Origin of the sequence: Demequina gelatinilytica (assembly GCF_000971115.1) — a bacterium.
GTDB lineage: Bacteria > Actinomycetota > Actinomycetes > Actinomycetales > Demequinaceae > Demequina > Demequina gelatinilytica.
The window spans coordinates 228,213-284,224 of sequence record NZ_BBLV01000001.1 but is presented as its reverse complement, the minus strand read 5'-3'; the positions used below and the strand labels follow the sequence as shown (position 1 = coordinate 284,224).

56 protein-coding genes and 1 pseudogene (2 of these 57 cut by a window edge) are annotated in these 56,012 nt (G+C 71.2%); 29 read left to right on the top strand and 28 right to left on the bottom strand.

Annotated features, from left to right (window positions below; genetic code table 11):
• Together AOM00_RS01295 and AOM00_RS01290 are read left to right on the top strand one after the other, a co-directional pair.
• A protein-coding gene (locus AOM00_RS01295; protein WP_062516059.1) for a glycosyltransferase crosses the window boundary here: on the top strand, positions 1-2,905 show its 3' portion. Its footprint begins 224 nt before the window's first position; the window shows 2,905 of its 3,129 coding nt (coding positions 225-3,129); its start codon lies beyond the left edge, outside the window; it ends in the stop codon at positions 2,903-2,905.
• Positions 2,902-4,221: a DUF5719 family protein gene (locus AOM00_RS01290; protein ID WP_062516058.1), complete on the top strand. Its 1,320-nt coding sequence runs from the start codon at positions 2,902-2,904 to the stop codon at positions 4,219-4,221. The genes AOM00_RS01295 and AOM00_RS01290 overlap by 4 nt, the downstream gene beginning before the upstream one ends.
• A 24-nt stretch (positions 4,222-4,245) precedes the next feature.
• On the opposite strand, the gene AOM00_RS01285 is transcribed toward AOM00_RS01290, so the two are convergent.
• The gene (locus AOM00_RS01285; RefSeq protein ID WP_062516057.1) at positions 4,246-4,644 is read right to left on the bottom strand and encodes a metallopeptidase family protein; all 399 of its coding nucleotides are present in this window, start codon (positions 4,642-4,644) and stop codon (positions 4,246-4,248) included.
• A gap of 111 nt (positions 4,645-4,755) precedes the next feature.
• On the opposite strand from AOM00_RS01285, the gene AOM00_RS01280 reads away from it, so the two are divergent.
• From AOM00_RS01280 to AOM00_RS01270, 3 genes and pseudogenes are all read left to right on the top strand, one after another.
• A complete protein-coding gene (locus tag AOM00_RS01280; RefSeq protein WP_062516056.1) occupies positions 4,756-5,115 on the top strand; it encodes a DUF3499 domain-containing protein in 360 nt (119 codons plus the stop codon).
• Between the two features lie 58 nt (positions 5,116-5,173).
• Entirely contained in the window at positions 5,174-6,607 is a 1,434-nt protein-coding gene (locus AOM00_RS01275) for a phosphomannomutase/phosphoglucomutase (RefSeq protein WP_062516055.1), read from the top strand.
• Positions 6,608-7,099, top strand: a pseudogene (locus AOM00_RS01270) (cation diffusion facilitator family transporter); the annotation flags it as partial.
• Between the two features lie 188 nt (positions 7,100-7,287).
• Here the strand turns inward: AOM00_RS01270 and AOM00_RS01265 are convergent.
• The 6 genes from AOM00_RS01265 to AOM00_RS01240 form a co-directional block, all read right to left on the bottom strand.
• Positions 7,288-7,719 (bottom strand): DUF5615 family PIN-like protein, encoded by a 432-nt coding sequence (locus AOM00_RS01265; protein ID WP_062516054.1) that lies wholly within the window; start codon positions 7,717-7,719, stop codon positions 7,288-7,290.
• On the bottom strand, positions 7,716-8,354 hold the full coding sequence (locus AOM00_RS01260) for a DUF433 domain-containing protein (protein ID WP_062516053.1): 639 nt from the start codon (positions 8,352-8,354) through the stop codon (positions 7,716-7,718). Before AOM00_RS01260 ends, AOM00_RS01265 begins: the two co-directional genes overlap by 4 nt.
• 372 nt (positions 8,355-8,726) lie before the next feature.
• Complete coding sequence (locus tag AOM00_RS01255; RefSeq protein WP_062516052.1) at positions 8,727-9,650, bottom strand: cation diffusion facilitator family transporter; 924 nt, start codon at positions 9,648-9,650, stop codon at positions 8,727-8,729.
• Positions 9,651-9,870: 220 nt separating this feature from the next.
• Positions 9,871-11,445 (bottom strand): bifunctional phosphatase PAP2/diacylglycerol kinase family protein, encoded by a 1,575-nt coding sequence (locus tag AOM00_RS01250; protein ID WP_062516051.1) that lies wholly within the window; start codon positions 11,443-11,445, stop codon positions 9,871-9,873.
• A gap of 112 nt (positions 11,446-11,557) precedes the next feature.
• Positions 11,558-13,141 (bottom strand): ABC transporter permease, encoded by a 1,584-nt coding sequence (locus AOM00_RS01245; protein WP_228373365.1) that lies wholly within the window; start codon positions 13,139-13,141, stop codon positions 11,558-11,560.
• Between the two features lie 8 nt (positions 13,142-13,149).
• A complete protein-coding gene (locus AOM00_RS01240; RefSeq protein ID WP_062516049.1) occupies positions 13,150-14,061 on the bottom strand; it encodes an ABC transporter ATP-binding protein in 912 nt (303 codons plus the stop codon).
• Between the two features lie 115 nt (positions 14,062-14,176).
• Here AOM00_RS01240 and AOM00_RS01235 point away from each other — a divergent pair, with 115 nt between their 5' ends.
• Complete coding sequence (locus AOM00_RS01235) at positions 14,177-14,788, top strand: TetR/AcrR family transcriptional regulator (RefSeq protein WP_169746789.1); 612 nt, start codon at positions 14,177-14,179, stop codon at positions 14,786-14,788.
• A gap of 31 nt (positions 14,789-14,819) precedes the next feature.
• On the opposite strand, the gene AOM00_RS01230 is transcribed toward AOM00_RS01235, so the two are convergent.
• On the bottom strand, positions 14,820-15,470 hold the full coding sequence (locus AOM00_RS01230) for a TetR/AcrR family transcriptional regulator (protein ID WP_062516047.1): 651 nt from the start codon (positions 15,468-15,470) through the stop codon (positions 14,820-14,822).
• 138 nt (positions 15,471-15,608) lie between these two features.
• Here AOM00_RS01230 and AOM00_RS01225 point away from each other — a divergent pair, with 138 nt between their 5' ends.
• The 5 genes from AOM00_RS01225 (at position 15,609) to AOM00_RS01205 (ending at position 19,387) form a co-directional block, all read left to right on the top strand.
• On the top strand, positions 15,609-16,547 hold the full coding sequence (locus tag AOM00_RS01225; RefSeq protein WP_062516046.1) for an ATP-binding cassette domain-containing protein: 939 nt from the start codon (positions 15,609-15,611) through the stop codon (positions 16,545-16,547).
• On the top strand, positions 16,547-17,395 hold the full coding sequence (locus AOM00_RS01220) for an ABC transporter permease (RefSeq protein WP_062516045.1): 849 nt from the start codon (positions 16,547-16,549) through the stop codon (positions 17,393-17,395). Before AOM00_RS01225 ends, AOM00_RS01220 begins: the two co-directional genes overlap by 1 nt.
• Positions 17,396-17,409: 14 nt before the next feature.
• Complete coding sequence (locus AOM00_RS01215; protein ID WP_156158965.1) at positions 17,410-18,438, top strand: NADP-dependent oxidoreductase; 1,029 nt, start codon at positions 17,410-17,412, stop codon at positions 18,436-18,438.
• A gap of 59 nt (positions 18,439-18,497) precedes the next feature.
• Positions 18,498-18,953: a peroxiredoxin family protein gene (locus tag AOM00_RS01210; RefSeq protein WP_062516043.1), complete on the top strand. Its 456-nt coding sequence runs from the start codon at positions 18,498-18,500 to the stop codon at positions 18,951-18,953.
• Between the two features lie 86 nt (positions 18,954-19,039).
• Positions 19,040-19,387, top strand: coding sequence for a hypothetical protein (locus AOM00_RS01205; protein WP_062516042.1), 348 nt, complete (start codon positions 19,040-19,042; stop codon positions 19,385-19,387).
• A 188-nt stretch (positions 19,388-19,575) separates the two neighbouring features.
• Here the strand turns inward: AOM00_RS01205 and AOM00_RS01200 are convergent, their stop codons facing one another.
• The 4 genes from AOM00_RS01200 to AOM00_RS01185 form a co-directional block, all read right to left on the bottom strand.
• Positions 19,576-20,013, bottom strand: coding sequence for a hypothetical protein (locus AOM00_RS01200; RefSeq protein ID WP_062516041.1), 438 nt, complete (start codon positions 20,011-20,013; stop codon positions 19,576-19,578).
• A 234-nt stretch (positions 20,014-20,247) separates the two neighbouring features.
• Positions 20,248-20,799, bottom strand: coding sequence for a hypothetical protein (locus AOM00_RS01195; protein ID WP_156158964.1), 552 nt, complete (start codon positions 20,797-20,799; stop codon positions 20,248-20,250).
• A complete protein-coding gene (locus AOM00_RS01190) occupies positions 20,799-23,423 on the bottom strand; it encodes a tyrosine-type recombinase/integrase (protein ID WP_169746788.1) in 2,625 nt (874 codons plus the stop codon). Before AOM00_RS01190 ends, AOM00_RS01195 begins: the two co-directional genes overlap by 1 nt.
• Positions 23,424-23,527: 104 nt before the next feature.
• Positions 23,528-24,589: a tyrosine-type recombinase/integrase gene (locus AOM00_RS01185; RefSeq protein ID WP_156158963.1), complete on the bottom strand. Its 1,062-nt coding sequence runs from the start codon at positions 24,587-24,589 to the stop codon at positions 23,528-23,530.
• A gap of 167 nt (positions 24,590-24,756) precedes the next feature.
• Between AOM00_RS01185 and AOM00_RS01180 the strand changes: the two genes are divergently transcribed.
• Both AOM00_RS01180 and AOM00_RS01175 read left to right on the top strand, forming a co-directional pair.
• On the top strand, positions 24,757-25,215 hold the full coding sequence (locus tag AOM00_RS01180; RefSeq protein WP_062516037.1) for a cation diffusion facilitator family transporter: 459 nt from the start codon (positions 24,757-24,759) through the stop codon (positions 25,213-25,215).
• Positions 25,216-25,230: 15 nt separating this feature from the next.
• Positions 25,231-25,671, top strand: a complete 441-nt coding sequence (locus AOM00_RS01175; protein ID WP_062516036.1) for a hypothetical protein — start codon at positions 25,231-25,233, stop codon at positions 25,669-25,671.
• Between the two features lie 56 nt (positions 25,672-25,727).
• On the opposite strand, the gene AOM00_RS01170 is transcribed toward AOM00_RS01175, so the two are convergent.
• Positions 25,728-26,549 carry an RDD family protein gene (locus AOM00_RS01170; RefSeq protein ID WP_062516035.1) on the bottom strand — a complete coding sequence of 274 codons (822 nt, stop codon included), beginning with the start codon at positions 26,547-26,549 and terminating at the stop codon, positions 25,728-25,730.
• A 41-nt stretch (positions 26,550-26,590) separates the two neighbouring features.
• Here AOM00_RS01170 and AOM00_RS01165 point away from each other — a divergent pair, with 41 nt between their 5' ends.
• Positions 26,591-27,586, top strand: a complete 996-nt coding sequence (locus AOM00_RS01165; RefSeq protein WP_062516034.1) for a stage II sporulation protein M — start codon at positions 26,591-26,593, stop codon at positions 27,584-27,586.
• Between the two features lie 224 nt (positions 27,587-27,810).
• Here AOM00_RS01165 and AOM00_RS01160 read toward each other — a convergent pair whose 3' ends face one another.
• The 5 genes from AOM00_RS01160 to AOM00_RS01140 are packed head-to-tail and all read right to left on the bottom strand — an operon-like array spanning position 27,811 to position 33,151.
• Complete coding sequence (locus AOM00_RS01160) at positions 27,811-29,100, bottom strand: DUF58 domain-containing protein (RefSeq protein WP_062516033.1); 1,290 nt, start codon at positions 29,098-29,100, stop codon at positions 27,811-27,813.
• 1 nt (position 29,101) lies between these two features.
• A complete protein-coding gene (locus AOM00_RS01155) occupies positions 29,102-30,145 on the bottom strand; it encodes an AAA family ATPase (protein WP_169746787.1) in 1,044 nt (347 codons plus the stop codon).
• Positions 30,142-31,347: a DUF4350 domain-containing protein gene (locus AOM00_RS01150; protein ID WP_062516032.1), complete on the bottom strand. Its 1,206-nt coding sequence runs from the start codon at positions 31,345-31,347 to the stop codon at positions 30,142-30,144. The genes AOM00_RS01155 and AOM00_RS01150 overlap by 4 nt, the downstream gene beginning before the upstream one ends.
• A complete protein-coding gene (locus AOM00_RS01145) occupies positions 31,344-31,985 on the bottom strand; it encodes a DUF4129 domain-containing protein (protein ID WP_062516031.1) in 642 nt (213 codons plus the stop codon). Before AOM00_RS01145 ends, AOM00_RS01150 begins: the two co-directional genes overlap by 4 nt.
• Positions 31,982-33,151 carry a hypothetical protein gene (locus AOM00_RS01140; RefSeq protein WP_156158962.1) on the bottom strand — a complete coding sequence of 390 codons (1,170 nt, stop codon included), beginning with the start codon at positions 33,149-33,151 and terminating at the stop codon, positions 31,982-31,984. Before AOM00_RS01140 ends, AOM00_RS01145 begins: the two co-directional genes overlap by 4 nt.
• Before the next feature lie 78 nt (positions 33,152-33,229).
• Here AOM00_RS01140 and mtrA point away from each other — a divergent pair, with 78 nt between their 5' ends.
• From mtrA to secA, 7 genes are all read left to right on the top strand, one after another.
• Positions 33,230-33,913: an MtrAB system response regulator MtrA gene (gene mtrA / locus AOM00_RS01135; protein WP_062302758.1), complete on the top strand. Its 684-nt coding sequence runs from the start codon at positions 33,230-33,232 to the stop codon at positions 33,911-33,913.
• Positions 33,910-35,547, top strand: coding sequence for an MtrAB system histidine kinase MtrB (gene mtrB / locus AOM00_RS01130; protein ID WP_062516029.1), 1,638 nt, complete (start codon positions 33,910-33,912; stop codon positions 35,545-35,547). The genes mtrA and mtrB overlap by 4 nt, the downstream gene beginning before the upstream one ends.
• A complete protein-coding gene (locus tag AOM00_RS01125) occupies positions 35,544-37,268 on the top strand; it encodes an LpqB family beta-propeller domain-containing protein (RefSeq protein WP_062516028.1) in 1,725 nt (574 codons plus the stop codon). Before mtrB ends, AOM00_RS01125 begins: the two co-directional genes overlap by 4 nt.
• Positions 37,269-37,376: 108 nt before the next feature.
• Positions 37,377-38,102, top strand: coding sequence for a ComF family protein (locus AOM00_RS01120; protein WP_062516027.1), 726 nt, complete (start codon positions 37,377-37,379; stop codon positions 38,100-38,102).
• Positions 38,103-38,251: 149 nt separating this feature from the next.
• Entirely contained in the window at positions 38,252-38,905 is a 654-nt protein-coding gene (gene hpf, locus AOM00_RS01115; protein WP_062516026.1) for a ribosome hibernation-promoting factor, HPF/YfiA family, read from the top strand.
• Between the two features lie 40 nt (positions 38,906-38,945).
• The gene (locus AOM00_RS01110; RefSeq protein ID WP_082096392.1) at positions 38,946-39,830 is read left to right on the top strand and encodes a DMT family transporter; all 885 of its coding nucleotides are present in this window, start codon (positions 38,946-38,948) and stop codon (positions 39,828-39,830) included.
• Positions 39,831-39,886: 56 nt separating this feature from the next.
• Positions 39,887-42,760: a preprotein translocase subunit SecA gene (gene secA, locus AOM00_RS01105; RefSeq protein WP_062516024.1), complete on the top strand. Its 2,874-nt coding sequence runs from the start codon at positions 39,887-39,889 to the stop codon at positions 42,758-42,760.
• A gap of 76 nt (positions 42,761-42,836) precedes the next feature.
• Here the strand turns inward: secA and AOM00_RS01100 are convergent, their stop codons facing one another.
• On the bottom strand, positions 42,837-43,229 hold the full coding sequence (locus AOM00_RS01100) for an Rv3235 family protein (RefSeq protein WP_062516023.1): 393 nt from the start codon (positions 43,227-43,229) through the stop codon (positions 42,837-42,839).
• The gene (locus tag AOM00_RS01095) at positions 43,226-43,918 is read right to left on the bottom strand and encodes a LysM peptidoglycan-binding domain-containing protein (protein WP_062516022.1); all 693 of its coding nucleotides are present in this window, start codon (positions 43,916-43,918) and stop codon (positions 43,226-43,228) included. Before AOM00_RS01095 ends, AOM00_RS01100 begins: the two co-directional genes overlap by 4 nt.
• A 115-nt stretch (positions 43,919-44,033) precedes the next feature.
• Between AOM00_RS01095 and AOM00_RS01090 the strand changes: the two genes are divergently transcribed.
• Entirely contained in the window at positions 44,034-44,540 is a 507-nt protein-coding gene (locus tag AOM00_RS01090; RefSeq protein ID WP_062516021.1) for a hypothetical protein, read from the top strand.
• Here the strand turns inward: AOM00_RS01090 and AOM00_RS01085 are convergent.
• Positions 44,537-44,758: a helix-turn-helix transcriptional regulator gene (locus AOM00_RS01085; RefSeq protein ID WP_062516020.1), complete on the bottom strand. Its 222-nt coding sequence runs from the start codon at positions 44,756-44,758 to the stop codon at positions 44,537-44,539. The two genes, AOM00_RS01090 and AOM00_RS01085, sit on opposite strands and share 4 nt — an antisense overlap.
• 111 nt (positions 44,759-44,869) lie before the next feature.
• On the opposite strand from AOM00_RS01085, the gene AOM00_RS15320 reads away from it, so the two are divergent.
• The 3 genes from AOM00_RS15320 to AOM00_RS01070 are packed head-to-tail and all read left to right on the top strand — an operon-like array spanning position 44,870 to position 47,098.
• On the top strand, positions 44,870-45,475 hold the full coding sequence (locus tag AOM00_RS15320; RefSeq protein WP_156158961.1) for a CpaB family protein: 606 nt from the start codon (positions 44,870-44,872) through the stop codon (positions 45,473-45,475).
• Positions 45,472-46,653, top strand: a complete 1,182-nt coding sequence (locus tag AOM00_RS01075) for a CpaE/TadZ family protein (RefSeq protein ID WP_062516018.1) — start codon at positions 45,472-45,474, stop codon at positions 46,651-46,653. The genes AOM00_RS15320 and AOM00_RS01075 overlap by 4 nt, the downstream gene beginning before the upstream one ends.
• A 4-nt stretch (positions 46,654-46,657) precedes the next feature.
• Entirely contained in the window at positions 46,658-47,098 is a 441-nt protein-coding gene (locus AOM00_RS01070; protein WP_062516017.1) for a DUF6912 family protein, read from the top strand.
• Between the two features lie 3 nt (positions 47,099-47,101).
• Here AOM00_RS01070 and hisN read toward each other — a convergent pair whose 3' ends face one another.
• From hisN to AOM00_RS01050, 4 genes are all read right to left on the bottom strand, one after another.
• On the bottom strand, positions 47,102-47,887 hold the full coding sequence (gene hisN, locus AOM00_RS01065; RefSeq protein WP_062516016.1) for a histidinol-phosphatase: 786 nt from the start codon (positions 47,885-47,887) through the stop codon (positions 47,102-47,104).
• Positions 47,888-48,053: 166 nt separating this feature from the next.
• The gene (rsgA, locus tag AOM00_RS01060) at positions 48,054-49,070 is read right to left on the bottom strand and encodes a ribosome small subunit-dependent GTPase A (protein ID WP_062516015.1); all 1,017 of its coding nucleotides are present in this window, start codon (positions 49,068-49,070) and stop codon (positions 48,054-48,056) included.
• Positions 49,071-50,390 carry a 3-phosphoshikimate 1-carboxyvinyltransferase gene (aroA, locus tag AOM00_RS01055; protein WP_062516014.1) on the bottom strand — a complete coding sequence of 440 codons (1,320 nt, stop codon included), beginning with the start codon at positions 50,388-50,390 and terminating at the stop codon, positions 49,071-49,073.
• Positions 50,387-50,908, bottom strand: a complete 522-nt coding sequence (locus tag AOM00_RS01050) for a DoxX family membrane protein (protein ID WP_062516013.1) — start codon at positions 50,906-50,908, stop codon at positions 50,387-50,389. Before AOM00_RS01050 ends, aroA begins: the two co-directional genes overlap by 4 nt.
• A 163-nt stretch (positions 50,909-51,071) precedes the next feature.
• On the opposite strand from AOM00_RS01050, the gene AOM00_RS01045 reads away from it, so the two are divergent.
• Positions 51,072-51,677 (top strand): sigma-70 family RNA polymerase sigma factor, encoded by a 606-nt coding sequence (locus AOM00_RS01045; RefSeq protein WP_062516012.1) that lies wholly within the window; start codon positions 51,072-51,074, stop codon positions 51,675-51,677.
• Positions 51,670-51,918 (top strand): mycothiol system anti-sigma-R factor, encoded by a 249-nt coding sequence (gene rsrA, locus AOM00_RS01040; RefSeq protein WP_062516011.1) that lies wholly within the window; start codon positions 51,670-51,672, stop codon positions 51,916-51,918. The genes AOM00_RS01045 and rsrA overlap by 8 nt, the downstream gene beginning before the upstream one ends.
• 88 nt (positions 51,919-52,006) lie before the next feature.
• Here rsrA and AOM00_RS15940 read toward each other — a convergent pair whose 3' ends face one another.
• Positions 52,007-52,081, bottom strand: a complete 75-nt coding sequence (locus AOM00_RS15940) for a 50S ribosomal protein bL37 (protein WP_371327667.1) — start codon at positions 52,079-52,081, stop codon at positions 52,007-52,009.
• Positions 52,082-52,223: 142 nt separating this feature from the next.
• On the opposite strand from AOM00_RS15940, the gene AOM00_RS01035 reads away from it, so the two are divergent.
• Together AOM00_RS01035 and AOM00_RS01030 are read left to right on the top strand one after the other, a co-directional pair.
• Positions 52,224-53,312: a type IV pilus twitching motility protein PilT gene (locus tag AOM00_RS01035; protein WP_062302696.1), complete on the top strand. Its 1,089-nt coding sequence runs from the start codon at positions 52,224-52,226 to the stop codon at positions 53,310-53,312.
• Positions 53,313-53,371: 59 nt separating this feature from the next.
• Entirely contained in the window at positions 53,372-54,079 is a 708-nt protein-coding gene (locus AOM00_RS01030) for a class I SAM-dependent DNA methyltransferase (RefSeq protein WP_062516010.1), read from the top strand.
• Between the two features lie 24 nt (positions 54,080-54,103).
• Here AOM00_RS01030 and AOM00_RS01025 read toward each other — a convergent pair whose 3' ends face one another.
• Together AOM00_RS01025 and AOM00_RS01020 are read right to left on the bottom strand one after the other, a co-directional pair.
• The gene (locus AOM00_RS01025; protein WP_062516009.1) at positions 54,104-54,700 is read right to left on the bottom strand and encodes a GDSL-type esterase/lipase family protein; all 597 of its coding nucleotides are present in this window, start codon (positions 54,698-54,700) and stop codon (positions 54,104-54,106) included.
• Positions 54,697-56,012: the end of a multifunctional oxoglutarate decarboxylase/oxoglutarate dehydrogenase thiamine pyrophosphate-binding subunit/dihydrolipoyllysine-residue succinyltransferase subunit gene (locus tag AOM00_RS01020; protein WP_228373364.1), read on the bottom strand. The gene runs 2,419 nt beyond the window's last position; 1,316 of the gene's 3,735 nt are visible here — the last part of the coding sequence; the start codon falls outside the window, past its right edge; its stop codon occupies positions 54,697-54,699. The genes AOM00_RS01025 and AOM00_RS01020 overlap by 4 nt, the downstream gene beginning before the upstream one ends.

Here is a 56,012-nt window from a genome sequence, read left to right as displayed (position 1 = left end):
CGCGCATCCCGCGCATCCGCATGAGTACCTCTGGCTCCTCCACGACGACACGGCCGCCCTTCCCGACGCGCTCGGCCAGCTGGTCGCCACGGCGAAGAAGCGCACCGCCGCGGCGGTGGTCGCCCCCGCCCATGTGCGGTGGGACGATGCCTCGCGCCTGGTGAACCTGGGCGTCACCACCACGCGGGTCGGAGCCAGACGGGTCGACCTGGTCGAGCAGGACGACATCAACCAGGGCCAGTACGACGAGCGCGACGACGTGCTCGCGGCGTCCCTCGCGGCCGCGCTCGTGCGCCGTGACGTGTGGGAGTCCTTCGGCGGCCTGGAGCAGGCGTACCGCGGCTACGGCGACAGCCTCCACTTCTGCCGCCGCGCGTGGCGCGCTGGCCACGACGTGGTGATCGTGCCGGGCGCCAAGGTGCGCCACGCCCAGGACGGGCTCATGGGAGTGCGTTCGGGCTCCGCGCGCGGCGAGGACTCGACGTACGGCCTGCGCCGCACGGGCGAGTGGGTGCACTCCCTCGCGTGGTCGCCCGCGCTCGCGGTGCCGCTCCTGGTGCTGTGGTCGTTCCTGTCCGCGGCGACCCGCGCCGTCCTGCGCATCGCGCAGAACGAGTCGCGCATGGTCGGCGCCGATCTCGCGGTGCCGTGGCGCCTGCTCGCACGCGTGCCCCAGGTGCCCGCGATGCGCCTGCGCATCAGGCGCGGCTCCACGCGTCCCGCCGGCGCCGTCGCCCCCTTCCTGGTGGGCACCAGGGCCGTGGTCTCCCACATCCGCTCCCGCGAGCTGCACGCGTACGACAGGTGGCGCGCACAGTCCGCTCCGTCGGACATGGTGCGCCAGGAGCTCGAGCGCGCGGCCGCGCGCAGGCGTACCGGGCTCGGGATCGTCACGGTGCTGGCCGTCGCTGCCGCGGTGGCGCTCCACGGCACGTGGATCACGGCGCTCAGCTCGGGACGCATGCTCGCGGGCGAGGCGCTCGGCGTCACGGACACGTCGGTGGCCGCCCTGTGGGAGCGGACGTGGTCGGGTTGGAGCGCGGACGGGTTCGGCGCGGCCGCGCTCGACGGCTCCTTCAGCGCGCTGCTGCTGCCGCTCGCGGCCCTCCCGGGTGGCCTGCGGGTGTGGCTCGGCCTCCTGCTCGCGCTCGGTGTCGCCCTCGCGGCCGTCTCCGCGTGGTTCGCGCTCGGCGCGGCGACGCGGTCGGTGTGGGCCCGCGGGCTCGGTGCGCTCGCCTACGGGTTGTGGCCCCTCCACCTCCAGGCCGTCGCGGACGGGCGCGTGGGCGCCGTCATCGCGCATGTGATGCTGCCGTGGTTCGCGATGGGTGTCGCACGTGCAGCGGGATGGCATCGCGGCGAGGCCGTGGGCGGGGGCGAGGAGTTCCCCGCGAAGCGCACGCCGTCGCCCAGCGCCGCGATGGGCGCGGCCTTCTCGCTGGCGGTCGTGGTGGTCGCCGCGCCCGTGCTGCTTGTGCCGCTCGTGCTCGCGGTGATCATCGCGGGCGCGTTGGCGGGCCGCGCGCGCTGGCGCGTCTGGTCCGCCGCCGTCCCCGCGCTCATCGTCTCCGGGCCGGCGCTCGTCGCCGCGTGGTCCGCGGGGCCGTTCACGCGCGAATCCTGGGCGATCCTGGCGCGCGAGAACGGGCCGGCGCTCGCGAGCGCGACCGTCGAGCCGTGGCGGCTGGTGCTGGGCCTCACGGCGCACTCGCACGGGGCCCCGGGTCTGCCTGGCATCCCGGGCACCGTCGTGGTCGGGGCGGTCGGGATCGGCGTGGTGCTCGCCGCCGCGATCGCCGTCGCGTCCGGACGTGCGCCGTGGGCGGTCGCGAGCGGGCTCGCCATCGCGGGCCTCGGCGTCGTGACCGCCGTCGCGGCGCAGGCCACCGTGGTGGTGCACGATGCGGGGGCCGGGGAGGCCCCCGCCAACGGCTTCGCCGGTCCTGGCTCGACGCTGATCGCCGCGGGACTCATCGGCGCCGCGGCCGCGGCATCGTCGCGGCTGTGGATCGCGGGGGAGGGGCGCGGTCGCGCCGCGGTGCGGACCGCAGCGTCCGTCGCCGTGGTCGCGATGGCCGGCGTCCTGGTCGCGAGCGTGGTCGTCGAGGCGTGGCCGGGACGCGCCGAGCGTGGCGACGTCCATGCGGTGTCGACCGCGGTGCTCCCGCTGGTGGCGGCGCTCGAGCAGGATCTCGGCACGCGTCAGCGCGTGCTGGTGCTCGACGACACGGAGACCGGGGTCGACTACTCGGTGCTCGAGTCGGACGGCACCACCACGGTGACCGGCCGTGCGCAGACGGACCCCGAGGGCGCGCCGCTGGTGCGTCCCGGGACCACGCCCGCGACGCCCGCGATGCTGGCGGACACCGTCGCGGCGCTCGCCGGGGCCGGCGCGGACGCGACACCCGTGCTCGCGGACTGGGGCATCGGCGTGATCGTGGCGGCGCCAGGATCGCCGATGATCGCCAGCTCGCTCAGCCAGATCCCGGAGCTCAGCCTCATCGGCGCGAGCGACGTCGGGACGTCCTACCGCGTCTCCCGGGTCGGCTCCGACGCCCCGGTCGCGCGTGCGTGGATCGAGTCCGCCGACGCGGTGGTCGTGGGCACCTCGGACTCATGGTCGGGCGTCATCGACGCGCGCCCGCTCGAGGGCGGGACCCTGGTGATCGCGGCCGCGATGGATGACGGCTGGGAAGCCTTCGCCGACGGCGTCGCGCTCGAGGCCGTCGAGGACGAGCGCGGCCGTGCGGCGTTCACGGTGCCGGACGGCGCCGGCGACGTCACCTTCCGCTACGAGGACACGGACTACCGCTGGTGGTGGTGGGCCTCGGTGGTCGCGACCGCGTGGGCGCTCGTGGGCATGGTCCCGCTGCATGATCGACGATTCCAGGCGGTGCGACGATGATCCGGCGTCTGGTGGTGCTGCTCGCGGCCGGTGCCGCGATCGTGGCGGTCGTGGCGACCGGCCGCATCGTCGTCGACGAGCCGGGTGAGCGCGCGACCACCGTCGCCGAGGTGGTCCCGGCGGTGCAGCCGCTCGCATGCCCCGGCCCGGTCGAGATCCCGGTGGGCGACATCGACTCCGGCGACCCCGACCTGGGCTCGGGCTCGGGCGAGCGCACCTACGACGTCGAGGGCGACGGCACCGACCCCGTCGGGGTCGGCTTCCTGGCGGACGGCGATGCCGCGGCCTCCCTCGAGCGCATCGGCACGGGCGACGTCGCGGGCATCGCCGCCGCCGCATGCGTCGCGCCGGTGCGCGACCAGTGGCTGGTGGGCGGATCGACCGCGCTCGGCGCGAGCGCGCGCCTGGTGCTCACCAACCCCTCCGACGCATCCACCGAGGCCACCGTGACGCTGTACGGCGGGCTCGGCGAGATCGAGGAGCACGCCGTCGTCTCGATCGCCCCGGGCGCGCAGCAGGACCTGCTCCTCGAGGGCATCGCGGCGGAGGTGCCCGCGCTCGCGGTCCACGTGGTCGCGACCGGCGCCGGGATCGTCGCGCATCTTCAGGACTCGCGGCTCGACGGCTTCCAGGCCGCGGGCACCGACTGGGTGACGCGCGGCGCGCAGCCCGGCACGTCGCTCGTGGTGCCGGGTGTGGGGGTGGCAGGCGAGGCGACGGCGACGCTGCGGCTGCTCGCACCCGAGGGCGCGGACGCGAGCCTCACGCTCGTGGGCGAGGACGGCGCCATCGAGTGGGGAGGGGTGTCGGCCCTCGAGCTCGAGCCCGGCGTGGTCACCGAGGTCGAGGTGCCCGCGGCCGCCTCGGGTGCGATCGAGATCGTGGCCGATGCGCCGGTCGTCGCGGGCGCGCTGCTCACCGTGCCGCGCGACGTGGTGGACGGCCCGGACGATGCGCTCGCGGCAGACCTCGCGTGGACCCCCGCACAGCCCGCGGATGACGGCGCGGCCCGCTCGGTCATGATCACCGAGCACATCACCGCGCTCGCGGTGCATGCCTCCGCGACCGGGGAGGTCGCCTTCACCGATGCGGCGGGGACCGTGGTGGCATCGGCCTCGATGACCGCGGGCACCAGCCGCGTCCTCGACGTCGACGTGCCTGCCGGGACGGTCGTGACGGGTCCTGCCGGTGCGGCATGGGTCGCGACCGCGACCGATGAGCCGGGGTTCATCGGCACCGTGGTGCCGCGCCGGACGGATGTCGAGTCGACCCCGGTGACGGTGAGCCAGCGGGGGTACGTGCGCGACGGCTCCTGAGCCTGCTCGACGCGTGCGAGCGGGCTACGCGCCGTAGTCGGGGTCGACGTCCTCGGGCGGACGCCCCACCACGTGCGCGACGTGCTCCGTGACCACGTCCCGCACGAGCGCAGGCAGATCGCCCGGGTCGGCGCGCTGCTCGAGCGGGCGCCGGTAGATCACCACGCGCGTGGGCTGGCCCAGGTCCGCGGGGAACAGGCGTCCGAGCGGCACGCCGTCCTCCCACGGTGTCGGGTCCGACGGCGGCACATCCTCGGTGCCGAACTCGATGCGTCCCCACTGGTCGCCCCAACGGGGCTCGAGCCGGTCCACGGCATCGGCCACGAGCTCGTCGAAGCGCTCGGCGCGCGTGCGATGCCCGGGTGCGCCGAAGGGGAGGAGCGGCCTGCGCAGGCCGCGGCCGTGACGATCGCGCCGGGACATACGGTGAGGCTACCGCGCGTCCCGCGCCCGGCATCGTCCCGCCTCGCCCGCGTGCCGGGGCCCCGGCGTGGCAGCGACGCACGCGAGCGGCGCGGGGGTACCGTCCAAGACGTGATCGCCACCCGTCAGTGCTCGCGTTCGTCGTGCGCCCGCCCCGCCGCGGCCACCCTGACCTACGTCTACGCGGACTCGACCGTGGTGGTCGGCCAGCTGTCCGCGGCCGCGGAGCCTCACAGCTACGACCTCTGCGCGCATCACGCGGACCGCTTCACCGCGCCCCGCGGCTGGGACGTGGTGCACATCCAGAGCGAGTTCGTGGAGCCGGAGCCGTCGACGGACGACCTCGAGGCGCTCGCTCGCGCCGTGCGCGAGGCGGGGCGGCCGCGACCGGCTCCCGCCTTCACGCCCCCCGCACCGGTGGCCTCCGAGCCGCGTCGCGGACACCTGCGCGTCATCACCAATGACGCATAAAGGGATAAACAAGCCTTCGCTAAGGACAGGGCTCGCGACGTCCCGCTAACCTGACCCCGTGACGACCGCACCTGACCTGTCCCAGCTCATCAAGTCGTACGACGTCCGAGGCATCGTGGGGGAGACCCTCACGCTCGAGATCGCCACCGCCATCGGCGCCGCGTTCGCGGACGCGATCGTGCTGCCCGACGGCGAGACCACCGTGGCGATCGGTCACGACATGCGCGACAGCGGGCCCGGGCTCGCGGACGCCGTCGCCGCGGGCCTGACCGCGCGGGGCGTCGACGTGGTGCGCATCGGCCTGTGCTCGACCGACGGGCTCTACCACGCGTCCGGCGCGCTCGACATCCCGGGCGTCATGATCACCGCGAGCCACAACCCGGCCGCCTACAACGGCATGAAGCTGTGCCGCAGCCGCGCCCGCGCCGTGGGCGAGAACTCGGGTCTCGCGGACGTGCGCGCCCTCGCGTCGCAGTACCTGGTCGAGCCGCCCGCGGCCGCGGAGACGCCCGGCACGGAGACGATGCGCGACATGGTGGGCGAGTACGGCGCCTTCGTGCGCTCCCTGGTGCCGCTCGACGGCATCCGCCCGCTCAAGGTCGTGGTCGACGCCGCGAACGCGATGGCCGGCTACACGGTGCCGGCGGTGCTCGGCACGGCCAAGGGGCTGCCCGAGCTCCCGCTCGAGATCATCCCGCTCTACTTCGAGCTCGACGGCACGTTCCCGAACCACGAGGCCAACCCGCTCGACTCGTCGACGCTCGTGGACCTCCAGGCGGCGGTCAAGGAGCACGGCGCGGACATCGGGCTCGCGTTCGACGGCGACGCGGACCGCTGCTTCGTCATCGACGAGCGCGGCGAGGTGGTCACCCCCTCCGCGATCACGTGCCTGGTGGGCCTGCGCGAGACCGCGCGCGAGCTCGCGGCCGACCCGGACGCGCAGCCGACCGTGATCCACAACCTCATCTCCTCCCGTGCCGTCCGCGAGCAGCTCGCCGCGGCGGGTGCGACCCCGGTGCGCTCGCGCGTGGGGCACAGCTTCATCAAGGCGGAGATGGCGCGCCTCAACGCGGTCTTCGGCGGCGAGCACTCGGGCCACTTCTACTTCCGCGACTTCTTCTACGCGGACTCCGGGATGATCGCGGCGATGCACGTGCTTGCAGCGCTCGGCTCGCAGGACGGCCCGCTGTCCGCGATGATCGCGCAGCACGAGCCGTACATCGCGTCGGGCGAGATCAACTCGACGGTCGACTCGGTGCCGGACGCGCTCGCGCGCGTCAAGGCGGCGTTCGTCACCGAGGACGTCTACTCGGACGAGTTCGACGGCCTCACGGTCGAGCACTGGCCCGCCCCGGGCGAGGGCGAGCGCTGGTGGTTCAACGTGCGCCCCTCCAACACGGAGCCGCTGCTGCGCCTCAACTCGGAGGCCGACGGCGCCGCGCTCATGGAGCGCAAGCGCGACGAGGTCCTCGCCGTCATCAGGGAGGCCTGAGTGTCCACCGAGGGCGGCAACAAGGCCGTCATCGCGGCGCTGAGCGCCAACCTGGGCATCGGCGTCACCAAGTTCGCCGCGTGGGGCCTCACGGGCGCATCGTCCATGCTCGCGGAGGCCATCCACTCGGTGGCGGACTCCGGCAACCAGCTGCTGCTGCTCCTGGGCGCGCGCAAGGCGCGCCAGGAGGCGACGCCCGACCACCCGTTCGGCTACGCGCGCTACCGGTACTTCTACGCCTTCATCGTCGCCGTGGTGCTGTTCACGCTCGGCGGGTGCTTCGCGCTGTACGAGGCGTGGCACAAGTGGCAGCATCCCGAGGCGATCGAGTCGTGGCAGTGGGTGCCCGTGGTGGTGCTGCTGGTCGCGATGGCGCTCGAGGGCATGTCCTTCCGCACCGCGATCATCGAGTCCAACAAGATCCGCGGCAACGTCGGCTGGGGGCGCTTCATCCGCCGCTCACGCTCGCCCGAGCTTCCCGTGGTCCTGCTCGCTCTACGTACCAACACAGCATGTGGTTGACAGTCTTTCCTGTAGTAATAACTCGCTGTGTGTAACCCGCAGGTGTTGGTTACACATTCACTTGCGCCCCCGTGACGCCAAGTCATCCGCCACCCGCATCGAGGGTCTGACCTCGCGCACAGCCTCACGCGTGGGCCACGCCGGGTCAGCCGAATGCGCTAGCTCCAGTAGTTGCTGGGCGGGTTGGTTGCGGGATCGACGACCCTGAACCGTTCTCCGGTGCCGATCCCAACGATCGTTGCGATCCGTTGTGACGGCGCGCTCTCAAGGCGCTCGATCAACCCGCGCACGCCTGCAGTGATGGCCCCCGCTGCGAGGGCGAGGCCGTCCAGGCCGTCCTTCGGCATCTTGTAGGTCACGTGATGGAGGCGACTCGCCTTGATGGCTTGGCATTCCTTGGGGTCCATGTACTGGCTTGAGTCGTTCGTTATGAAGGTCTCGTATCGGTGGCTCGCGTCATTCAGGAGAGCTACATCGGGCTTCCCCGACCATCCGATCTCTGCGACGTGATCGACTCTGTGCTCGGGCAGCAGCTTTTTCACCATCGCCACGAGTGGTCGCGGAACGTTCTCGTCGAGCAGGATGTTCATGCGACGGCCGCGTTGAGTTCGATCAGCTTCGCGAACTGGTTTGCACCCGCGATCCCTCGCGGCGTTGCGGACGGGTACATCTCGATGATGTCCTCGTCGCGCACGCCGTCCCTCGACAGTGACGAGATCGTGTTGAACGGCAGTCGCGTGCCCGCTAAGACCGGGAATCCAGCGCGCGTATCGATGTCAATCGATAGCCCTGGCGCAGGTTCGCTGAGGTCTGGAACTACGCGCCCACTGTCAGTCTCGAACTCTCCGAAGATGGCCTGCATCACGACCCGGATGCCCTGTTGCCCGGGACGTTCGACAACATCGACGTACTCGCCGTCGTCCGACATCCAAACGATTGTGCGACCACCCGGAGCGACCTTCAGCAGGTGACTGCTCAGATGCGTATCGGGGTGCGTCTCCTTGAGGTACTGCACTGCCTTCCGGATGCGCTGGAGGCTCGTCTGCTGGCGCAGGAGGACGTAGCCGCGGAGAGCAACCACGTCCTCGAAGGAGTAGAGGTGCCTACGACTGTCGCGATGGGCAGGTTCAAGCAACGGCCCCTGGGAGCCCAGGTCCGACCTCCACCGCGCGAGCTGACCAAGGGTCGCTCCCGTCAGCACACTGGCCATCTTCGTGTCGTACACGTGCGCTCACCGCCCCCAGCCGTCCAAGCAACTATTCGGCATCCTCGCCGCACCGCTCAAGCGAAGACTATCGATGACCTGTGCCCAAGCAAGGTCGCCGCGCAGCCGGCGTGCGCTCTTCTGGGGGCTGGCGCACGCTGGTCGAAGGCGACCCGGCGAACGCAGACGGAGGGTCTCGTTGTCGTTCGCCGTCGGCCTAGACGCGTTCGGTCACCTAGCCGGACATGATTGCCAGCGTTGACGGCACGGGCCGTGCGGCGTGCGGTCCGGTGACGGGTCACATTCACGTTGCCCTGGGGCATCGGCGGTCGCGGCCAGCTCCGCAGCCGGACGGCTCGAGGCCCTGACCTCGCGCACGGCTTCACGTGTCGGTCATGCCGGGTCCGGGGCTCGCCGCACATCCGGTTCGATGAAGATGAGTTTCACGGCAGGGACCGCTGCCCTGATTCGCGCCTCTGCGTCGTCGGTGCGCGCCACGATCGTCGCGAGAGATTCGTCGGGAGCTGCTGCGACCTTGGCCGTGACGAGGATGTCCTCAGGGCCGATGTGCACGGTGCGCAGGTGGATGACGTCGGTGTATCCCGCGTCGGCGAGGGCCACCTTGATCTTGTCGATGTCTTCGGGCACGGCCGACTCGCCGAGCAGCATCTCGCGGGTCTCACTCCCGAGGACAACTGCAATGGTGACGAGTAGTAGGCCGATCGCCGCGGACCCGACCGCGTCCCAGCGGCCGTCCTCCGTGATCAGGGTCATCGAGACGCCGAACAGCGCGAAGATGAGTCCGATCAATGCGCCTGCATCTTCCATGAGCACTACTGGAAGTTCAGGTGCGCGATGCCGGCGGACGAACTTGGTCCATGGCAAGTTGCCGCGCACCTTGTTCGACTCGTGGATGGCAGTGCGGAATGACAGCCCCTCGAGCACGATCGCGACCAGCAGCACCACGACAGGGACCCAGTGCCAGGATTCGATGGGCTCAGGGTGCTGCCACTTGTGCCATGCCTCGTACAGGGCGAACAGGCCACCGACCGTGAACAGGACCACAGCAACGAGGAAGGCGTAGTAGTACCGGTAGCGAGCGAAGCCAAACGGGTGCTCCTCGGTCGCCTCGCGCTTGGAAGCCTTGCCGCCGACAAGCAGGAGCACCTGGTTTCCGGAGTCCGCCACCGAGTGGATCGCTTCTGCGAGCATCGAGGAGGAGCCGGTCAGCGCCCATGCGCCGAACTTCGTCACGGCGATGCCGAGGTTCGCCGAGAGCGCCGCTACGACCGCCTTCGTTCCGCCTTCAGTGGACATGTCAGGGACTCCTTCGGTGCTTGCGGGTTCTGAGCGCGAGCGTACTGGTCCAGCAACCTCGCGGATACGCCCAGACGCCGGGAATTGCCGGAGGTCAGGTGCCCCGCTACGGACTCTCAGGAGTTCTGTCTTCAGGCTCGCGTGTGGGTCCGGATCGCCGCCGAGAGCTGTCACCACACAACGGTTCGCGCCTCGTGGCTAAGACGAGGTGCTGTCAGCTCTACTCGCGCGGGCCCATGACGAGAAGTGCAGCAGTTTTCGCCTCCGCGTGGAATGAGCTCGCGGTGCCGGCAGCGTCGCCGTCGAGCTGAAAGGCGACCTCGCGGTCGAGTTGTACGTCGATACGTCGTCCTGAGAAGCGTCGCATTGGCGACGCCGGACCGTCGCGCCGGATGGCCGCCACCAGACGCATCATGCCGCGAACGCCTTCGCCTCGGGCGATGAGGATGTGGATGCGGCCGTCATTCGGGGTGGCTTCGGGGAGGAGGTTGACCCCGCCCTGTAGCTGTCCAACGTTCCCCACCAGTGTCATCAGTGCTTTGCCGTCGTGAACGACTCGACCGTCGACGGTGACCTTTGCGTGGAACGGTTCGGCGGCGACCTGCCGGATGCCCGCCACGACGTACGCGCCACTTCTGACGACGCGCTTCAGCCGGGGATCGGTGTCGCGCATAATCTGCGCGTCCAGGCCAACGCCGGCCATGACCACGAACGACTCGCTCGCGCCGCCACCCTCCCAATGCGCCATGTCGACCGGCGTCGGCTCCCCGTGGAGTGCGGCGTCCAGAGCTTCGTCTTCATCTAGCGGCACGCCGAGGTTTCGCCCGAGGAGGTTGCCGGTGCCGGCGGGGATGATCGCGACCGGGATGCCCGTGTGTGCCATGGCCGCACAGACGGTCCTCACGGTGCCATCGCCGCCCGCGACGAGCACCACGTCGACTCCCTTGGCCAGCGCATCTTCCGCCATGCCGCGGCCCGGGTCGTCGCGTTGCGTTTCGAGCCACAGTGGGGTCTCCCACCCGGCCTGCGCCATGGCGTGCGCGACTCGTCGGTGGAAGAGATCGAGCTCGAGGACCTTGGTGGGGTTGTAGATGATCGCGGCACGCTTGCCCCGGGGTGCGTCCGGCGCGATCGGGCGCAGGGTCTGCGTGAGCACGTGAATGCCGCTGACCCACAGCGCACCGGCGGCGACAATCGCGCCGAACAACCAGCCCCCGACCATGTCGGACAGCCGCGCATTGTTCATCGCCCATTGGTCTGCGCACGTGGCAACGATCAAGGTGAGACCGAGCGCGCGGCGCAGGTTGCTTGCGGTGGGGGACCGGCGCTGCATGTTCGCGACGGTGACGAGGACCCAGAGGACGATCGTGACCGTGAGCACGTGGCCCGACGGGTATGACGCGCCGATCGCCGAGATCGAGTCGTCGAACTCAGATGGGGGACGTGGGCGGTCAATCAGGACCCGGTTGATCTGCCACGCAGGCAAACCGAGCAGTGCGATCAGAAACGCGACCGCGAGGTGGCGCTGCCGTCGCCGGAACGACCGAAGAGCGAGCACCGCCATGATCACCGCGATGAGGAAGGGGTTGGTCACTAGGGCGAACGCTTCAGCGATCTGTCCCATGTGCGATCGGGGGTCGAGATCCGACGGACCGAACCACGTGTCAACCGTGCGATCAGCCCAACCGGAAATCACTCCGTACGTCCACAAGACGTAAGACACGACCGCTATCGCGAATGCGATCGGCTCGAAGGACCGGCGGCGCTCTGTCGTCGCGAGACCTGGCTCCGCCACTGTTGAACCCCTTCGCTGGTATTCGGCCCTTGGCCGACGTGTGCCGACGCCTAAAGTGCGAGCGGCGTGGGTCCCAGGAACGTCATGCGTCCTGGGACCCACGCCGGGCGGATCAGGTTGTTGCGAGGTCGCGTCGGCGGAATCCTGCGAATCCGACGGTGACCAGGGCCGCGCCGACGAGGAATACGACGCCGAGGCCGGCCCACTCGACGGTCGAGGTGGCCACCGCGGGCACGTGGTAGAACGGGCTTATCGCGAGGACCCAGTCGTCAAGGCCGAAGGTCGGACCCAGGAGCGTCAGGCCGAAGGACAGCAGCACTCCTGCCCATGCGGCGATGGACACCTTGGGACGCGCGCCGACGACGGCGACCGCGACAGCGATCACGGTCCACACGGCCGGGATCGTCGCCAGCGCCTGCCCGAAGGCCTGGCCGTAGGTCACGCCGATGTCGGCGCTGGACGCGAACCCTGCGACGATGACGCCGGCGATGACGAGGAACGCGACGGCCGCGCCCATCGCGACGACGACGTTGCTCGCGTAGTACCGGGCGCGCGAGGTGGGCGTCGCGATGAGCGGCTCCACGCGGTCATCCATCTCCTCCTTGCGTACCCGAAGGATGATCTGCACGCAGGCGATCGATGCGAAGATGCCGATGAGGTTCACCACGGTCGCGACGAACGCGCCGAACACGTCGGCGGGGCTCTGGGCTCCGGAAGCGAGCACCTGGCCGATGCCAGAATCGCCGGCGAGGAGATCCGTGATCGCGGTCGTGAAGTAGCCGAACACGACACCGAGGACTGCGAAGCCGGTCGCCCAGACGATGAGCGTGCCTCGGTTGAGCTTGAGCGCGAGGGCAAGGGGTGTGCGTGCCCGGCCCCGTGCGGGCCCGGGGGCGGGTGCGATCGCTCCCTGGCCGAAGTCTCGGCGTGCCTGCAGGGCGAAGGCCACGACGAGGAGCACCAGCGTCAGCGCGACGGCCAACCAAAGGGGCCACCAGTTGTTCTCGACCGCGGGCTTGGTCTCGGTCATCCACGCGAGCGGATTGATCCACAGGGCCCAGTCGGCCGCCTCCACCGAGTAGGTGAAGCCGCGCAGGATGAAAAGCACACCCATCACCCCGACGGCCATGGAGCTGGACGCGCGCGCCTCGGCACCGAGCTGTGAAGTCACTGCGGCGAAGCCCGTTCCCATCCAGCCGGTTGCCGTGTACGTCGCGCACAACAGCAGCGTCGCCTCGGTGCCGCCACCGCACAGCAGGGTGACGACCGCGGCGACGATGCCGACGATGATGGACATGATCAGGCCCATGGCGACGGCCGTGAGAAGCCTCGACGAGCGTCCCAACACGCCCGAGGCGAGCAGTTCGGCCTGACCGGAGTCCTCCTGGCCGCGGGTGGCCTTCGTGACGACGAAGATCGCACCGAGCGCGGTGAGCAGGCCGCCGAGCGCCAGCGTGCGCCATGCGTTGAAGCCGTCGGCGGTGCTGACGTCGAACGCCGGACCGAAGATTAGGCCGAGCGCCGGGTTGGATCCGACGAGCGTTGCGAGTCCCTCGCGGTCCGCCTCCGTGGGGAACACCCACGGATAGACGAGGACGGATGACGCGGACAGGACGGTGGCGATCGCGATCCATGGCGCGAAGCTGCGTGCCTCGTGCTTGATCGAGGTGCGGAGCAGGAGAGGTGCGCCGACCACGGGTGCGCTCATCGGGTGCCCACCGCGTCGGCGTCGTTCTCGTACAGGCGCAGGAAGAGGCTTTCGAGCGACGGTGGTGCGACCGTGAGCGCCTCGAGCCCGTACGGAGTGAGCAGTGCCATCGCATCGCCGATGCCATTGGCGTCGACGGTGGCGGCGAGTTTGTTGCCATCGAGTTGTACGTCGTGGAGCCCTGCCAGGTCGGTGGCGACCGGGATGCGGGTCATGGTGGCGTGGACTGTGGTGCGGGCCTTGCCGCGCATCGAGGCGAGGGTGCCTGTCTCGACAATCTTGCCGGCGCGGATGATGCTGAGGCGGTCCGCGAGAGTCTCGACCTCGGACAGGATGTGGCTCGACAGCAGTACCGTCGTCCCGCGATCCTTCGCCTCGCCGAGGACCTCCTGGAAGACGTTCTCCATGAGCGGGTCGAGGCCCGACGTCGGCTCGTCGAGGATGAGGAGCTCGACGTTCGAGGCGAGAGCTGCGACGATCGCGACCTTCTGCCGGTTGCCCTTCGAGTACTGGCGGCCCCGCTTGGTGGGGTCGAGCTCGAAGCGCTCGACGAGCTCGGCTCGCCGCGCATCGTCCAGTCCGCCGCGCAGGCTGCCCAGCAGGTCGATCGCCTCGCCGCCGGACATCGACGGCCACAGCGCGACATCGCCGGGGACGTACGCGAGGCGCTTGTGCAGCTCAACCACGTCCGACCACGGATCCCCGCCCAGGAGCCGGGCCGTGCCGCCGTTGGCCTTGAGCAGGCCGAGCAGCACGCGGATGGTCGTGGACTTGCCCGCGCCATTGGGGCCGAGGAAGCCGTGGACCTCGCCCTTCGCGACGGACAGGTCCAGTCCGTCGAGCGCCTTGAACTTGCCGAACATCTTCACTAGGCCCTGGGTCTCGATGACCGGCTCGTCTGCAGACATGCACACCTCTCTTGGCTTCTACGCGTTGGCTCGCGATCCGCGGCTGCGGGTGACTCCATCTAACGACATCACAGGGTTATTCACCAACTGTGGAGTTGTTCACTACGCTGGACGTGTGACTAACCCGGTGGAAGCGACGGACAGCGAGGTCGGTCCGTCTCGTCCTGTCGGGCGACGCCCGGGTGAGACAGTGACTCGCGAGCTGATCCTCGACGCAGCCCGAACGCTCTTCGCGGAGAACGGGTACGACGGCGCGACGATCAGGGCCATCGCACAGCGCGCTGGCGTCGATCCCGCGATGATCCGGCACTTCTTCGGGGACAAGGCCTCGCTCTTCGCCGTTGCCGTCGCGAGTCGGAGCGAGGTTGCGGTGAGGCTTCGCGCCGCGCTGTCGGGGGAGCGTGAAGGTGTCGGCCGTAGAGTCGCGGACGCCTACCTGCACCTGTGGGAGGACGCTGAGGTCGGCGTGGCGCTGCGGGCGCTCTTGCGTTCCGGCATCGAGCCGGGTCGCCCGACTGAACCACTCCTCGCGGCCATCGGCGCGAGCAATGGGACGCCCATCCCCATCGGGCAGGTGCTGGCGGGCACTCACCTGCTCGGAGTCGCATTCGCGCGCTTCGTGGCGGAGGTGCCCGCGATCGTCGTGCTCGAACACGACGATCTGGTTGACCTGGTGGGTCCCGCGATCCAGCGTTACCTGGCCCCGGAAGGTGCGGACGGGGCCTGATTGCTGGACCGCTGTCCGGCGATGCGGCGGCTTAGGGCGCGTAGTGGATCTGGTGACTGAGGCGACCGAACTCTAGGGCGGTGGGCGGCACAGGAATCGGCGCGCCGCGGTCTCCGTCGCCGGAGATGAGCCCATCCAGGAGTAGGTTCGCGTACCGTCGCCACAGGTCGCCGCGCACGTCCGCGGTCGCCCGTGCAAGCGATGAAACCACGAACAGAATCATTGGGATGTCGGTAGCGGCAAGGTCCGCGCGCGCGCTACCTGTGGCCCGGACGCGGTCAACAAGGTCGACGATGAGGGGCAGAACTCGCTCGCCCGCCAGCTTTCGGTGCCGCTCGGAGTCCATGAAGAGGAGCTGCGCTGTGACGCGATCCTCGAACTGACGTTCGCACACCCCGAGGACCGCTTCGCGGAGCCCTTCGACCGGATCATCGTGCTGCGCCGCGGCGGCCACGATGGTTCTGAGGGTTTCGATGCGGGTGTCGATCAGCGCGTCGAGGAGCTCTGACCGGTCTTCGAAGTGTCGGTAGACGGTGCCGACGCCGAGTCCTGCCTCCTCGGCGACGTCGTGAAACGTGAGGTCGACGCCGCGCGTGGCGAGCAGTCGATCTGCTGCGGCAAGCAGTGCTGCGCGGTTCCGCGCGACGTCCTTGCGCACGCGCGTTCCCTCCTGCTTCGACATGGCCACCCCTCATTGTCCCAGCAAGTCGACCCCTGCCGGTGCCGCGCCTGGCGCGCCGCTACCAAAGTGGATCAGCGCCGTCCGTTTCACTGTACACTTCGAAACGGACGACTCCAGTCCATATCGAATGAGGAATGAATGATCGAGATTCAGAGTCTGACTAAGACCTACGGCGAGACGCGCGCTGTCGACGGCATCAGTTTCACCGTCCAGCCCGGCGTCGTCACGGGGTTCCTGGGACCCAACGGTGCAGGCAAGTCCACGACGATGCGCATGATCATCGGCTTGGACCGGCCGACGTCCGGCCGCGCGCTGGTCAATGGCCGCCCGTACGTCGACGCACCCGCGCCGCTCGCAGAAGTCGGCGCGCTGCTGGATGCGAAGGGTGTCGACAAGAACCGCAGCGCCCACAACCACCTCCTCGCGCTCGGGGCGACCATCGGCATCGGGGCGCGCCGCGTGGACGAGGTCCTCGGTGTCGTGGGCCTGTCGGACGTCGCTGGCAAGGCCGCCGGCTCCTTCTCGCTCGGCATGGGCCAGCGCCTCGGCATCGCCGCAGCGCTCCTGGCCGACCCTGAGGTTCTGATCCTGGATGAGCCGGTCAACGGTCTCGACCTCGACGGCATCCAGTGGATTCGCACCCTGCTGACCGACCTCGCATCCGAGGGCCGTACCGTTCTGCTGTCCTCGCACCTCATGAGCGAGATGCAGCTCGTCGCCGAGCACCTCATCGTCATCGGCCGCGGCCACATCCTCGCCGACACCACGATGGGGGAGTTCATCTCGTCCGCGTCCACGGGTGCGGTCGAAGTCGTCACGCCCGAGGTCTCCCGGCTCACGGCACTGCTCGAGGCGGCGGGAGCGACGGTCGTCGCCGAGGACGGGCTCCTCACGGTGACCGGCACGGATGCCGCCAGCATCGGTGAGGCCGCCCACTCCCACGGGCTGCCACTTCACCAGCTCCACACCGTGCCGACGTCCCTCGAGTCCGCCTACCAGGAACTCACGCGCGACGAAGTGACCTACGTGGGCTCCAGCGTCCACCCCACCCACCACACCGAAGAGGCGGCCGCCTGATGACCACCACCGCAACCGCGACCGTCACCCTCGACGTCAAGCAGGCGACCTCCGGACGCCACACCAAGAGCACCCTCGCCCGCATCATCCACTCCGAGTGGATCAAGTTCCGCACCCTGCGCGCCAACTGGACCATGCTCGGCGCGACCATGGTCCTCTTCATCGCCTTCGGAGCCATCGCGGCCGCCGTCTCGACCGGATCGGTCGACGCACCCAACGGCGGCCCGCTCGCCGTCGGCGGCGACGCCCTCCAGACGGTCCTCACCGGTTCACGCTTCGCGCTCCTGCTCCTGGGCGTCCTCGGCGCGCTGTCCGGTGCACGCGAGTACGCCTCGCGCATGATCGTCGCGACCGTCGGAGCGGTGCCCAAACGATGGCACGTCGTCATCGCGAAGGCGATCGTGCTGACCGCGGTCGTCCTCCCAACCGCCCTCATCGGCGCGTTCGGTGCCTTCTTCGCCGGCAACGCCGTCTTCGCGAGCCAGGACGCAACCACCGTCGCACTGTCCGACGACGGCGTCGTCCGAGCACTGGGGGGCATGGCGGCATTCCTCGTCGCCATCGCACTCCTGGGTCTCGCACTCGGCTTCCTCATGCGCAGCGTCGCCGGCTCCATCGGCACCCTCATCGCGGGCGCACTCATCGTGCCCGGCATCGCAGGCGCACTCCTGCCCGATAGCTGGGACGAACTCCTCAAGTACCTGCCCACGCAGGCCGCCGCCAGCTTCACACCCGTCGGCACGACCGGCGACACCCTCAGTGCCGGCGCAGGCGCGATTGTCCTGGCGGTCTGGGTCGTTGCCCTCGTAGCCGCCGCTACCGCATCGATCACCCGTCGCGACGTCTAACGCCACTCCGACGGGTGTTCGCTCGGCACTCACTGCCGGGAAACGCCCCCGGTGACGGCTGGCAGGCCAGCCATCGACCCACCGCACCACCCACGCACGAAAAGGACCCGCTGATGCCCACCCCGATCACCATGAAGGCAGCCCGATTCCACACCTTCGGAGGCCCCGAGGTACTCCAGATCGACGATGTCCCCGTTCCTGCTGCGACCGAGGGACGTGTCATCATTCGCGTCGCCGGCGCAGCATTCAACCCTGCCGACGCTGCCCTTCGCGCCGGGCTGTTCGCGGGCGTGATGGACGTCGAGCTTCCGTTCACTCCCGGTGTCGAGGTCTCGGGCACGATCGCCGAGATCGGCCCCGGTGTCGATGGCTGGGCGATCGGTGACACCGTTGTCTGCTACCAGCCGTTCGGGCAGCCCGGCACGTATGCCGAGCACGTCTCGGTGAGCGCAGACGTGCTCGCGTCTGCGCCGCAGACCGTGGATCTCGCCGACGCCGCCGCCCTGCCCGCCGTCGGCCTGACCGCGTGGCAGGCGCTGTTCGACCACGGCGCGCTTCAGCCGGGCGAGAAGGTGCTCGTCAATGGTGCCGGCAGCGCCGTGGGCGCGTATGTGACTCAGCTCGCTGTGCACCACGGTGCGGATGTCGTCGCTGTGGCAGGTACCGCTAGTTGTGCCCGTGTGCGCGCGTACGCCCCGCGTGCCGTCGTCGACTACCAGGCCGGCGACCTCACCGACGCGATCGACGAGGAATTCGACCTGGTGGTCAACCTCGCTCCGACCGCGTTCGCGGACCTGCTGCCGTTCACCCGCCGCAGTGGACGTTTCGTATCCGCGACGACGCCCGTCGACGCCGAGAACGACCGCAAGGTCCGCGCGATCCGGATGGGATCGAGGTCTGACGCCGCTCAACTGCGCGAGCTCGTGCGACTCGTCGACGACGGCAAGCTCGTGATCTGGGTCAGGTCCAAGCGCCCGCTCGCCGACGCCGCAGACGTCCACAACGGCAACCGCAACGGCAAGACCGTCTTCATCCCCGCCTGACCTCGCACACCGTCGCCGCGGGGCCACCAACGCATCATCAACGACTGGAAGAGAACGCCATGATCGCCACCGGCTCACGCCTCGAACTCGACCTCGTCGACACCAAGGGAGAGCACTTTGACCTGGCCCGCTACTCAGGGAGCGAGGCCGTCTTCGTCTACTTCATGCGAGCCATCCTGTGCATGCAATGCAACGCACACGCACGGACGCTCGCCGCGCACGCAGGCGACTTCAGGGAGCGCGGTGTCGAGGTCGTCATTGTCATCCCCGACACCATCGACGCCGCCGCGAACTGGAAGGCCAAGAAGAGCATCCCGTTCCCCGTCGTCGTCAGCGACGGAGCCGACGCTCACGCCTCCGTGGGTCTCATGCGCAAGGTCTTCGGAGCTGTCCAGCAGTCCGGCGGCATCCTCATCGACCGCGCAGGCATCGTCCGCTACACGCACTCCGCCACGAACCCCGGCGGCAGCTACGATGCCGCCGCGCTGGACGAGGCGATCGCCGCGCTCGGCTGACCCCTGGGAAGCGCGCAGTGCCGGGGTCCTCGCGGCCCCGGCACTGCGCTCCCTCGGCTTGGCCCGCGGCACCGCAGTGGCGGCGCATGGCCGACGACGAAGCAGCCGAACAGCAGGCACTGCGAAGCATCGCTACGCAGAGGGAGCACGCCATAGCGTTCGGCGAGCGCATGCAGGTAATCGCCGAGGTCGAGCGCGGCGGCAAACGCGGCGAGGACGTCGTGGAGTTCCCGTTAACGACGGCGTCACAGGTCGTGAGAGCGGGGCTGGGGGCGAGCCACGAGCACCTCCATGCGGCGTCACCTGTATGGCATTCACGCGAGGGAGGCGTGCGACTTCCCACTGCGCACGACTCACAGCTGTGGACCGCGTCGAAGGGTTCGGCCAACGCGCTGTGGGTGCTCGCTCGTGCGGAGCGCCGCGAGCCTGTGTGACGTTGACTGGTCCTTGATGTGGAGAATCTCCGCCGCGCCCACGGCGCTCCTGTCGGGGACGCTCAAGCGCATCGATGAGCAGAACTGTTGTGAGTCGGAGGTCGTCGCCGACCAGCGCGCCGCGCCGATGCAGGCGTCGAGCGACGCGAGCCGGCGCTCCACGTCTCGCCTGCTGGCAGCCAGTAGGTCTACGCGGGCGGCCAGGGATACGCCGCGCCGACTCGCGACGGGCTTGCGCCAGCCGCGAGCAACTCGGCCGACGCGTCGGTGTGGTCGTGTGAACCGCTGGCATGCGCCATGGCCGCCAGCACGACCTCCAAGTGCTCGCGGGTGAGTCGTGGCAGGACCTCGTCGAGCTGAACCGGGTCGCCGCCAAGAAGCGACACTGCGACGTCGACGTATGCGCGCTCGCTCGTCGGCCACGCGGCGCTCGTGGTCAACAGCGGTGCCGTGATGACGTCGTAGTCATCTCCGAGGTCGACGCTCCAATTGCCGTTGGCCTCGATCCAGGGCCGGCTGTCGTCGAGCATGCCCGGCCTCGGTCCACGAGCAAGCATCTCCACCGCGGCCTCGGACGCGTACACACCGCGCACCCAGGCGCGGAACTCTTGAGTTCGATCGGTCATGCGGTCAGCCTCCCAGAAGGGTCCGACACCCCTCGGGCTCGTTCGTGCGGATAGAGGGCGATTGCCGGCATGGTCCCTTGTTCTGGTGGCAAGTCGGCTGGTGCCGCAGCGCGGATGCAACTTGGGGCCGCAGGCCCGGCGCTGCAGTGGGCAAGTGCGAACAGGGCTGCATGGCCTGCGCCAACCCCCAGGGCATCTTCGGTGTGCCGCATGGCGCGCCGCTCCTGAGTAGCGTCAAGTCGTTCTCATGTACTTCATGACGACTCCTTGGAGACGCTTGTTCTCGCCCTCTAGCTCGTTGATGGTGCTGTGGGCGTTGTCTAGCTGGGCGCGCAGTTCTGCCACCTGACGGGTGAGGTAGTCATCCGCAGCGAGGAGTGAGGTCGCGCTAACCCGACCTGTGCTCTCCGCCTGCTGTCCGTAGATGACGCTGAGGCGGCGCTCGAGGGCGTCGATCTTCCTCTCGTCGCGCGCGTGGATCTGCTGCCAGTGATCCAGTTGGGCGCGCAGGCTGGCCGCTGTCTCGGCGTCTCCTGACGCTCTAGTCCGCGTCATCTGGTTCTTGACCTTGGCCATCGCCAAGTCGTACTCGGTCTGCATCGCGTCGACGAGGTCGCGGGACACGCCTGCCTTCCTGTGAACTTCGGCCTTCGTCATGAACACGCCGCGATTGACTGCCTCCTCAAGAACGTTGCGGACGAGTTCACGCTTGAGTGAACCGCGCCGCTGGACCGCGTCGATCGCCGCCGTCGGTGCTGGGCGGCTGGGTCGGTCCTGGTTTGCCATCAGGCACCTCCTGTCACGTTGTCGGGTGCGACCTCGATCACGGTCGGACGCTCGGGGGCATGCACGTCCGCGCCGATGAGCATCTCGGCCGGGAGTGTCGCCAAGATGAACGCGCGCGCCTCGGTGATGGTGTCCAGTCGATCCTCGAGAGCGGTTCGCGTCGCAGAGTCCAGGCTCGTGAGCTGAGCCTCGCAGCGCTCCACAAGAAGCCGAAGTTTGGCCACCTCCATGTCGTGCGGCATCGCGATCTCGGCGGTCCACGGCTCGAGCATGCCGGCATCGAGCGCGATGCGTACCTCGGTCCTGTCGGTCAGGTGGCGCTCCAGGGCGTAGCGCAGGTCAGGCAAGTGGGAAGGGTCGGTACGGAAGAACCCGCACCCGAGGCACAGATGCCTGAACGCGCAGGCCTTGCCCCCGGCCCGGTTGTTGTTGGGCTCCGTGCAGTTGCCGTACGGCACGGCAAGACCTCCGAGGACGTACAGGCTGGCAGCCGCATCATCGACCTCCGGCGACGTCAAGCCGCTGTGAACGCCCTTGAAGTCAATCTGCAGCGGAGCCAGGGCTCGCACCGCCTCGATCTGGCGCTTGCGGCTCACCTGGTAGTACGTCTGTGTTGTCTCCAAGTTCTGGTGGCCCATGATCTCCTGCAAAACCTCTGGGGGAGTCCCGCCATCCGCGTGACGCTGCGCGTAGGTGTGCCTGAAGGAGTACGGGGTAATGGTGTCCAAGGGGTAGGGGAGGGGCTGCCCATCGAGATCGACGTCAACGCCCTCAATCGTGCCGAGTTCGGTCATCCACTCCCTCACGAGGGTCGAGAACCAACCGTCCGTCGTGGATTCGGTGCCGTGGGGGTTCTGCTGATGCTTCGGGAAAAGCGCCAACTTGGCGGTGGGCGTGGTTGGGTAGCGGAGATCGACTCGCTTCTGCTGCTCTTTGATAACCCGTGCGGTGGCCGCGCTGATGGGCAGGGGTACCCGGCGCTTGCCGACCTTGTTGGCGTCGTAGATCACGAACCAGTTAGTGGTAGTGCGGCCGTCGGGCGTCACGTGCTCGCGCGCCTCCAAGCAATCCCATCGAAGCGACACGAGCTCCTGTGTGCGGCGTCCGGTCTCGGCGTGAATGAGGACGGCCGCGACGGCGTCGTCGGGACCCATCGCCTTGCCTGCGGCCTGTCGAACACCGCGCTCACCGTCGTGCAATGCCGCGCGACGCAGGGCGTCAAGGCCCTCGGCACTGAGCAGTTGCCGCATAACCTTCAGCGGCACGGACTTGCCCTCGGTCTCGTCCGCGGCGACAATCTTGGTCTGACGGACGTGGTCACCTTCCACGAAGCGGAACGTGTCGGGAAGGCCCTCCAGGACACCCCCTGGACCCTTCCATACGAGCCTGTTGGACTCGGCCACGGCGAGGAACTTCCGGAGGTGGACCACCGCCTGTGCGTGGACCTGATTACCCAGTTCGCCGGCGTCCTCGGCCTTGTTCAGCCGGATGAGGTGACGCTCGATATCTGCGCGGCCGAGGCGGGTGATGTCGTCGCCGCCGTCCTCTCTGAGCGCGAGAGTCTTTCCAAACTCGGCACACGCTCGCACCAGGTTGATGAGGGCCGTCTTGCCCTTCCTGCTGGCGACGAGCTCCCTCGCCCGAGCCTTCGCGGCAGCCTTGAGCCACTCGGGTCGGATGGGTGGCATTGGCTGCCCGACCTTGTCGCTCGCGGGACCAGGCCCACCCGCGAAGTGAATGCGGTCGCCACGCGGGTAGCCGAACACCGCCAGGTTCCAAGAATCCTTCGCCATCTCGTCGTCCGGGCTTGTCGTGGCCAAGCGCAGCGCGTCAATGTGGGAGCGGATGGCCTTCACAGCGTTTGCGTAGGCACCGTTCCTCCGGAAGGTATCGCTCAGCAGCGGCTGCCAGTCCACGACATCGAACACGTCCAGCACGCCGCATGCGTCCATAGTCTTCGCGAGCCGCGCCGCGGTCTGTGGTGTCGAACGCAGCCGCTTCTTGAGCCCCAGCGAGAGGATTGCAAGGACCTGTGCCCGGGCTACGGGTGCCAGGCCCGACAGATCGACGTGGGGGCGGCGAAGCTCCTGGACGCGCTCTGCACTAGGGTCCGTGCGGCAGAAATCCGACACTTCGGTGTCGGAGAAACCCTCGCCTTGCAGCCTTGCTATGCCCGAGAGGCGGCGATTGTGGAACTCGCAGAACGCTACGCGGTGAAGCGTCCCTGCGGCGATGCGGTCGCACGATTCCACCGCGCATTCGCCGAATTCACGGAGTGGCACGAGGTCCACTCCGTGCTTCGTCCTCGAGTGAGTCTGACAGAGGTCGCCAGCGGGAACCGCTGGACGCTCGTGCCCCGGGAGGCAGCACACGCGGCAGAGCGCCGGCGTGGATGTGTCTGACCCATGACCTTCGTGGCGAAAGGTCTCCATGTTCGGCTTGCCATCCCGCTTCCATGCGGCGGTGCAGCCGGTGCACAACGTCCCAGACACGGTCTCAAACAGCCTGCTCGCACCGCACCCGGTACACGTCACACCGACCAGGCCCTTGTGGTCGCTGGCGAACCAGATGAACTGCTCGCCCGGGTCGTATCCGATACTGCGAAGGAGATCGAGGTCGGTCACCTCCTCAAGCGTGTTGCCGCGCGTCCGCGTGGGACCGATCGGCGTCGAGACGCGCCTAAGGTTCAGCGGGACGACCTCAGCCGGCGCGACGTTTGGTCCTTGCATCACAGCCCCTCCATCCACGGTGCGTCGAGCCGATCAACGGCGTCACGCTGCTCCTGATCCGAGACATGGGTGTACGGGTCCAAGGAGTTCGGGTGCGTTTGCCCGAGTACTCGCTGAACGGTGTCTCTGCGCTCGCCCTTACGGAGCAATGTGGTCGCGACAGTGTGACGGAACATGTGCGGGCCGACGTGCTCGATGCCTGCCGTCTTCGACAGTCGCTCAAGCATCCGTCCCGGATAGCGGCGGCCCAAGGCCCTGCCCTGTTTGTTAAGGATGAGCATCGTTGTGTTCGCTGCGCCTGGCAGGGCGTTGCGCCAGGGGAGATAGTCAAAGCAAGCCGCGACGAGCGCTTCGTTCGCAGCTACGTCGTCGATGTGGCGTGCCTTGTTCAATGCGCCGTTCGGGTTGTCCTCGCGTCGGACGCGATGGATGTGAGGGCCGCGGACCCGGCAACCTCCCGATGCTCCGGACGGATCGTCGAAGCGGCGGTTGTCGTCGCGCAAATGCAGGTCCTCGAGCCTCAGGCCAAGGATCTGCCCGCTGCGCATGCCCGTGAAGCGCAACAGGCTCAGGATGAAGAGGTCGCGAGGGTTGCGCGATGCGACGGCCATGAGTCGGTTCATCTCGTCCTCGTCGAGGGTCGGCTTGGTCACGGTGCGGATCTCGCGAAAGCGATGTGCGCCAATCGACACCGGGCGTCCGCGTCGCGTCGCGGTCTCCCACAGAACTGTCTCGAGATCAGCTGGAACGCGATTGTGGGCGAGCGCCCAGCGATAGAAGGACCGGACGGCGACGAGCATGTCATTGCAGCGAGCGGGCGACCGCGGTCGGCCAGCATTGCGTCGTCCCTCAGGGATCGGGTCAGTCGACAGGAGGCTCACGAAGCCGGTCATGACCCGGGGTGCGTCGGAGACGGTCTGGCCCGCGGCCTTCGCCCAGGTCAGGAAGTACGCGAGATCCGCGCTGTACTTCCTGACCGTGTTCAGCGAGTCACCCTTCAAACGGATGAACTGCAGCCAGTCGTGAGCGATGTCGATGATCTCGTACTCGTCGTCGACCACGGTGTACCCGACGACAGCGCCGTCCGCGTCCCGAAGGGCAAAACTGTTTGCCACTGGCTCTCCCCCCTACATCTGCCGACACTATCTATGGGCCCTAGATTGCGCAAGCGTTTACCTGGCAGTTGCTGTTTGACCAACATCTACCTACATTCAGATCAGGCCATAGAGTGCTCGAGGACTTCGGCGCGCTCATCGGCCTGGTGTTCGCCTTCTTCGGCGTGGTGATGACGCTGGTGACGGACAACGGCCGCTGGGACGCGTTCGGCACCGCGATGATCGGCGTGCTGCTGGTGTGCATCGCGACCGTGCTCGCGAGGGAGACCCGCGAGATGCTGCTGGGGGAGTCCGCGACCGAGGAGGACCTCGAGAGGATCCGCGCCGCGCTCGCCGCAGGCGGCTACCCCGACGTCATCCACCTGCGCACGTCGCACCTGGGGCCCGAGGACATCCTGGTCGCGGTCAAGGTCGCGGCGGGCGCCGATGAGACGCTCGAGACCATCGCTGCCCGCACGAACGCCGCGGAGGCGCTTATCCGCGAGGCCGTCCCTGCGGTGCGCCTCATCTTCATCGAGCCCGATATCAGGCACGATGCTGCCAGCGGCGAGGGCGAGGCGCCCTCGAGCTGAGCCGAGGGGGCCGTCATGCACACGCTCGAGCTGCTGGGGGCGACGCTCGTCCTCACGGCGATCCTGTTCCGGCGGCCCCTGCTGGGCGCGCTTTCAGCCCAGTTCCGTGCGAGCCGCACGCCCGAGCCGACCGTGATGCGGCCGTGGGCCATGCGGGCCTTCGCCCTTGCCCCGGGCGAGGTCCCGACGCGGACCTGGCGCGCATCGTGCTCGGGGACCCAGGCATGGGCGGCGACCACGAGCGACGGGCGGTTCGTGGTCGGGACCGAGGCAGGGGAGAACCTCGCGAGGCTCGCGCGCGCCGACCTGGCCGCGGGCGCGCTGGAGGCCGCGTCGGGCGCGGATCATGCGGGGATGGTGGAGCTGACGATCGTGCCCGCGCACGGTCCCGTCGTGGTCGTCGCCCTCGAGAGCAAGGCGGCCAAGGAGCTGCGGAAGTGGGCGTCCCGAGCCTAGGCGGACCGGTACTGAGGAATGACGCGTGCCTCGTCGGGGACGGTCAGCGCTCGAGCTCAGTCGACGTCGGGGATCCCGTACGGCAGCGCCGTGAGCCTCGCCGCGTCGCTCGCCGAGCGGGCCATCCGCGCGGCCTCGACGGCGTGCTCGCGGTCACGGCGCGCCACCAGCACGGCCGCGAGGAAGTCCTCAGGGTGCGTGCCCGCGGGCGGCAGGGGAGCGACGTGCGTCGCGAAGCGCGTCGACAGCTGGGTGCCGATGCGCGCGCGGGACGGTGCGTGCATCGTCGCCGCGCGGCCCAGGAACATGCGCGCCGTGAGCGCGAGGCCGTCGGGAAGGCGCGTGATGTCCGCGGTCTGGGCCCATCCGGCGAGCGCGGGCGGCATGGCGAGCGGCGGGAGGGCCCGTCGCGCCCCGCGCGTGCGCATCGCGTACGTGCCCGCGAGGTAGTCGCCGATGCGCTTGCCGCGCGAGCCGAGCGCGGACACGGTCACCGCGAGCATGCCGAGAGTCATGTAGACCTCGAACACCCCGACCAGGGCGCGCGCCGCGGCATGGCGGACGCTCACAGGGCCGCCGTCGTCGCGCACGATGCGCAGGCCCACCGCCCAGCGCCCGAGCGAGCGCCCGCGCGTGAGGGTCTCGACCAGGATCGGTGCGATCACCAGCACCGCGACCATGACCAGGATGGTGAGCGCGCGCGCCCATGCGTCGTTCACCTCGGCCAGCACGTTGTCGAGCAGCGCGTAGGCGGCCACCAGGACCAGCACCGTGACGGCCAGGTCGATCAGGCCGGAGAGCATCCGGAGCGGCACGGAGGCGGCGCCCGAGTCGAGCACCACGCCCTCGCCGATGAGGATCGTGTCCTCGTCCGTCATGCGTCCTCCCTGGCCCAGGCCTCGTATGGCATCGTAGCGGCGTGGACATCGACTCCTTCGGCGCCGTGCGCGAGGCACGCTGGGCGAGGCTCAAGCAGCTGAGCGGCGCGCGGCGGCTCACGGGCGCCGAGGCGGACGAGCTCACGCGCCTGTACCAGGCGACGGCCGGAGACCTCGCGGCGGTGCGTTCCGCCGCGCCCGAGCCCTCCGTGGTGTCGCGGCTGTCGGTGCTCCTCGCGAGCGCGCGCGTGTGGCTCACGGGCGCGCACACCATGTCGACGGGCGACGCGGTCCGGTACCTCACCGTCACGCTGCCCGCGGCGCTGTACCGCGTGCGGTGGTGGAGCGTGGGCGTGACGCTCGCGGTGGTGGGCCTCGCGTTCCTGTCGGGCTGGTGGACGCTGAACCACCCCGAGGCGCTGGACCTGGTGGGGACGCCCGAGGCCCGCGCGGCGCTCGCCGAGGAGCAGTTCGCGAGCTACTACACCGAGTACGACTCGACGTCCTTCTCCGCGTTGGTCTGGACCAACAACGCCTGGCTCGCGGCCCAGTGCATCGCGTTCGGCATCACCGGGGTGTTCCCCCTGTACCTGCTCTACAACACGGTGCTCCAGCTGGGCGTCGCCGGCGCGGTGATGGCCGAGGCGGGCGCGCTCGACGTCTTCTTCCAGCTCATCGCGCCGCACGGGCTGCTCGAGCTGTCGGCGGTGTTCGTCGCGGCGGGCACCGGACTTCGCCTCTGCTGGACGATGCTCGTGCCGGGCCCGCGCCCGCGGGTCCGCGCGCTCGCAGAGGAGGGCCGCGCGGCGATCGCCGTCACGCTCGGCCTGGTGACCGCGCTGTTCGCGTCGGGCCTGATCGAGGGCTACGTCACGGGCTCCGCGATGCCGTGGTGGCTCAAGGTGACCATCGGCGTCATCGCGTTCGCGGCGTTCTGGCTCTACATCTTCGTCGCGGGCCGCGCGGCGACGCTCGCGGGCTCACGCGGCGACTCCGACGGCGACTTCGCGACCGACCAGATCGCGCTCGCGGGCTGACGGGAGGTCCCCGCATCGTCCGCCGGGCCGCCGCACCGCCGTGCCGCCGTGCCGCCGTGCCGAAGTGGTTGCCGGTTGTCGCTGCTGACGGATGGCCACCTCACAGTGGTAGCTGGTTGTCGGGCCCGCGGCGGAGGCGACAACCAGCAACCACTGCGGCGCGAGGATGTCCGAGAACCGACCAAGGGCTACCACTTCGCCGTGGCTCTCGGGGGGGGGGGGGGCTAGAGCCGTCCCGCCGCCTTGAGCGCGAGGTACCTGTCGCACACCGCGGGTGCGAGATCGTCGGGCAGCGCGAGCACCACCTCCGCACCGAGCTGACGCAGCCGCGTCGCGACCGCCTCGCGTTCGAGCAGCGCGCGCGACGCCGCGCCCGCGCCGTAGACCGCGTCCGCGTCGCCGCGGGCGCGGAGCATCGAGCCCAGCTCGGGGTCCTCGACGGAGCCCACGAGCACCTGGTGGTGACGCTGCAGCGCACCGACCGCCTCGATCAGCCCCGAGTCGAGAGCGGAGGTCTCCACCGTGGTGAGCAGCACCACCAGCGAGCGCTGGGACACGCGCGACTCGACCAGGCGCACCATGGCCGGCCAGTCCGGCTCGAGCAGCGAGGCCTCCACCGGCGCGAGGGCATCGGCCAGCTCGGTCATGAACGCGGGCCCGGACGATGCGGCACGCGCCTGCTCGGCGCGGTCGAACGCGGTCGCCTGGACGCGGTCCCCCGCGCGCGACGCGAGCGCCGCGAGCAGCAGCGAGGCCTCGATCGAGGCGTCGAGGCGGGGAGCGTCGCCCACGCGCGCGGCGGACAGCCGCGCGCAGTCGAGCACCACCACCACGCGGCGGTCGCGCTCGGGGCGGTACGTGCGGACCACCACCTCGCCGCGACGTGCGGTTCCGCGCCAGTCGATCGCGCGGACGTCGTCGCCGATCACGTAGTCGCGCAGCGAGTCGAACTCGGATCCGGCACCCTTGAGCTGCACCGCGGTCCGTCCGTCGATCTCCCGCAGGCGCCGCAGGCGCGACGGCAGATGGCGTCGCGACGCGAACTCGGGCAGCACCCGCAGACGCGCAGGGGCGTCGAGCGAGCGCTGGCGGCCGGCGAGCCGCAGCGGGCCGTCGGTGCGGACGGTGACGGCACCCGCGTGACGGTCGCCGCGGCGCGTGGGGGTGAGCCTCGTCCGGAACGTCACCGTCTCGCCCCGTGCGAGCGAGAAGCGGTGCCGCGTCTCGTCGGCCCCCGCGGAGGGCTGCCATGCGTCACGCACCGCGCCGCGCACACGCCGGCGTCCGACGTTCGCCACCAGCAGCGAGGACCGTGTCGACTGCGTGAGCCGCACCGAGCCGGGCACGTCGCGCCGCACGCCCACGGAGGCGGTCGGCGGCGCCATCCAGGTATCGAGCAGCGCGAGCGCGATCACCGCCGCGACCCACCAGAACGCGACCTCGCGCGACTGCGTCACCGCCGCCGGGACAACCCCGAGCGCGGTGAGCGCGACAGTCCAGCCCGTGAGGTGCATGTCAGCGCGGCACCGGCACCGTCGCGAGCACGGACGTGAGCACGGTGGTGGCGGTGACGCCCTCGAGCTCCGCCTCGGCACGCACGCGCATGCGGTGCGCGAGGGTCCACCCGGCGAGCGCCTTCACATCGTCCGGGGACACGTACGTGCGGCCGCGCATCCACGCCCACGCGCGCGCGGTCTGCATGAGCGCGGTCGCGCCGCGCGGGGAGACGCCGAGCGAGACCGACGGCGCCTCGCGGGTGGCGCGGCACACGTCCACGATGTACGCGACCACGTCGTCCGCGATCTCGACCTTCGCGACCTCCGCACGCGCGCGCTCGAGGTCGGCGATGCTCGCGACCGCGCCCACGCCCGCCGCCGCGAGGTCGCGCGGGTCGAAGCCCGCGGCATGGCGGCGCAGCACGGTGGCCTCGTCGTCGCGGCCCGGGAGCGCGACCGGCAGCTTGAGCATGAAGCGGTCGAGCTGCGCCTCCGGCAGCGGGTAGGTGCCCTCGTACTCGACGGGGTTCTGGGTCGCGATCACCAGGAAGGGGTCGGGGAGCGCGCGTGCCTCGCCGTCCACGGTGACCTGTCGCTCCTCCATCGCCTCGAGCAGCGCGGACTGCGTCTTGGGAGGCGTGCGGTTGATCTCGTCGGCGAGCATGAGGTTGGTGAACAGCGGACCCTCGCGGAAGGAGAACGCCGCGGTGCGTGCGTCGTAGACCAGCGAGCCCGTGACGTCGCCGGGCATGAGGTCGGGCGTGAACTGCACGCGCTTGGTATCCACCTCGAGGGACGCGGCGAGCGCGCGCACCAGCAGGGTCTTGGCGACCCCGGGAACGCCTTCGAGCAGCACGTGCCCGCGGCACAGGAGCGCGATCACCAGCCCGGTGACGATCTGGTCCTGGCCCACGACGGCCTTGCCCACCTCGGTGCGCAGGCGGCCCAGGGCGGCGCGGGCCTCGGCGCCGGCGTCGGCCCCGGCATCGGACGATGCGGGCGCCTCGGGCTCGGGCGTCGGGCTCGCGGCGGGCAGGGCCTCGGAGGGAGGGGTGTCGGTCACGGTCGGTGAACCTCGCTTTCCAGTGCGTCGAGCTCGGAGATCAGGGTGAGGAGGGCCTCGTCGTCCGCGGGCGGGGGGCCGTAGAGGAGCCGGTCGACGTCCTGCGCGGGGCGCCCGGACGCGCGGGCGATCGCGGCGACCAGGGTGTCGCGGCCCTCGGAGCGGGGCACGCCGATGCGGCGACCCATCCGCAGGGCGGCCGCGGCGCGGAGCGAGGCCGCGGAGCGTCCGGCCGCGCGTGCCTTGCGGTAGAGCCTCGCGCGGCCGCGGGTCGCCTCGGAGGCGCGCACCACCACCGGCAGCGGCTCCGCGACGAGCGCCCCGAAGCGGCGTGCCTTCCACACGGCGGCCACGAGCACGGTGAGCGCCAGCGCGTAGAGCGCGGTCCCGGTGCCGGGCGGCAGGAAGTCGGGGACCGCGTCGATCGAGCCTGGGGCCTCGCCCGTCGGTCGCGATCCGTCCGCTCCCCACGTGAGCAGGCTCGAGTCGAAGCCGTCGGCCACGTACCAGACCACCTCGGGATGGCGGCCGAGCACCCGCAGCGCCAGGGCCGCATGACCGAGCTCGTCGAGCTGGTCGTTCGTCACCAGCGCGGCGGAGGCGATGACCGTCACGGTGCGCCCGTCGACCTCGGCACGCCCGAAGCCTGCCGCATCGCCGTGCAGGAAGCACAGCTCGACCCCGTCGCCGGTGGCCGCCAGACCCTCGTCGGACACCCGGACGGTGCCCGCGGCGAGCGCGTCGGGGTCCGAGCAGCGGGCGTCCTCGGTGCGTGGGATCACCACGGGCTCGTCGGTCGCGGGGATCCCGAGCGCGTCGAGCGACTCGTCGGACGCGCCCAGCAGCACCACGTCGCCGGGGTACTCGGCGAGCGCCTCGAGCTGACGGGCGCCCAGCAGGTAAGGCTCGGCGATCACGACGGTGGTCGCGGCTGGATCCTCGACGCGTGCCTGGGCCAGGCGGTCCAGCTGGCGGACGCTGACGCCGTGGTCGCGGAGGATCTGCGCGACCGCGCGTGCCCCCGTCGACCGCGAGTTCTCGGTGGAGAGGGCGACCACGTCCCCGCCGCGCGAGCCGAGCAGGATCAGGGCGACGATGGCGGCGAGCAGGGCGACGGCGACGATGCCGAGCCGACCGCGTCGCGCACGCGCCGCAAGGCCCGGGCCCGCCGGCGCGACCACCAGATCCGCGGGGGCCGTCACGGTCCGGGCTCCATCGAGGTGATCCGCGGGCGGGCGTGCAGGCAGACCGCGAGCGTCCCGCTCACGTGCGTGTACGTGTCCTCGGACGCCTCGACGTGGCCGTAGCGGATGCCGTCGAAGGCGTCCGCGTCGCGCAGGAGCCGGGGCGCGAGCTCGGGCAGCGCGCGCGAGGCGGACGCGGCGGCCTCGGCCGCGGTGAGGCCCGCGGTGAGCGGGACGAGATCGCGCTGAGCGAGGTGCGCGATGAGCGCGCGGTAGAGGTCGAGCGTCGCCGTGCCCCAGTCTCGGGCGCGTGCGGCCTCGCGTGCGGACGCCTCGAGCTCGGCCGCATCGCGCTCATCGTCGAAGAGGCCCTCACCGGTGCGCCGCGCGCGCGAACGGCGCATCGGCCCGACCACGAGCCACACCACCAGCGCCGCCACCGCGAGGGCGATCGCCGCGGCGACGATGGTGCCCGTGGCCCCTGTCGCGCCGCCGATCCCGTTGCCGATGCCGTCGATGAGATCGCCCAGCCAGCGCATGAACGAGTCGAGCCACGAGGACCCGCCCTCCTGGTACTCGCCCTTCGCGAGCTCGTCGGCCGCCCAGCGGCGGGCCGTCTCCGCATCGGGGCCGAGCGGCGGGGCGTCGAGGCTCACGCGCGCCGCGCCTCGGCGGCCTCCGCGAGCGTGAGGTCGAAGCCCTCGTGGCGGATGCGCAGGTCGACCAGCAGGAGCGTGAAGAGAGAGCCGAGGTAGGAGTACGTGAGCACGTACGAGACCACGAGCGACAGCACCATGGTCAGCACGAAGGCGATGCCGAGCACCACCGCGCTGTCGGGGGCCGCGAACGTCAGCGCGAGCGAGGCGAAGTTGCCGACCTGCCCGATCACCATCGACACGACGAAGATGAGCACGGCTGCGACGAACAGCACGAGCACGGACCACCAGTAGCGGCCCTTGAGCAGACGCATCGCGCGTGCGATCGCCTTGCCCGCGCTGCGCTGCTCGAGCACCACCACGGGGCGGGCGACGCCGCCGACGAGCATGACCGTCACCACGACGGCGAGATACGCGAGCATCACGATGACGACGGCGAGGATCGCCGCGCCGACCGAGTCGAAGGAACCCACCAGCGCGGCGACGAAGAAGCCGAGCACCAGCGCGACCACCGAGGCGAGGAACGCGTACAGGTAGAGCAGCAGCAGGGATCCGATGCGCGGACGCACGGCCTTCCAGGCCTCGCCCAGCGTGATCCGCTCACCCAGGATCCCGCGCGCGACGGCCGGCGCGACGATCGCGCTCGCGAGCACGTCGGCCAGCAGCATCATGACGCCCGCGGCGATGAGCAGCGCGATGGTGTCCGAGCCCAGGGGCGAGCCACCGGTCCCCGCCACGTCGAAGAACAGCATCGAGGCGTCCTCGAACGCGAACCACGCGGCAAGGGTCAGCATGGCGGTCGCGCCCAGCGTGAAGAGCAGCGGTCCTCCGACGACCACGCCGCGGTTGTACCGCAGCGCGCGGAACGGGAGCCCGAGCAGGTCCCCGAAGCCCAGCGGGCGCAAGGGCATGAACCCGGGCTGCCATGAGGCCGAGGTCGGCAGGGACCTCGGTGCCGCCATCGGCGGCGGCATCACGGGGGAGGCGGCGGGCGCAGGCCAGGACGATGCTCCGGGGGCCGGGGTCGCGGGCGCGCCGGGGGCCTGCCACTGCTGCGCGGACGGCGCCGGCCACGACGTCGGAGGAGCAGGTGCGGCGCTGGGCTCCGGACCAGGAGGGACGGCACCCGGAGCCGCCCAGGCGGCCTCCTCTTCCCGGTCGTTCACCGTGCTCCCTTCGACGCGTTCCGCCCATCCTGCCACGCGCTGCAGGGGCCCCGACGGACGGCTCGGCATAATGGGTGCATGACGGCGAAGATCCTGGTGGTCGACGATGACCCCGCGGTGTCCGAGATGCTCGGAATCGTCCTGCGTGGCGACGGTTTCGAGACGGTGTTCTGCGATCACGGCGACGAGGCGGTGGCCGCGTTCCGTGCCACCAACCCGGACGTGATCCTGCTCGACCTCATGCTCCCAGGCACGAGCGGCATCGACATCTGCCGCGAGATCCGCGCGGAGTCGGGCGTGCCCATCATCATGCTCACCGCGAAGTCGGAGACCGTCGACGTCGTGCTGGGCCTCGAGTCCGGCGCGGACGACTACGTGCCCAAGCCGTTCAAGCCGCGCGAGCTCATCGCGCGGGTGCGCGCCCGCCTGCGCCGCAACGACAACGCGACGCCCGCCGTGGTGCGGGTCGCGGACCTCGAGATCGACGTGACGGGTCACCGCGTGACGCGCGGCGGCGAGCTCATCCCGCTCACGCCCCTCGAGTTCGACGTGCTCGTCACTCTCGCGCGCAGCCCGGGCCAGGTCTTCACCCGCGAGGTGCTGCTCGAGGACGTGTGGGGCTACCGCCACGCGGCGGACACGCGGCTGGTCAACGTGCACATCCAGCGTCTGCGCGCCAAGGTCGAGCGCGACCCGGAGAACCCGGAGATCATCGTGACGGTGCGCGGCGTGGGCTACAAGGCCGGTGGCGTCGGTTCGTGAGGCTCACCCCTCGCTCGCTGTGGGCGAACCTCGCGAAGGGGCCGCGACGGGTCTGGCGCAGGTTCCGCGGCTCGCTCCTGCTGCGCGTGGTCGCGTCGACCACCGTGGTGGGGCTCGGCGCGGTCATCGTCATCGGCGCCATGGTCAGCACGCAGATCCGTGACGGCCTCGTCGAGACGCGCGTCGACCGGATCCTCGACGAGTCCGCGCGCGACGCCGCGTCCGCGCAGGAGAACGTCGACGCCTCGACAGCGGAGACCCCGGGCGACCTTCAGCAGCTCGCGATCGACCTGGTCGACGGGCTGGGTGCGCTCGGCGGCAGCTCGCGCGGCCTCGTGCTCCTGCGCGACCCGTCGAACTCGTCGGGCGTGCTGCTGTCGACCCCCGTGACCGACGCGAGCCTGGTCGACGTGATCAGCCCGGAGATGCGCGACGCGGTGCAGTCGGGCCAGGCGCAGTCCTGGCAGCACGTCGCGCTGCCCGACACCGGGGAGCCCGGCGTGGTGGTGGGGGTGCCGTTCACCATCCGCGTCGCCGGCGCGTACGAGCTCTACTTCGTGTACTCCCTCGCCGATGAGGCCTCGACGCTTCAGCTGATCCAGCGCGTGCTCGCGGTCGGCGGTGTCGCGCTCATCGCCCTGCTCGCGGTGCTGACGGTCCAGGTGTCGCGACAGACCGTGCGCCCGGTGCGCCAGGCCGCGCGCGTCGCATCGCGGCTTGCGGAGGGCATCCTCTCCGAGCGCATGACCGTGCGCGGGCAGGACGAGATGGCGACGCTCGCGCGGACGTTCAACGAGATGGCGGAGTCGCTCCAGCGGCAGATCACGCGCATGGAGGAGCTCTCCCGTCTCCAGCGACGGTTCGTGTCGGACGTCTCCCACGAGCTCCGGACGCCGCTCACCACCATCCGCATGGCCGCCGACGTGCTGCACGATGCGCGCGCGGGCTTCCCTCCCGAGGTCGCCCGCTCCGCGGAGCTGCTCGACACGCAGATCGACCGCTTCGAGTCGCTGCTGTCGGACCTGCTCGAGATCTCGCGCATCGACGCCGGTGCGGCGCAGCTCGAGTTCGACGAGATGTCGGTCGCCGATGTGGTGCGCGACCAGGTGGAGGCCATGGTCCCGGCGGCGCGCAGCCTGGGGGTCGAGCTCCAGCTGTGGGTCGCGAAGGGCAGCCACGTCGCCTCGATCGACCGCCCGCGCGTCGCGCGCATCGTCCGCAACCTGCTGTCGAACGCGATCGAGCACGCGCAGCGCAGGCCCGTCGACATCGTGGTCGCATCCTCGAAGCGGTCCGTCGCCGTGGTGGTCCGCGACTACGGCATCGGGCTCACCCCGCAGCAGGCGCAGCGGGTGTTCGACCGCTTCTGGCGCGCGGACGCCGCGCGTGCCCGCACCATGGGCGGCACCGGGCTGGGGCTGTCGATCGCGCGCGAGGACGCGCAGCTGCACGGCGGCCGGCTCGAGGCGTGGGGCCTGCCGGGCAAGGGCGCGAGCTTCCGCCTCCAGCTCCCGCGCACGGCGCAGGGCCTGGGCCAGCATCCGCCGCTGCCGCTGGTCATCGCGGAGCTGGACTACAGCGCGGTCGCGCAGCGCGTGCCGCTCGAGTCGGATCGCAAGGAGGTCGCGCCATGAGGCTGAGGTTCGCCGCGGTGTGCGCCGGTGCCGCGCTCGCGCTCGGCGCCTGCGCCGTGATCCCCACCACGGGAGCGGTCAACGAGGGCTCGGGCGAGGTCGAGGGCGCCGAGCCTCTGGTGCCGTTCGCGGAGGGCCCGCAGATGGACGACAGCGTCAACGCGATCGTGTCGGGCTTCATCGAGGCGACCGCGGCGGGCTTCGCCTCCGACTTCACGGTGGCGCGCGAGTACCTGACGGTCCCGGCGCGCGCCGAGTGGGACCCGCTCGCCCAGGTCACGGTCTTCGACTCGGGCGCGCTCACCCAGGACTACGACGAGGCGGCGGGGCTGGTGACGTACTCCGTCCCCGTGGCGGCGAGGCTGGACGATGCGGGGCGCATGGTCGAGGCGCAGGCCGGCACCCAGGCGCAGCTGGAGTTCGAGGTCGAGCGCTCGGTCGCGAACCAGTGGCGCATCGGCGGGCTCGACAACGGCTCCCTGGTCGCGGAGGCGACCTTCAACCAGGTGTTCCTTCCCGTGACGCTCGTGTTCGCGTCCGCCGACGGCACCACGGTGGTGCCCGAGCAGCGCTGGCTGCCGCAGGCGAACATCGCGACGTGGGCCGCGAGCGAGCTGGTGGCCGGACCGTCGCCGTGGCTCGCGAACGCGGTGACCACGGGCTTCCCGGCGGGCTCGGCGCTTGCGGTCGACTCCGTGGTGGTGACCGACGGCGTGGCGAAGGTGCAGCTCGCGGCGCAGTCGGCGGGGACGGCCGAGGAGCGTGTGCTCGCGGAGCAGCAGCTGCGGCTCACCCTCACCGCGCTGCCGGGGGTCCGCGAGGTCGATGTCACGGTCGGCGGGGTGCCGCTGACCACGGACCCGCAGAACACGCTGTCGCGCGAGCCCGTCCCCGCGAGCGTCGCGGCGCTCTTCATCGACGGCAGGCTCGGGCTGTGGGACGGCGAGGAGGTCCGCGTGGTGCCCGACCAGGTGGGTGCGCTCCCCGAGGGGGCGAACAACCTCGCGACGTCCTACGACGGCACGCGCACGGCCTTCCGCGTCGGCTCCACCAGCATCGTCGCCTCGGATGCGCTCGCGGGCGGGATCGACTCGCTCGTCGTCCCGGCCGATGCGGGCGAGCCGCAGGGCATCATGGAGGTGACCACGCTCGTCGAGGGATCCTCGCTGGTGCCGCCCGGCTTCGACCGCTACGGATTCGTGTGGACCGCGGAGGCGAACGAGCCGGAGTCCGTCATCGCGGTCTCCGCCGACGGCGTCGAGACCGCTCTCGACGCGCGCTGGCTCGCGGGGCGGACCGTCGAGCAGGTGGTGCCGTCGCGTGACGGTGCACGCCTGGTGGTCGTGTCGCAGTCGGGTGCTCAGACCGTGGTCGAGGTCGCTGAGGTGGTCCGCTCGGAGTCGGGCGAGCCGCTCAGCGTCGGCGAGCCGATGCAGGTGGGTGCGAACATCGGCACCGTCACCGATGCGATCTGGGTGGACGACCTCTCCGTCGCGCTGCTCGGCGCTGCCGAGGGCTCGGACTCCGTGCCGCTGTGGATCGTGTCGGTCGGCGGTCGGACCACCGAGGACCTCGCGGTCGCGGATGCCGTCGCGATCTCGGCGCGTCACGGCGACCGCTCGATCACGCTCGTGGCCGCCGACGGCACGGTGCGCGAGCGCGCCGGCACCGCCTGGTCGACCATCGCGAGCGGGATCGACGATCTCGCGTACGCGGGCTGAGCCTGCTCTCCCGCCGGGGCGATGTCCCCGGACCGGGCGCCCCGCGCATCGTCCCCGGGCGGCGCGTGCCGGGAGGCGCGCCCGCGGCGCGCGGCCGACCGTGGGCCGATGGACGCACGCCCGCGAGGCCCGGGAGCGCTGCTCGCGCGGCTCGTGGTGCCGGTCGCATGCCCCGGCTGTCGCGAGCCCGATGTGCGCTGGTGCGAGGCCTGCGAGGCGCCGTGGTGGGAGCGCCCGCTGCGGTGCGAGTCGGGGGCGCCGCGCCTGTCCGCGATGGAGCCCCCGTTCGCGGTGTGGTCGATCGCGCCCCTCGACGGTCCCGTGCACGGCGCGATCGCCGCGTGGAAGGACAGCGGACGCCGCGATCTGGGGTCGCTGCTGGTCCCCGCGATGGAGAGGGCGGCGCATGCGCTCGTGCCGGCGCTCCGCGACGTTGCCGCCACGGTGACGGTGGTGCCGTGCCCGGCGCGCGCCGCCCACACCCGCCGGCGGGGGGTCGACGTTCCCGCCGTCCTCGCGCGCGCCGCGGCGGCAGGGCTCGCGCGCGGAGGCGTGGAGGCGACGGTGCGTGCCGTGCTGAGGCCCGCCCGGGGGTCCTCGCGGGGCGCGGGCGATCGCGGACGATGGCGCGCGGGGCCTCCCCGACCCACGCGAGCAGCCTGGCGCGACCCCCGCCCCACGGCGGCGCTGCTGGTCGACGATGTGCTCACCACGGGCGCCACGCTCGCGCGTGCGACGCAGGCGCTCGCGGCCTCCCCGTTGGTCCCGGTCGCCGCGCTCGTGCTGGCATCCGCCGAGGGTCCGGGACAAGGACCGGTGGTCCGTCGCGCGTGACCGCGCGGGGGTCTATGGTGGGAGGTCCAGGACGACGAAGAACGTCGGACACCTTCATGGCGAGGAGGTGATGCCCCGGGCGCGACAGGCGCCGACCCCTTGCCCCGAGCCCGTGCGCGGGCTTCAGCGACAGTGAAGGAGTTTTCGTCATGGACATCGCCATCGTGGGACGCCACACCAAGGTCTCCGAGGACATGCGGCAGAAGATCTTCGAGAAGATGGAGAAGGTCGAGTCCCTCGCCCCGCGCGCGACGCGGGCGGACGTACATGTGGTCCATGAGAGGAATCCCAAGCAGGCCAACGATCGCGAGCGCGTCGAGATCACGGTGCGCGGCCGCGGAGTGGTGCGTGCGGAGGCGACGGCGGAGGACCGCTACGTCGCCCTCGACGGCGCGATGCAGAAGCTCACGGAGCAGCTGCGCAAGCTCCATGAGCGCAAGGCGCACCGCCACCAGGGCAAGGCCGGGCTCCACACGGTGCCCGCGCCGATCGACGAGCTGCCCGCGGTCGACGAGGACCGCGCGACCAGCGTCGAGGCCTGGGAGGGCGCCCCGGAGGGCTCGCACCGCGAGATCCCGATCGACGGCACCCCGATCATCATCCGATCCAAGACCCACGCCGCCGCGCCGATGAGCATCGCCGATGCCGTCGACCAGATGGAGCTCGTGGGCCACGACTTCTTCCTCTTCCACGATCTCGACTCCGGCCTCGCCTCGGCGGTCTACCGTCGCCGCGGCTGGACGTACGGAGTGATCCACCTCGAGCAGAGCGAGAGCGAGGCGCAGGAGCGCGAGACCGCCTGAGGTCTGTCGCGGCGGGGCTGCGCCCGGGTAGATTCCCCGGGTGCAGCCCCGCCATTTCGCGTCCGTGGTCGCCGCGGCCACCCTGTGGGGCTTCGGCGGCGTGCTGGGGACGATGCTCGGCGACCATGCCGGCATCGGCGCCCTGTCGATCGCGATGTGGCGCATGCTCGTCGCCGGGCTCGCGCTGCTCGCGTACCTCGCGGCGCGGGGAGCGCTCCGGATGCTCACCGGACCGGCGCTGCGCCGCGCCATGGTCACCGGCGCCCTCACGGCGCTGTTCGAGGCGTGCTTCTTCTCCGCGATCGCCGCATCGTCCGTGGGTGTCGCGACGCTCATCGGCATCGGCTCGGCGCCGGTGTTCGTGGCCCTCTGGGACTGGTGGCGCACGCGCGTGCGGCCGCCCGCGACCACCGTCGCCGCGCTCGTGCTCGCTCTGGGAGGCCTCGCCGCACTGCTCGGCGGCTCGCTCAACGCGGGAGGTTCCGGCGGCTGGGGCGCGGTGATCGCGCTCGCTGCGGGGGCATCGTTCGCCGCCATCACCGTGGTCAACCGGGGCGAGGTCGAGGGCCTCGGCCCGGTCGAGCACACCGCCTTCGCGTTCACGCTCGGAGGGATCATCCTGGTGCCCGCCGCAGCCTTCGCGGGTCTCGGCGCAGCCTCGGACGCGTACGGCTGGGTGCTCACCATCGGTATGGGCGTCGGGGTCACGGCGCTCGCGTACGTCCTCTACCTCGGCGGGCTCCGCACCGTCCCCCCGTTCGTCGCGACCGTGGTGTCGTTCCTCGAGCCGCTCGTGGCGGCCGTGCTCGCATCGATCGTGTTCGGTGAGCGGCTCGGTTGGAGCGGCATCGTCGGCGGCATCGCGCTCGCCGCCGCGATCGTCCTGTTGCGCCCTCAGCGAGACGAGCCGGAGAGCATCCACTGACCGCCTACGATGGTCGGGGACTTACCAGGATTCGCGAGGAGTGCGACGTGGCATTGATGGACCGCATCATCCGTATGGGCGAGGGGCGCGAGCTCCGCCGGCTCGAGAAGGTGGTGACCCTGACCAACGCCCTCGAGGAGTCGTACGAGGCGATGTCGGACGACGAGCTGCGGGAGCTCACGGTCGAGTTCAAGGAGCGGCACGCGGGCGGCGAGAGCCTCGACGACCTCATGCCGGAGGCCTTCGCGGCGGTGCGCGAGGCCGCCCGCCGCACGCTGGGCATGCGGCACTTCGACGTGCAGCTCATGGGCGGCGGCGCGCTCCACCACGGCAACATCGCGGAGATGAAGACCGGCGAGGGCAAGACCCTCGTCGCGACCCTGCCGGCCTACCTCAACGCGCTCGAGGGCAAGGGCGTCCACGTCGTCACCGTGAACGACTACCTCGCGAGCTACCAGTCCGACCTCATGGGGCGCGTGTTCCGCTTCCTCGGCATGACCACCGGGTGCATCGTCTCCGGCCAGTCGCCCGAGGTGCGCCGCCGCCAGTACGAGGCGGACATCACGTACGGCACCAACAACGAGTTCGGCTTCGACCACCTGCGCGACAACATGGCGCTGCAGCCCTCGCAGCTGGTCCAGCGCGGCTACCACTACGCGATCGTCGACGAGGTCGACTCGATCCTCATCGACGAGGCGCGCACGCCCCTCATCGTCTCCGGCCCCGCCTCGGGCGACAACAACCGCTGGTACGTGGAGTTCGCGCGGCTCGCGGGCACCCTCGAGGTCGACGTCGACTACGAGGTCGAGGAGAAGAAGCGCGCGGTCGGCATCCTCGAGCCTGGCATCGACAAGGTGGAGAAGGCGCTCGGGATCGAGAACCTCTACGACCCTGCCAACACGCCGCTGATCGGCTTCCTCAACAACGCGATCAAGGCCAAGGAGCTGTTCCGCAAGGACCGCGACTACGTGGTCCAGGGCGGCGAGGTCGACATCGTCGACGAGCACACCGGCCGTCTCCTCAAGGGCCGCCGCTACTCCGAGGGCCTCCACCAGGCTATCGAGGCCAAGGAGCGCGTGCCGATCAAGGCGGAGAACCAGACCTACGCGTCGATCACGCTGCAGAACTACTTCCGCCTCTACGGCAAGCTCGCGGGCATGACGGGTACCGCGCAGACCGAGGCCGCGGAGCTGCACTCGACGTACGGGATGGGCGTGATCCCGATCCCGACCAACCGCCCGATGATCCGTCAGGACCAGGCGGACCTGCTCTACAAGAACGAGCAGGCGAAGTTCAACGCCGTCATCGACGACATCCTCGAGCGCCACGAGAAGGGCCAGCCGGTGCTGGTCGGCACCGTGTCGGTCGAGAAGTCGGAGTCGCTCTCGGCCGAGCTGCGCAAGCGCGGCATCGACCACACCGTGCTCAACGCCAAGCAGCACGAGAAGGAGGCCGCGATCGTCGCGGAGGCGGGCCGCAAGGGAGCCGTCACCGTCGCGACCAACATGGCGGGCCGCGGTACGGACATCATGCTCGGCGGCAACCCGGAGTTCCGCGCCGTCGCGACGATGCAGGAGCGCGGGCTCGACCCCAAGGAGAGCCCCGAGGAGTACGAGGCGGTCTGGAAGGACGTCTTCGCGCAGGCGAAGGCCGACGTCGAGACGGAGCGCGACGAGGTCCTCGAGGCCGGCGGCCTCTACGTGCTCGGCACGGAGCGGCACGAGTCGCGTCGTATCGACAACCAGCTGCGCGGCCGCTCGGGCCGTCAGGGCGACCCGGGCGAGAGCCGCTTCTACCTGTCGCTCGAGGACGACCTCATGCGGATGTTCCAGTCGGGCCTCGCCGCGACCGTGATGAACTCCTCGGCGCTGCCGGACGACATGCCGATCGAGTCGAAGGTGCTCACGCGCGGCGTGCAGAGCGCCCAGGCGCAGATCGAGGGTCGCAACCACGAGATCCGCAAGAACATCCTCAAGTACGACGACGTCCTCAACTCGCAGCGTCACATCATCTTCGCGGAGCGCCGCCGCGTGCTCGACGGCGAGGACCTGCACGAGCAGATCCAGAGCTTCATCAAGGACGTGGTGACCGCGTACGTGCGCTCCTCGACGCTGGTCGGCTCGCCCGACGACTGGGACCTCGAGGCCCTGTGGAAGGACCTCCGCTCGGTCTACCCCGTGTCGATCGACATCGACGAGGTGATCGACGAGGCCGGCGACCTGTCCGGGCTCACCACCGCCTTCCTCGAGCGCGAGCTCGTCGCCGATGCGCGCCTCCAGTACGAGTTCGTCGAGCACAAGCTGGGCGAGGACGTGCTGCGCCAGGTCGAGCGCCAGGTGCTGCTCCAGGTCATGGACTTCAAGTGGCGCGAGCACCTCTACGAGATGGACTACCTCAAGGAGGGCATCGGCCTGCGCGCGATGGGTCAGCGCGACCCGCTGATCGAGTACCAGCGCGAGGGCTTCCAGCTCTTCGAGGCCATGTCCGATGCCATCAAGGAGCAGGCCGTCTCGATCCTGTACCGGGTCGAGAAGAAGGAGGCCCCGGCGCAGCAGGCTCCCGTGACCGCGGCCTCGGCCGCGGCGACGGCCCAGGATGCCGCCAAGGCGGGTGCGGCCGCTCCCGCCCAGGCGCTGCCTGGCGGCGGTGCCGCGACCGCCGCGGGGCCCGCCGGCCAGCGCATCGTCGCCCGGCCCGCCACCGGCTCGGTGGGCGGTCCCGTCCAGGCGAGCATGGGCGCGCTGACGTTCTCGGGTCCTTCGCAGGACGGCTCGGGGCAGGCGACCGCGACCAAGCCCGCCGAGGGCGCGAAGCCGTGGGACGACGGCCGCACGTTCGCCGGCGCCGGCAAGAACTCGCCGTGCCCATGCGGCTCGGGACGCAAGTACAAGATGTGCCACGGCAAGAACGAGGAGGACGCGGAGCTGTAGCCCCGCGCACCCCGACGCCGGACGAGGGCGGCCACCCCAGGGTGGCCGCCCTCGTCGCGTCCCCGGGCTTGGCGCCTCAGCCGATGTCGAGCACCGTGATGACCCAGCGCCCGGCGAGGTCCTCGAGCCTGATCGCGATCGCGCGTGCATGGCTGCCGATCTGGGCGATCACGGCAACCTCGGTCGCGCGGGGCGAGACGCGGCACGCCCGCGCGCGGACGATGCGCGCCGCGACCCCGCCATGGCGTCCGATCCGTCGCGCGAGGGAGTGCTGGCGTGCGAGACGCTCGCGTACCTCGGGGGTGATCCAGCGCAGGAGGGTGTCGAGCCCGTCCCCGCCGTGGACCACCTCGATCGCGGTGAGCGCGGCGGTGCAGGCGAGCGGAGTCGGGTCGCCGAGCACCGCACGCGTGCGCCCGTAGACGTCGGGCCGGGGCGGCCGCGGCGCCCAGGCGGGCTCGGCGCTCATGACCGTGCCTCGCGGAGGCCCTCGGGGAGGCGGAGGCGCAGGCCCGGATGGATGAGGTCCGCATCCGCGCCGATGCGGGCGCGGTTGTGCTCGTAGAGCACGGGCCACGCCTCGGCGACGGCGGCGGGCGTGGCGTCCGCGCCGAGCGCTGCGGAGGTGATCGACCACAGGCTCTCGCCGCGCACCACCACGTGGAGCGCGGGCTCGGGAGCGGCCGGTGCCGGCGCGGGCGTGGGGTCGGACGTGGCCGCCGGCGGGGGCGACGATGACGAGGCCGACGAGCCCGTGGCGGGGAGCCATCCTGCTGACGGCGGCGGCTCCGCGGCGTGGGCCCCTCCCGCTCCCAGGATCAGTGCGGCGAGCAGCGCCGCGACGGACCGTGCCCACCGGCCCGACGAGCGTGGAGCGGCAGCGCCGCGCAGCTGCGCCGTCAGGGCGAGCAGCACGTCGAGCACGAAGCGTGCCGCGAGCGCCGCGCCGAGGGCCCCCGCGCCGATCGCGACGAGGTCTCCCGGAGCCCACACCTGGAGGTCGAGGCGCGCGCACGCCCGCCACGCGAGGAGCCCCGATGCGGGGCCCAACGTCAGCGCTGCGAGCGCGGCGAGCAGGGCCGTCGCGTCGCCCGTCCGGGTCGGAGCCGAGGTCGGTGCGAGGGTCCTGCCCTGGGTGCCACCTGCCTGTTCGATCATCTTTGCTCCTTATTGATGCTGTTTGATGATTTTTGATACCTCCTGATGTAGTCCGTTGTGCGGCAATTGTCCAGAGGGCGGTGACGCGTGGTGGACGGGCGGCTAACGTGACCGCATGCGTTGGGACCGACTGTTCGCGGATCTCGAGGCGAGCCTCGATGGCGTCGACCGCCGCGGCTGGGACGCGGAGATCGCCGAGCGCGAGCGCGACGAGCGGGCCCGCGTGGGCTTGGCCAGCCGGCTGCTCGCCCGGGAGGGAGCGTCCGTGCGCGCGGTGCTCGTCGACGGGGCGACGGTGGCGGGCACGGTGGCCGATGCGGCGGGGGCCTGGGTGCTGCTCGAGGACCCGCGCGGTCAGGTGCTGGTCCCCCTCGACGCGATCGCGATGATCGAGGGGGTCGGCACCGCGGTGGCGCACCTCACCGAGGTCCGCCGCCGCATGGGCGTGGGCACCGTGCTGCGGGAGCTCGCCGCCACCGGCGACCCCGTGGCCGTGGACACCTCCGCGGGGCGCTGGGCGGGCCGGATCGCGGCGGTGGGTGCCGACCACCTCGATCTTGTGGCGGACCGGACCGTCCGCACGGTCCCGCTCGCCTCGCTGCTGGCGGTGCGCCCGGCCTAGCCGGCCTGGCCGGCCTCGCGCTCGCGCAGGTGCTCGCGTGCCGCGGCGTACTGGCGGGCGATGTAGCTCTCGAGCTCCGCCTCGTCCACACGCCACTGCCCGCGGCCGCCCACCTGGATCGCCGGCAGGTCCCCGGAGCGCACGAGCGCGTACGCCTGCTGGGAGGAGATGTTCAGGATCTCCTGAACGTCGCTGAGCTTGAGGAACCTGGGCGGCACCTCGCCATTGTGACACGGCGCGGGAGCGCGCGTGCGGTGTCCACAAGCCTTCCGGTCGGCGCGCGCACCAGGCATGATGGCGCCATCGAACCTGTCGCCTGGGGGGTGACCATGAGAGACGGGACGCATCCGGTCGCTGCGCGCATGCGCCCGCCCGGCTGGCGGGACCCGCGGCTCGTGGTGGGCGTGCTGCTCATCGCGATCGCCGTGGCCGGGGTGGTGTCCGTGCTCGCGGCGGCGGACCGCACCGTGCCCGTGTACGCGGCCGCGGCGGAGCTCGCGCCGGGCACGGTCCTCGACGAGTCGTCCGTCGCGATCGCGCATGTCCGCGTCGGTGGGGGGTACCTCGAGGCACCCGCGCACGCACCGTGGGGATCTGTCCTCACGCGGGCCGTCGGCGAGGGCGAGCTGATCCCCGCGGCCGCGGTCGTCGACGCCGGCGACTACGACAGCAGGCGCCTCGCGGTGGTGGCCACGTCCCCGGTGGCCCCGGAGATCGGGACCGGCGCCGTGGTGGACGTCTGGGTGACCCCTGCGGGCGGCGGCACGTCCGAGCGCGTGGGGGACGCGCTGACGGTCGCCTCCGTGTCGCGCGACGAGGCCGGGTTCGGGCTGGGCGGGGAGACCGTGTACCTGGTCGTGGAGGCGGAGCAGGTCGGCGCCCTGCTGGACGCGCTCGCGCACGCCGACGCCGTCGCCGTGGTGGGGGAGGGATGAGCCTGCCGGTCGGCGTGGTGGTCGCCGTGCGTGGCTCGGACGAGTCGCGGGTGGTCGCCGAGCTCGACGCGCACCCCCGGATCACGGTGGTACGGCGATGCGCCGACCTCGCCGAGGCCGTCGCGGTCGCGCGGGCGGGGCTGGGCACGGTGGTGGTGGTCTCGGACCAGCCGCACCTCGACGCGGATACCGTCGCCGGGCTGCGCGCGGCCGGCGTCGCGCTGGTCGGGGTGGGCCCCGGGAGCTCCCCGCGGCTCGCGGCGCTCGGGCTGCCCGTGGTCGAGGAGGGTCTGGCCGACGCCGTGCTCGCCGCGACGCCCCGTGCGGCGCCGGTGTTCGCCCCGCCACGCGACACCGGGGGCGGGGCGATCATCGCCGTGTGGGGCACGGGCGGCGCTCCCGGGCGCACCACGGTGGCGGTGAACCTGGCGGCGGAGGCCGCGCTCGCCGGGCACCGGACCGTGCTCGTCGACCTCGACACGTACGGCGCTTCCGTCGCGAGCGCGCTCGGGCTGGCGGACGAGGCGCCCGGGATCGCGGCCGTGGCGCGTGCCGCGGCGCGCGGCGAGGATGCGGCGGCTGCGCTCGAACGCCACCTCCTCGACGTCGCGCCCCGGCTCCGTGTCCTCACGGGTCTCACGCGTGCCGCACGGTGGCCGGAGGTCACCGCGGGCGGCCTCGCGCGGCTGTGGCCCGCGCTGCGGTGCGCGGCGGACGTCGTGGTCGTCGATGTCGCAGCTTCCGCCGATGCGGGCGCGGAGACCTCCTTGCCCGCGGGCCCGCGACGAGACGTCGCCACCCTCGAGGCGCTCGCGGAGGCGGATGCCCTGATCGTTGTCGGGGGAGCGGAGCCCCACCAGCTGGTGAGGCTGGTGCAGGCGCTGCTGGACCACGAGGGCCCCGCACCTGTGGTCGCGGTCAACCGGATCCGCGCCTCCGTCGCGGGTCCGCGTCCCGAGGACGCGATCGCTGCCGCGCTCGGCCGCCATGCGGGTGTCTCGGAGGTCTGGCCGCTCCCGTGGGACCCGCGTGCCTGCGACATCGCCGCACGCGAGGGCCGCGTGCTCGCCGAGTCCGCCCCGCGCGCGCCCCTGCGCGGCGCGATCGCCTCGATGAGCGCGGTGGTGGTCGGAGCCGTGCGCGCCTCGCGCCTCACGCCCGCCGCGGTGCCAGACTGAACTCATGCGCGTGTACATCCCGGCCACGGTCGACGACCTCCCTCGCTGCGCCGACGGGCTGTGGGAGCCGCCCGTCGCCTACGCCGTCACGGAGCGCTTGCTCGAGATCGTCGCGAGCGACGATGCCGATGAGCTGGCGGAGATCGCGCGCGACGTCGCCGCGCTCGCCTCCGTCATCGAGGTCGGCTCGCCCCTGCGCGTGGTCGTGGTGGCCGAGCTCACTCGAGCCGAGTGCGATGCGGACCCCGAGGTCCACCCGGCGGCCGTGCGCGTCCACGGTCGCATCCCCGCGTCCGCGATCGCGTGCGCGTTCGTCGACGAGCCCGAGGCGGCCGGGGACGTCAGCGCCGCCGTCGGGGGCGACGAGGATGCGCTCGACCGGCTCGAGGAGCGCGACCTGCTCTGGTACGACGCCTCCGAGCTCGCGAGCGTGCCCGTGGCCTGACGCTCACGCGAGGCGCGCGAGCACCTCGTCGTGCAGCCGTCCGTTGGTGACCAGCGCGTTGCCGCCGTGCGGCCCCGGCGTGCCGTCGACCCCCGTGAAGCGTCCGCCCGCCTCCTCGACGATCGGCACGAGCGCCGCCATGTCGTACAGCGCGAGCTCGGGCTCGCACGCGATGTCGACGGCGCCCTCCGCGACCATCATGTAGCTCCAGAAGTCGCCGTACGCGCGCGTGCGCCACACGCTGTCCATGAGCCCCAGGAAAGCGTCGAGACGCCCGAAGTCCCGCCACTCGGCGAGGTCCGAGTAGGACAGGGAGGCCTCCGCGAGGGTCCCGACGCCGGAGACATGGATCCGACGCGCCGTCGCCTCGGACTGCCCGAGCCATGCGCCCTGCCCCTTGGCTGCGAACCAGCGTCGGTGGAGGGCGGGCGCGCTCACCACGCCGACCACCACATCGTCGCCGTCGAGCAGAGAGATCAGCGTCGCCCAGACGGGGACGTCCCGGATGAAGTTCTTGGTGCCGTCGATGGGGTCCACGACCCAGCGGCGCGGGCCCGTGCCCGTGGTGCCGTACTCCTCGCCCACGAACGCGTCGTCGGGGCGGTGCTGCGCGATGAGGTCGCGCGCCATGCGCTCGGCGGCGCGGTCCACCGCGGTGACCGGGGTGTCGTCGGGCTTGGTCTCGATCGTGAGGTCGCCCGTGGCGAAGTTCGGCATCGTCACGCCGTCGACGGCATCGGCGATCGCAAGGGCGAGCAGGAGGTCGTCGGCGTACGGCGCGTCGGTCATGGCCCCAACCTACCGGCGTCGCTACCCGGGCCGGGCGGCGACCTGACAGCGGCAACGGACCGCGTCCCGGTCCGCCGGCGTGTCGACCGCATGTCAGCGCGACACGCCGCACACCCGGGATCGATTCCGTTGCAGGTGTCAGGGGGTGGGGGAGGCGCGGGGAGGGTCAGTACGCCTCGCCCGCGGCGCGGGAGGCGAGCAGGCGCCGGATCGAGTCGACCCGCGCGTGGCGGTCGGGCACGTCGCCGGCCCATGCGTCAAGCTCGCAGCCGGCCGCGGCGGACTCGTGGGTGCAGCCGCGGGGGCAGCGCTCGTCGGCGGCGTCCGCGATGTCGGGGAACGCGAGGATGAAGTGCGCGGGATCCACGTGCGCGAGCCCGAAGGACCGCACGCCGGGGGTGTCGACGATGCGCCCGCCCGTGGGGACGTCGTACAGCACCGCGGACGTCGAGGTGTGGCGCCCGCGCCCCGTGACGTCGTTGACGATGCCCACCGCGCGTCCCGCGTCCGGCACCAGCGCGTTCACCAGGGTCGACTTGCCCACCCCCGAGTAGCCCACGAGCACCGTGGTCCCGTCCACGAGCGCGTCGCGCAGCTCGACGAAGCCGGGATCCGCCGCGGGTCCGCCGTCGCGGCGCACCGAGGTCTCGAGCACGCGCACGCCGAGCGGCTCGTACGCGCGGCGCAGCTCGGTCGCATCGGCGAGATCGGCCTTGGTGAGCACCAGGAGCGCGCTCATGCCCGCGTCGAAGGCCGCCACCAGGCAGCGGTCGATCATGCGCGGGTTCGGCTCCGGATCGGCGAGCGCGGTGACGATCGCGAGCTGCTCGGCGTTGGCGACGATGACGCGCTCGGTCGCGTCCGTGTCGTCCGCCGTGCGACGCAGGGCCGTGGTCCGCTCCTCGCGGCGCACGATGCGCGCGAGGGTGTCCGGACGTCCCGATACGTCGCCGACCACGCCCACGAGGTCGCCGATCACCAGCCCTCGCCGCCCGAGCTCGCGCGCCTTGACCGCCGTCACCACCGCATCGTCCACCTGGACCGTGTAGCGGCCGCGGTCCACGCCGATCACGGTGCCGAGCACGGCGTCCTCGTGCGCGGGGCGGATCTTGGTGCGCGGGCGCGAGCCGCGGCGGTTGGGCCGGACCTTGGCATCCGACTCGTCGTACTCGCGACGGGCCATTCAGCGGGCCGTGCCGTCGGCGCCGAGCATCCCCGCCCACATCGCGGGGAACTCGGGCATGGTCTTCGAGGTGGTGCCCACGTTGAGGACGTCGACGTCCGGCACCGCGAGGCCGATCACGGCGGCGAAGGTCGCCATCCGGTGGTCGTGGTACGTCTCCATCACGGCGCCATGGAGGCCGGCCGGGGGGAGCCCCGCGAACTTCAGCGAGTCGTCGCCCGCGAGGCAATGCCCGCCGAGCCGCTCCACCTCCGCGGCGATCGCGGCGAGCCTGTCGGTCTCATGACCGCGCAGATGGCCGATGCCGGTGAGCTGCGAGGGGCCGTCGGCGAGGGCGCACAGGGCGGCGATGGTCGGGGTGATCTCGCCCGCGGGGGAGAGGTCGGCCTCGATGCCGTGGATGGTGCCGGTGCCGGTCACGGAGAGGACGTCGCCCTCGAGCGTGCACACGGCGCCCATGCGGGTGAGCAGCTCCGGGAACAGCGCCCCCGGCTGCGTGGTGACGGCAGGCCAGCCGGGGATGCGCACCGTGCCGCCCGCGACCAGCGCGGCAGCCATGAACGGTCCCGCATTGCTGAGGTCGGGCTCGACGCGGACGTCGCCCGGCCGGATCTCGCCCGGATGGACCACCCACGTGCGCTCGTCGGGCTGGTCGACGCGGATACCCGCAGCGCGCAGCGCCTCGCACGTCATGTCGATGTGGGGAAGGCTGGGGAGCGTCTCACCCGTGTGGCGGATGGTGAGCCCGTCCTCGAGGCGCGGAGCGGTCAGCAGCAGCCCGGTCACGAACTGCGACGACGAGGAGGAGTCGACCTCGACCACGTCCGGGAGCTCGAGAGGCGGGGTGACCGTGAAGGGGAGCGTGCCTCGGCCCTCGTCCTCGACCGTCGCGCCGAGAAGGCGCAGCGCGTCGAGCAGCGGTCCCATCGGGCGCACGCGTGCGCCCTCGTCGCCGTCGAAGCTCACGGGGCCGTCCGCGAGGAGCACCATGGGCGGGACGAACCGCATCACCGTCCCCGCGAGGCCGCAGTCGAGGTGCGCTCCGCCGCGCAGCGGGCCAGGGGTGACGCGCCACTCGTCGCCGGCGTCGTCCACGTCGATGCCGAGGCCGCGCAGGGCGCCGATCATGAGATCCGAGTCGCGCGAGCGCAGGCCCCCGCGGACGGTGACAGGCTCGGCGGCGAGCGCCGCGAGCACCAGGAAGCGGTTGGTGAGCGACTTCGAGCCGGGGACCGAGACGGTCGCGTCGAGGGGACGATGCGCGAGCGGCGCGGGCCAGACCTCGCCGATCCCGGTGCCGAGAGGGAGGGTGCCGCTCACGCGGCTCGCTTCTTCTTCTTGGAGGCCTCCTTGGCCGCGGCCTTGGCCTCCTTCTCCTTGGCCTTCGCGGCGGCCGCCTTCTCCTTGGCCTTCGCCTTCTTGGCCTTCTTGCGGTCGATGTGGCGCTGGCTGTGGCCCGCGGTCGAGGCGAGGAGGACGCCGCCGACCAGCGACAGGTTCTTGAGGAACTGCTCGAGCTCCTCGTCGCGCCTGGCCGGGTCCTCCTCCTTCCAGAAGGGGTGCGACAGCGCGGTGGTGACGCCGGCGAGGCCCGCGAGGCCGAGCGCCGCGGTGCGCGGCGTGCGCGAGAGCGCGAGCGCGGAGGCGAGCGCGATCGAGGCGATGCCGTGCGCCTTCACCAGGTCGGCGGTCTTGACGTCCTCGAGGCCCAGCTCCTCGAGCGCCGGCTCGACGGTGGGAGCGACGCGCGCGGCGCGCGCCTCCGGCTCGAGATAGCTCTGGACACCCCCGTAGACGAACCACGAGGCGAGCAGGGGCCGGGCGAGTGCGCGCAACATGCCTCCTACGCTACCAAGCACAGGCGCGCTCGTCAGGGGCCGCCCGCGCAAGGGAATACTTGTAGGGCGCGCGACGTTGTGCACCGGCGTGACGACCACCGTGGAGAGGCCCCAGCCTGCCCGCGCTTCTGCGCGAGGCCGCTCGCCTGTACGCTCGCATCCGATGACCGACACCACCGATTTCGACTTCGAGGCCGAGGCGCTGTCCTACATGGACCAGCTGTACGGCGCTGCGCTGCGCATGACGCGCAACGGCGCCGACGCCGAGGACCTGGTCCAGGAGACGTTCGCGAAGGCGTTCGCCGCGCAGGACAAGTTCACGCCGGGCACCAACCTCAAGGCGTGGCTGTACCGGATCCAGACCAACGCGTTCATCAACAGCTACCGCAAGAAGCAGCGAGAGCCCAAGCGCTCCGACGCGGAGACCGTCGAGGACTGGCAGCTCGCGGCCGCCGCGGAGCACACCTCCGCGGGGCTCGCATCGGCCGAGGACCGCGCGCTCGACTCGATCGGCGACGACGAGGTCAAGCGCGCGCTCTCCGAGCTCTCCGACGACTTCCGCATGGCGGTGTACCTCTCGGACGTCGAGGGCTTCGCCTACAAGGAGATCGCCCAGATCATGGACACGCCTGTGGGCACCGTGATGTCGCGCCTGCACCGCGGGCGCAAGCTGCTGCGCGAGAAGCTGCGTGACTACGCAGCCGAGCGTGGCCTGTATGAGAAGGCCCCGGTGAAGAAGGACAAGGACGGGGGTACGTGCCGTGCCTAAGCCAGAGTGCGAGGAGGCCCTCGACCGCCTCTTCGAGTACATCGACCACGAGCTCCCGGAGGACGAGATCCACCGGATCGGCGAGCATCTCCGCGAGTGCCCGCCATGCGAGGCGGAGCATCGGATCAACGAGAAGATCAAGCGCATCGTCAACCGTGCGGGGCACGATGTCGCTCCCGACGAGCTCCGCGACCGCATCCTCACGACCATCCGCGCGACGCGCCCCGACGTGGGCGCCTAGGCGCCCACCGCAGCGCCGGGGTGCCCGGAGACGACAGAAGCCGCATCGGCCAGGCCGATGCGGCTTCTCTCTATCCGGGTGGAACGGCTCAGGCGTTGGGCCGCTTGCCGTGGTTGGCGCCACCCTTCGCGCGCGCCTTGCGCTTGCGGCCTCGCTTGCTCACTTGCGTTCCCCTTTCTGGAGTCGAGAAATCAGACCCTCTATCCTCCCACATCTGAGGACTGCGTCACACCGTGCGGGGGAACAGGTGGGTCCGGCGGTAGTCTCGCCTTGACTTCGACCCCTTCGATGCCGATGGAAGAACCGTGAGCGATCAGCCCCAGTCCGTCATCCCGTTCCTGCACGCCCTTGCCTCCACGGGCGGCTCCGACCTCCACTGCAAGGTGGGCTCGGCCCCGCGCGTGCGCGTCGACGGCCGCCTGCGCAAGCTCCAGGTGCCGCCGCTGACCCCGGAGGACACGCGCAACATGGTCGCGCAGGTGCTCCCCGAGGATCTGGTCGCGCAGTTCCGCGACACCCACGAGGCCGACTTCGCGTTCTCGCTGTCCGGCGTGGGCCGCTTCCGCGTCAACGCCTACGTGGCGCGCGGCACCGAGGGCCTGGTGTTCCGTCGCGTGGCGGTGGGCGCGCAGAGCTTCGAGGAGCTTGGCCTGCCGCCCGTCATCGCGGACCTCGCGCTCGAGCCCCGCGGCCTCGTGCTCGTCACCGGCCCGACGGGATCGGGCAAGACCACCACCCTCGCGTCGATGATCGACCTGATCAACAGCTACCGCGAGGTCAACATCGTCACCATCGAGGACCCCATCGAGGTCCTCCACCACGACAAGAAGTCGATCATCTCCCAGCGAGAGGTGCGCTCGGACACGCTCGACTTCACCAGCGCGCTGCGCGCCGCGATGCGTCAGGACCCCGACGTCATCATGGTCGGCGAGATGCGCGACATCGAGACCGTGAGGGCGGCCCTGTCCGCGGCCGAGACCGGCCACCTGGTGCTCGCGACCCTCCACACGGTGGACGCGCAGGACACCATCAACCGCATCGTCGACTTCTTCACGCCGCACGAGCAGGACCAGGTCCGCGCGACGCTCGCGCAGACCCTGCGCGGCATCGTCTCCCAGCGCCTGGTGCGCCGCGGGGACGGCTCGGGCCGCACGCTGGTGGCGGAGGTCATGGTCAACACGGGCCGCACCGCCGAGGCGATCATCGACCCGTCGAGCCAGCCGCCCATCATGGACCTCATCGCCGAGGGCGAGTACTACAAGATGCAGACGTTCGACCAGCACCTGTTCCAGCTGGTGCGCGACAACGTCGTGTCGCTGGACGATGCCGTGGCGATCGCATCGCGCCCGCACGACCTCATGGTCGAGCTGCGCGGCGCCGGCGTCATCGCGTAGCCGCCGCCGCGCGCCTCCCGGCGGGCGACCCTGTCGGACCCTGCACCTACGCTTCCGGCATGGATGGACCGCTCCTCGAGCGCACGCGCGCCGGCTACGACACGGTCGCGGAGGCGTACGCGGCGGCCCTGCCCGACCTGGGGTTCGAGGCGGAGCTCGACCTGGCCATGATCGACCGCTGGGTGAGCATGCTGCCCGTCGCCGCGTGCGTCCTCGACGCGGGGTGCGGCACCGGCCGCATGCTCCCGCACCTGCGTGAGCGTGATCCGGGGATGGTCCTCGCGGGCGTCGACCTCTCCGCCGGGATGCTGGCGCAGGCGCGAGGCCGGGACGCCGCGGCCCAGCTCGCTGTGGGGGAGCTCGCGGCGCTGCCCTATGCGGACGGGAACCTCGACGGCGTGCTCGCCTGGTACTCGATCATCCACACCCCGTCCCGGGACCTGCCGCGCGTGTGCGCCGAGCTGCGCCGCGTCCTGCGGCCTGGAGGTGCTCTGCTCCTCGGCTTCCAGGCGGGCACCGGATCCCGCCGCATCGCGCGTGCCTACGGGCTCGAGGTGGACCTCACCGCGTTCCTCCACGAGGTCCGCGACGTCGCGGGGACGCTCGAGTCCGCCGGATTCGCCCTCGACACGGCCCTCGACCGTGGGCCCAGGGCCTCGGAGGAGCACCGCCAAGGATTCGTCATCGCGCGGACGCCTGACGAGCGCGACGGCGAGGAGCGCGCAGCGAGGTTGTCAGCGCCCGCATCGGGGCGGAACGGGCGCTGAGCACCTCGCAGCGCTCACCTCGGCTCAGCTGGCGGGCGGCTCGATCCCGAGCCACGAGTGCCAGCGCGAGTGGAGCACCAGCCACGCCATGAGGCCGTAGCCGGCCTGCATCGGCAGCGCATCGTGTCCCATCGTCATGTCCGCCGCCCACTGCTCGTGGCGAGCGAGCGGGCCGTACATGTCGATGTAGCCGACCCCGCGGCGCGAGGCGGCGTCCTCGCACACGGCGGCGAGCTCGGCGATGCGCGGGTTGTCCGCCTCCGCGCCCGGCGGCGGGCCCGCGATCAGCGTCTCGAAGCCGAGCGCGTGCGCGCGGTCGAGGAAGTTGGCGATGTTGAGCCGCGTCATGGTCGGCGAGACCTTGCGGTGCACATCGTGGCGGCCGATCGCGAACAGCACGTGGTTGGCCTCGGGCTCGGACTGGCGGAGGCGGCGCAGCGCCTCCTCGTCCCAGCGGCTCGTGAGCTCGCCCGTGGTCTCGTGAGGCACCGCGAGCGTGTGGAACGCGAGGTCGGGCGCGAGGGGGAGGGTCCGCGCCGCGACGCGGCCCACCCACCCCAGCGCCTTGGGGTCCCCATGGCCGGCGACGAGCTCGTCACCGACGAGGAAGACGTTCCTCATCGCTCGAACGCCCGCGTGACCAGCTCGGACTGCTCGGCGGCGTGACGGGAGGCGAGGCCCGAGGCGGGCGATGCGGAGGCAGGTCGTGACACGACTCCGAGCGTAGTCCCGACGATCTGCGGGAGGCTCAGCGACATGCGAGACCAAGCCCCCTGGTTGAGCGGCTCCTCCTGGACCCACATGAGCTCCGCGCCGTCGAACGGCGCGAGCGCCTCGCGGATCGCGTCGTGCGCCAGCGGGTAGAGCTGCTCGAAGCGCACGATGGCGGTGGAGGTGTCTCCCGAACGGTCCCGCTCCGCCACGAGGTCGTAGTAGACCTTGCCGGCGCACATCAGCACCCGGTCGACGTTCGCGGGATCCACGGCGTCGTCGCCGATGACCTCGCGGAACGTGCCCGTGGTGAAGTCCTCGACCGCCGACTGCGCCGCGCGCAGACGGAGCATCGACTTGGGGGTGAACACCACGAGCGGCTTGCGGGGCCGGTCGTACGCCTGGCGGCGCAGCAGGTGGAAGTAGCTCGCGGGCGTCGACGGCATCGCGGCGATCATGTTCTCCTCCGCGCACAGCTGGAGGAAGCGCTCGACGCGGGCCGACGAGTGGTCCGGGCCCTGGCCCTCGAAGCCGTGGGGGAGCAGCAGCACCACGGAGGAGGACTGGCCCCACTTCTGCTCGGCGGAGGAGATGAACTCGTCGATGATGGTCTGCGCGCCGTTGACGAAGTCGCCGAACTGCGCCTCCCACAGCACCAGCGAGTCGGGCCGCTCGACCGAGTAGCCGTACTCGAAGCCCAGGACGCTGTACTCCGACAGCGGCGAGTCGAACAGGTGCAGGCGTGCCTGGTCGGACGCGAGGTAGAGCAGGGGCGTCCACTCGGCGCCGGTGTTGCGGTCGTGGTAGATCGCATGGCGCTGGACGAACGTGCCGCGGCGGCTGTCCTGGCCGGACATGCGTACCGGCACACCCTCCTGGAGCAGGGTGCCGAACGCGAGGATCTCGCCGTAGCCCCAGTCGATGCCGCCCTCGCGGCTCATGACCTCGCGCTTCTCGAGGAGCTTCTCGAGCTTGGGATGCACCGCGAAGCCCTCCGGCGGGCGCACGTGCGCCCGGCCGATGCGCTCGATCTGGCTCGCGCTCACGGCGGTCTTCCAGCCGACCATGATGCCGGCGTCCGACGACTGCGACGCGGGCAGCTCGAGCCCCGAGATCGCCTCCGCGCCGTCCGAGGGCTTGTAGCCCTCGCGCGTCTCGATGAACACGCGCTCGAGCTGTGCGAGGTAGTCCTTCGAGACCGCCTCCGCCTCCTCGGTGGTGA

What these genes read in the sequence shown, in the direction of transcription:
- AOM00_RS01045 (WP_062516012.1), top strand. Translation starts at nt 51,072, where the DNA reads ATGACCGACACCACCGATTTCGACTTCGAGGCCGAGGCGCTGTCCTAC.
- AOM00_RS01255 (WP_062516052.1), bottom strand. Translation starts at nt 9,650, where the DNA reads ATGTCCACTGAAGGCGGAACGAAGGCGGTCGTAGCGGCGCTCTCGGCG.
- AOM00_RS01210 (WP_062516043.1), top strand. Translation starts at nt 18,498, where the DNA reads ATGATCGCCACCGGCTCACGCCTCGAACTCGACCTCGTCGACACCAAG.
- AOM00_RS01070 (WP_062516017.1), top strand. Translation starts at nt 46,658, where the DNA reads ATGCGCGTGTACATCCCGGCCACGGTCGACGACCTCCCTCGCTGCGCC.
- AOM00_RS01175 (WP_062516036.1), top strand. Translation starts at nt 25,231, where the DNA reads ATGCACACGCTCGAGCTGCTGGGGGCGACGCTCGTCCTCACGGCGATC.
- AOM00_RS01160 (WP_062516033.1), bottom strand. Translation starts at nt 29,100, where the DNA reads ATGCACCTCACGGGCTGGACTGTCGCGCTCACCGCGCTCGGGGTTGTC.
- AOM00_RS01205 (WP_062516042.1), top strand. Translation starts at nt 19,040, where the DNA reads ATGGCCGACGACGAAGCAGCCGAACAGCAGGCACTGCGAAGCATCGCT.
- secA (WP_062516024.1), top strand. Translation starts at nt 39,887, where the DNA reads ATGGACCGCATCATCCGTATGGGCGAGGGGCGCGAGCTCCGCCGGCTC.
- AOM00_RS01090 (WP_062516021.1), top strand. Translation starts at nt 44,034, where the DNA reads ATGCGTTGGGACCGACTGTTCGCGGATCTCGAGGCGAGCCTCGATGGC.
- AOM00_RS01125 (WP_062516028.1), top strand. Translation starts at nt 35,544, where the DNA reads ATGAGGCTGAGGTTCGCCGCGGTGTGCGCCGGTGCCGCGCTCGCGCTC.
- AOM00_RS01120 (WP_062516027.1), top strand. Translation starts at nt 37,377, where the DNA reads ATGGACGCACGCCCGCGAGGCCCGGGAGCGCTGCTCGCGCGGCTCGTG.
- AOM00_RS01230 (WP_062516047.1), bottom strand. Translation starts at nt 15,470, where the DNA reads ATGTCGAAGCAGGAGGGAACGCGCGTGCGCAAGGACGTCGCGCGGAAC.
- AOM00_RS01025 (WP_062516009.1), bottom strand. Translation starts at nt 54,700, where the DNA reads ATGAGGAACGTCTTCCTCGTCGGTGACGAGCTCGTCGCCGGCCATGGG.
- rsgA (WP_062516015.1), bottom strand. Translation starts at nt 49,070, where the DNA reads ATGGCCCGTCGCGAGTACGACGAGTCGGATGCCAAGGTCCGGCCCAAC.
- AOM00_RS01075 (WP_062516018.1), top strand. Translation starts at nt 45,472, where the DNA reads ATGAGCCTGCCGGTCGGCGTGGTGGTCGCCGTGCGTGGCTCGGACGAG.
- AOM00_RS01170 (WP_062516035.1), bottom strand. Translation starts at nt 26,549, where the DNA reads ATGACGGACGAGGACACGATCCTCATCGGCGAGGGCGTGGTGCTCGAC.
- AOM00_RS01095 (WP_062516022.1), bottom strand. Translation starts at nt 43,918, where the DNA reads ATGATCGAACAGGCAGGTGGCACCCAGGGCAGGACCCTCGCACCGACC.
- AOM00_RS01225 (WP_062516046.1), top strand. Translation starts at nt 15,609, where the DNA reads ATGATCGAGATTCAGAGTCTGACTAAGACCTACGGCGAGACGCGCGCT.
- AOM00_RS01290 (WP_062516058.1), top strand. Translation starts at nt 2,902, where the DNA reads ATGATCCGGCGTCTGGTGGTGCTGCTCGCGGCCGGTGCCGCGATCGTG.
- hpf (WP_062516026.1), top strand. Translation starts at nt 38,252, where the DNA reads ATGGACATCGCCATCGTGGGACGCCACACCAAGGTCTCCGAGGACATG.
- mtrA (WP_062302758.1), top strand. Translation starts at nt 33,230, where the DNA reads ATGACGGCGAAGATCCTGGTGGTCGACGATGACCCCGCGGTGTCCGAG.
- hisN (WP_062516016.1), bottom strand. Translation starts at nt 47,887, where the DNA reads ATGACCGACGCGCCGTACGCCGACGACCTCCTGCTCGCCCTTGCGATC.
- AOM00_RS01285 (WP_062516057.1), bottom strand. Translation starts at nt 4,644, where the DNA reads ATGTCCCGGCGCGATCGTCACGGCCGCGGCCTGCGCAGGCCGCTCCTC.
- AOM00_RS01030 (WP_062516010.1), top strand. Translation starts at nt 53,372, where the DNA reads ATGGATGGACCGCTCCTCGAGCGCACGCGCGCCGGCTACGACACGGTC.
- AOM00_RS01050 (WP_062516013.1), bottom strand. Translation starts at nt 50,908, where the DNA reads ATGTTGCGCGCACTCGCCCGGCCCCTGCTCGCCTCGTGGTTCGTCTAC.
- AOM00_RS01220 (WP_062516045.1), top strand. Translation starts at nt 16,547, where the DNA reads ATGACCACCACCGCAACCGCGACCGTCACCCTCGACGTCAAGCAGGCG.
- AOM00_RS01265 (WP_062516054.1), bottom strand. Translation starts at nt 7,719, where the DNA reads ATGAACATCCTGCTCGACGAGAACGTTCCGCGACCACTCGTGGCGATG.
- AOM00_RS01195 (WP_156158964.1), bottom strand. Translation starts at nt 20,799, where the DNA reads ATGGCAAACCAGGACCGACCCAGCCGCCCAGCACCGACGGCGGCGATC.
- AOM00_RS01240 (WP_062516049.1), bottom strand. Translation starts at nt 14,061, where the DNA reads ATGTCTGCAGACGAGCCGGTCATCGAGACCCAGGGCCTAGTGAAGATG.
- AOM00_RS01100 (WP_062516023.1), bottom strand. Translation starts at nt 43,229, where the DNA reads ATGAGCGCCGAGCCCGCCTGGGCGCCGCGGCCGCCCCGGCCCGACGTC.
- AOM00_RS01200 (WP_062516041.1), bottom strand. Translation starts at nt 20,013, where the DNA reads ATGACCGATCGAACTCAAGAGTTCCGCGCCTGGGTGCGCGGTGTGTAC.
- AOM00_RS15320 (WP_156158961.1), top strand. Translation starts at nt 44,870, where the DNA reads ATGAGAGACGGGACGCATCCGGTCGCTGCGCGCATGCGCCCGCCCGGC.